This window comes from Bradyrhizobium sp. NBAIM18, assembly GCF_020193825.1.
In the GTDB taxonomy this organism is placed as follows: domain Bacteria; phylum Pseudomonadota; class Alphaproteobacteria; order Rhizobiales; family Xanthobacteraceae; genus Bradyrhizobium; species Bradyrhizobium yuanmingense.
Genome location: NZ_JADYVO010000023.1, coordinates 56,154 through 101,552, shown reverse-complemented (window position 1 = coordinate 101,552; position 45,399 = coordinate 56,154). Strand labels below are relative to the sequence as shown.

The window sequence follows — 45,399 nt, the reverse complement described above, 5'->3', positions numbered from 1 at the left end:
TGAAGCTAATCCGCTGGTCCATCGCACAGCTCTCTCGCCAAGGCATCGGCTGATCCTCCCAGCCGATAGAGAACTGTTACCCATCCATCCGGTCTACTGTGTTACCCATCTATCCGGTCTGGACATCGCGCCACCTTCTCCCGCAAGGGGAGAAGGATGAAGTCCGTGCATCGATCAGCTGACATCATCCGCAACAACGCGCATCACACCGTCGCGCCTTGCGCTTTCGGCCGGCGCAGATGCTCGTCCAGCCGCGGCATGATCTCGACGAAATTGCAGGGGCGCGTGCGGTAGTCGAGCTGGGCCGCCAGGATGCCGTCCCAGCCGTCGCGGCAGGCGCCGGGCGAGCCCGGCAGGCAGAAGATGTAGGTCGCGCCCGCCACGCCGGCGGTGGCGCGGCTCTGGATCGTCGACGCCCCGATCTTGGCGTGGCTCAGCATGTGGAATGCGATCGAGAAGCCGTCCATGCGCTTCTCGAACAGCGGCTCGATCGCCTCCGGCGTGACGTCGCGTCCGGTGAAGCCGGTGCCGCCGGTGGTGATGACGACGTCGACGCCGGGATCTGCGATCCAGCGGCGGATCACGGCGCGGATCGCCTCGACATCATCGGTGACGATCTCGCGCGCGGCGAGATGATGGCCCGCAGCGGTGAGACGATCGGCGAGGGTCTGGCCGGACTTGTCGTCCGCAAGCGCGCGCGTGTCGGACACCGTGAGCACCGCAATGTTGAGCGGGATGAATTGTTTGGATTCGTCGATGGAGGCCATGTTGCGTCTTTCGTGTCCCGGACAAGGTGCGGCGCATCAGCGCCGCGCCGCAGAGCCGGGACCCACTTCAGAGGCTTGGGCAACCGGCAATATAGGCCCCGGCTCTGCAGCGCACCGCTGAAGGAGCGCTGCGCTGCGTCGGGGGCACGAGCCTTCCTTACAACGCCCCTGCACCGAACGTGTTGCAGGCCTGGACCGTGCCCTGCTGGTACCCGATCATGAACCATTGCTTGCGTTGCGCCGCCGAGCCGTGGGTGAAGGAGTCGGGCACGACGCGGCCGGTGGCCTGGCGCTGCAGCGTGTCGTCGCCGATCGCGCTCGCCGTGGTCAGCGCTGCCTCGATGTCGCCGGGCTCGAGGAAGTTCGGACGCTTCTTCGCCTCGCGGTTGACCCAGACGCCGGACAGACAGTCGGCCTGCAGCTCGACCTTGACCTGGAGCGCATTGGCCTCGGCCTTCGAACCGACCTGCTGTTGCAGCCGCGTCACGCGCGGAATGATGCCGAGCAGATTCTGGATGTGATGGCCGACCTCGTGCGCGATGATGTAGGCGGTGGTGAAATTGCACGCCGACTTGCCGGAGCAGCCGCGGAAGCGGGTCTCGACCTCGCGGAAGAAGGCGGTGTCGAGGAAGATGGTCCGGTCGGGCGGACAATAGAACGGCCCCATGGCCGATTGCGCCATGCCGCAGCGACCGCCATTGGTGGCGTTGCGGAACAGCACGATCTTCGGACCGGTGTACGACTGGCCGTTGGCCTGGAAGATCTCGCTCCAGCGGTCGTCGAGCTCGCCGAGGATGCCGGAGATCATGCTGCCCATCTCGTCGGTCGGCGCGCCGCGCTTGCCCGAGGAGGCCTGACGATCGGTCTGGTAGGTCGGCGCATGGCCGCCGCCGGAGAGGATCTCGGCGCCGCCGATCAGGATGCGGGGATCGATGCCGAAGGCGTAGCCGACCAGGCCGAGAATGATGATGGTGCCGATGCCGAGCCCGCCGCCGCCCATCGGCAGGCCGAACCCGCCGCCTCCGCCGCCGCCAAAGCCACCACCTTCGTCGCGACGATCCTCGATGTCGTCGCTGCGGCGGAAGTCATCGTAGCGCATGGCGGCCTTTCCCTTGGGGTCCCTGATTCAAGTTTCGACGGCGCACAGAAACGCGAAAGCTCAACGCGCCACATACGTAAAATTTCCGTTGCCTTTATCAATATCGTGGCCGGCAAAAATTGCCTAGTGCGACAGCCTGTCGATGCCAGCAAATTTTTCCGAGGGCCGAGCAGTTTTTTCCGAGAGAAATTTACGGCCTTTTTCCCGCCACGATCGATCCAGCGAGCCGCGCAAGTGCGAAATACACTGCAAAACAAGGGGAATGCGCACGACAACTCATGCACGAACGACGATGCGAGGACTGCTCACGAAAGCGGCGGATTAAGTCGATTTTTACTTTGCCCCTTCAATGTAACGGTCAGTCGGTTGTTTGGTCCCGCGTCGCCGACAGCGTCGCCTGAGTCAGAGTTCTTGAGTCATGGTAGAGTCGCGTCGCGGGGCGTCTGCAAGGGCGCCCCGCACAAATTTTGAGTCCCCTTCGCATCGCATCATCGTCGGCGATTGCGTCGCCGAGATGTCGAAGCTGCAGGCCGGCAGCGTCGACCTGGTGTTCGCCGATCCGCCCTACAATCTGCAGCTCAAGGGCGACCTCAAGCGTCCCGACGAATCCCATGTCGATGCCGTCAACGACGACTGGGACAAGTTCGACTCGTTTGCCGCCTACGACGATTTCACCCGCGCCTGGCTGCTCGCCGCACGCCGCGCCATGAAGCCGTCGGCAACGATCTGGGTGATCGGCTCCTATCACAACATCTTCCGCGTCGGCGCCATCATGCAGGATCTCGGCTTCTGGCTGCTGAACGACATCGTCTGGCGCAAGACCAATCCGATGCCGAATTTCCGCGGCCGCCGCTTCACCAACGCGCACGAAACCATGATCTGGGCCGCGCGTGACGAGAAAGCCAAGGGCTACACGTTCAACTACGAGGCGCTGAAGGCCGCCAACGAGGACGTGCAGGCGCGGTCCGACTGGCTGATCCCGCTCTGTACCGGCGAGGAGCGCCTCAAGGGCGCCGACGGCAAGAAAGTGCATCCGACGCAGAAGCCGGAAGGCCTGCTTGCGCGCGTGCTGCTGTCGTCGTCCAAGCCCGGCGATCTCGTCATCGACCCCTTCAACGGCACCGGCACCACCGGCGCGGTCGCCAAACGCCTCGGCCGCTCCTATGTCGGCTTCGAGCGCGACAAGACCTACGCCAAGGCGGCCGAAGCGCGCATCGCCAGGGTCGAGCCGTTGCCGGAAGAGAGCCTTGCCCCGTTCATGACCGCGCGCGAGGCGCCGCGCGTTGCGTTCTCCGAGCTGATCGAGCGCGGCATGATCATGCCCGGCACCAAGCTGTTCGACGCCAAGAAGAAGCTCGGCGCGTTGGTGCGCGCCGACGGCGCCATCATGCTCGGCGACAAGGTCGGCTCGATCCACCGCATCGGCGCGGTGGCGCAAGGCGCGCAGGCCTGCAACGGCTGGACCTTCTGGCACGTCGAGACCAAGAAGGGCCTCAAGCTGATCGACGAGCTGCGCGCCGAGATCCGCGCCGGCATGGCGGCGGAGTAGCTTCCTCCGCGTTCGTAGGGTGGGCAAACTCTCGCGCCGTGCCCACCATCTCTCCCGGACATGCAGATTTGGTGGGCACGCTTCGCTTTGCCCACCCTATGGCGTCTTGAATGAGGCGGCAGCCAGGACTAGATTCGCTCCATTAGCCCCCTCCCGACCGGTTGGGCTCCCATGCGACGACAGTCCGAGACATTGCTGCTGGTGCCGCTGCTGCCGATCTTCCTGATCGGGATGTTTCCGATGTTCCTGATCGCGCTGCTCGGGTTTTTCGGCCTGGCGCTGTTCGGCGTTCTCGTGATCTGCGTCGGGCTCGCCAGCAGCAACGAGGCGCACGATACTTTCAACCACGACGTTATCGTTCACGGCTATGCGCGCGGGTCAGAGCGCGCGGCGCGGGCCTCCGACATGCATCTCGCAGCGCGGCTCGGCCTGCGGCTGGAGGCCGTGGGCGCGGCCATGGTCGTCGCGGCGGCAATCGGCCTCTGTTACGCCGCCTGATCTGCGTAGCGCGCAGACACCGCCCGGCAAACTCGCCGGTTGCTCTCTCGAGCGAGGTTCAGGCAAGACAGGCTCGCCCAACGACGCCGCGTCCGCGCGGCAATACACACCGGGGAGATGCTTGATGCTCAAGTTCTATTTCAATGGATCACCGAACCCGACCAAGGTCGCGCTCTATCTCGAAGAATCCGGCCTGCCGTTCGAGCCGGTGAAGATCGACACCCGCAAGGGCGAGCAGTTCACGCCGGAATTCCTCAAGATCAATCCGAACGGCAAGGTGCCGGCGATCGACGATGGCGGCACCATCGTGTTCGATTCGAACGCCATCCTGCTCTATCTCGCCGAGAAGACCGGCAAATTCCTCCCCTCCAACCGCGCCGGGCTCTTGTCCTGGCTGATGTTCGTCGCGAGCGGCGTCGGGCCCTTTTCCGGTCAGGCCGTGCACTTCAAGCATTTCGCGCCGAAGGACCAGAACCACGACTACGCCCATAACCGCTATCAGTACGAGACCGACCGCCACTACAAGATCCTCGACGCTCACCTAAAGGACCGCCGCTACATGGTCGGCGACAGCTATTCGATCGTCGACATGGCGCTGTGGGGCTGGGCGCGGATGGTGCCGTTCAAGCTCGGCGACGACGCCTTTGCGCGATACCCGAATGTGAAGCGGCTGGTCGACGAGATCTCGGCGCGCCCGGCGGCGGCGCGCGCCATCGCCCTGAAGGACAAGTTCACCTTCAAGGCCGAGATGGACGACGAAGCGCGAGCCAACATGTTCAAGCACATGACGACCAAGGTGGCTTGATCGCGCCGCACCGCTATTCGAGGCCACGCGCATGCGCGTGGCCTCGATTGAGACTTTAAAGCGCGATGCGATCAGGATGAAGCGTCATCGCGCTTTAGGTTGTTGTTCAAGCATGATCTCTTCGGAAAAGCGCTGCACACTTTTCCGGATCATGCTTTAGGCGGCGTGGACCGAGCTCAGGAACTTGGCGACCTCCTGTTTCAACCGGTTGCTGTCGGCCGAGAGCGAGCGCGCCGCCGACAACACCTGCGAGGACGCCGAGCCGGTCTCGGAGGCGCCGCGCTGCACGTCGCCGATGTTGGACGAGACGAGCTGCGTGCCCTGGGCCGCCTGCTGCACGTTGCGGGAGATCTCCTGCGTCGCCGCGCCCTGCTGCTCCACGGCCGCGGCGACCGTTGAGGCGATCTCCGACAGCCGCTCGATGGTGCCGCTGATCTCCCGGATCGAACCGACCGACTCCTCGGTCGCGGCCTGGATGCCGGAGACCTGCTGGGCGATCTCGCCGGTGGCCCTTGCCGTCTGCTCGGCGAGCGCCTTGACCTCGGTAGCGACCACGGCAAAGCCGCGGCCGGCTTCGCCCGCACGCGCCGCCTCGATCGTGGCGTTCAGCGCCAAGAGGTTGGTCTGGCCGGCAATGGTGCTGATCAGCTCGACCACGTCACCGATCCGCGCGGCGGCCTTGGAGAGCGCACCGACGCGCTCGTTGGTCCGGCTCGCCTGACCGACAGCCTCGGTGGCGATGCGGGCGGATTCCTGCACCTGACGGGCGATCTCGGAGACCGAGGAGGAGAGCTCCTCGGTCGCAGAGGCGACCGCCTGCACATTGGCCGAGGCCTCCTGCGAAGCGCTAGCGACCTCTGTCGAGAGGTCCTGGGCGCGCGCGGCAGTCGTGGTCAACGTGCCGGCGGAGGCTTCGAGCTCGCCCGATGCCGACGACACCGTGTTGACGATCTCGCCGACGGCCTGCTCGAACTGATCGGCGAGCCTGGCCATGTCTTTCCTGCGGTTCTCGGCCTGCCGCGCCTCGAGTTCGGCCTGCTCGGCGCGCATGCTCTCGGTCTCGATCATGTTGTCCTTGAAGACCTGGATCGCCTTGGCCATGTCGCCGATCTCGTCGGCCCTGCCGCGGCCGGGAATCTCGACCTCGAGATTGCCGCCGGCAAGCCGCCCCATCGCCTGCGTCATCGAGGTCAGCGGACCGACGATGCTGCGGGCGATGAGGAAGGCGACGATGCCTCCGAACAGGATGGCGAGGCCGCCGGCGATCTCCTGCACGGTCGTCGTTCCCGCGATCACGGCCTCGGCGGTGGTGCGCGATGCCTGGTAGTCCTCCTTCAGCGTCGTTTCCGCCACCTTGAGCTTGCCGATGCTGTCGACGATGAGGGGCGCGAGGCTCTTGTGGTAGATCTCGTCCGCTTTAAGCATCGCTGCGGAGGTCGTCTCGAACGCCGTCTTGTAGGTTTCAAGCGAGGTCTTCACCGGCGCCAGCGTGGCGCGCAACGCCGCCGCCTGCGGGCTCTTTTCGAGTGCCCCGAGCCGTTGTAATGCCCTGTCGATGCTCGCCCTGAAGGTCGCAGGGCCCTGCGCATCGCGAAGGGCCAGAAAACGCCAGTTTACGATCCTCACGAGCAGGATTCGGGATTCGAGATCGGCGACGAGGGAGGCGGTATCTTCATCGACGGCGGCGCGCGCCACGTCGACGAGCTTGTTCGTCTTGGTGGCCAGGTCCTCGCCACTCGGCAGCAGCGTCGCCTTGCCCGTTCTCGTCTCGTTGACGGCGTCGCCGAGATTGTCACGCAGGCGTCGCATTTTCGCGATCTCGTCGATCAGGCCGTTGTAGAGAGCGCGCCGCTCCTCGGAGAGCGCCCCCAGAGCGCCGATCCGGAGCAGCTCGCTCGCCGCGGTCTCGCGCTCTTGCGCTTCCTTCATTGCGGACTCGCTGCCGTCGTAGACGTAGCGCAAATTGGCCCGCTGAATCGCCTGCAGATGGGCCGATATTTCCAGCACCCGCGCCGTGCTGTCCGAGAGGGCGGATTGTCTTGCGACCTGATCCTGCACGTCCCGCAAATTCCAGACGGCAACCACCGCCATCACGACACCCACCGCCACCAGGGCCATGAAGCCTGCGTACAGGCGTCCCCTGATCCGCAAACGAAATTTCGGCATTCCCACTGTCCACCCAGATGCATGTGAATTCGAGGGGCCGAACGACTCCGGCGATCGTCACGGCCACTCCGACAGCCGCACGCCGCACCCTGGCGGCCTACGCTGCACCGCGACACAATGGGGGACACTTCTTAATTGAACCTTCAAATTCCTCGCGCGCCCGATCTCGACCCGCACCAAATCTGCCGATTTTGGCGGCAGCTATGCAAAGCCGCATGCGAATCCGCTGTGCCATGCACGCCGATGCATGCTGTTCGTCAGGGGATGCCTATTGGGCGCCGGCCTGCTGCAACTTGCCGAGTGCATTTTCGACCACTTCCAGCGTGTAGGGCTTCTGGACCACCGGCGCGGAGGCCAATTGCTCGGGGATCGGCGCGCGCTCGCCATAGCCGGTCGCGAAGATGAAGGGCACCCCGATCTCCTTCAGCTTCTGCGCCACCTTGATGCTGCTCTCGCTGCCGAGATTGAGATCGAGCAGGGCAAAGCTCGGCCGCGAACGCTCGATCGAGCGCAGTGCCTGGTCGACGGTTGCGGCGGTGTCGACGTGGCGGGCGCCGAGGTCGAGCAGGATGACCTCCGCGGCCATCGCGATGATCAGGTTGTCCTCCACGATCAGGGCCGTGTCGGAAATCCGTGGACGGGCAGATTGCTGCTCCTCGATACGCATGGCGGCTCCCGCGATGGATGGGACGAGCTGGACGAAGTTGGGCGGAATGACGAACTTCGCCTGGACGCCCAGGAGGTCGAAACGGATCTCGGCATCGCCCTTGAGATCGAACGGCACCGACCGCTCGATGATGGTGGTGCCGAAGCCGCGCCGCGCCGGCGGCTGCACGGGCGGACCGCCGCTCTCCTTCCACTCGATGACGAGGCTGGAAGACGGGTCGAGGCGCCAGACCACCTCGACACTGCCGGTGGAATCGGCAAGCGCGCCGTACTTGGCGGAATTGGTCATCATCTCATGAACGACGAGCGCCAGCGTCGCGAACGCCTTTGGATCGAGCGCGACGTCCGGACCGCCCATCTTCACCCGGTCTGCGCGCGCACCGAGATAGGCGCCGGCCTCGGACTCGACCAGGGTGCGGAGCGCGACGGGTGCCCAGTTCAGGTTCGTGATCTGGTCGTGGGCGCGCGCGAGGGCCTGGATGCGGCCGCCGAGCACGCTGGCGAACTCCTCGATGCCGGTCGCAGTCTCCTTGCTCTGCGCCACCAGGGCGCGCACGAGGCTCAGGATGTTGCGGACGCGATGATTGAGCTCGGCGATCATCAGTTCCTGCCGCTCCTGTGCCCCGCGGCGCTCGCGCGCGGCGAGGTCGGACAGTTGCAGGATCACCTCCAGCAGCGTGACGCGCAGGCTCTCGGCGATGCGGATATCGGCCGCCGACCACGGCTTCGACTGCCCCGCCACCGTTTCCTGCCATAGCTCGAAGCTCTTGCGCGGGGTGAGACGCGGCCCGTGCGGCCCTTCGTCGTGGACCTTGTTGGGATCGGCGGCCCATTTCACCGATCGCGTGACTTCGCGGCGGAAGAAGATCAGGCAATCGCGCGGGGTCCGCGAGATCGGGATGGCGAGAAAGCCCGCCGCGCGGTCACGGAAGGCCTGGCCGGCGGCGTAGACCTGGGCGATCTCGGCGCTGGCGAAGATCCGGCCCGGCGAAGTCCGGTTGATGAAGGCGACGAGATCCTTCACCTCGTCTTCGGTCGGGGTCTCGCCCTCGAGCGCGATGGTGTTATCGGACCAGACTGCGACGCCGTCGCACTCGATCATCTTGCGGTAGTCGCCCAGGAAATCGACGATCGCCCGCCGGCTGTGGTCGTGCGAGGCCGCGATCTCGATCAATCGCTCCTGGACCTGATGCGCGCGGGCCTCATAGGCGACGTCACCCTCGCGCTCGCGGCCTTCCACGATCCACGAGAACATCTGACCGAACAGCTCGGAGGCCGTGCGTTTGTCGAACGAAATGTAACGCGGCGAATAATGGTGGCAAGCAAACAGGCCCCACAGCTTGCCGTCACGCAGGATCGACACCGACATGGAGGCGGCAACGCCCATGTTACGCAGATACTCGATGTGGATCGGCGACACCGAGCGCAGCACGCTCATCGACAGGTCGAGCAGTCCCGCATTGTGCGTGGCCGTGGACATCAGCGCGGCAGGCCGCGCGTCGACGTCGGCGATGATGCGCAGCCAGTTGCGCTGATAGAGCGCGCGCGCTTGCCTTGGGATGTCGGATGCAGGGTAACGCAGGCCGAAAAAGGATTCGAGCCCGGCCTCCGCCGTCTCGGCGATCACCTCGCCGGACCCGTCCGGGTGAAACTGATAGACCATGACGCGGTCGAAGCCGGTCAGCACCTTGAGCTGACGCGCCGCCTCGCGCGCCAGATCGGCCATTCCGCGCGTCTTGCGGATCCGTTCGAGCATCAAGCGCACAAGCTCGCCGGAATTGACGCCGGGCTCGTCGACGCTCGGCTCCGCCTCGATGATCAGATAGACGCCGGAGAGATGAATCGAAAGATCGAAGAGTGGCTTGCCGGGCTGCAGCTCGACGCCGAACAGGCGTTCGGTCGCATCCGGACCGCCGAGATGATCGACCCGGCTGCGGATCGTTTCAACCGCCGCCCCGGAGATCACGCCCGACAGCGGCCGCTGCAGCAGGTCGGCAACATCCGTTCCAAGGAAGCTCTCGACGTTGTCCGACGCCATGCAGATCGTGAAATCCGAGAGCACGGCCAGCAGGAAGCCAAACGGCTGCACGCTGCCAGGAATGTGGATCGGCTCGCGATCGCAATTGGTGAGATTGACGGCCTGGTTCATGACCGGTCCGCCGCCTGCTCGAATGCGGCGAAGGCGATGTGGGCCGCCGCGATCGCCTCGTCTTCATCCCAACGCTCGTCGATTGCAAGCTTCGCCAGGAAACTTTGCCAAAACCGCCTGCCGGTGCCGTGACTGAGATAGGCGACAGCTTCGCGGATGCGCGGATTGGCGGAATCCGCGACCATCTTCAGCAGGAATTTTGCCCCGAGACGGGAGCCTTCGAGCACATACATCGTGCCCAGCACGCCGCTGCGCGTCAGTGGGGGTACCGACACCAGCCTCGGCACCGCGCTGCCGAGGCGCTCGAGATCAGCCAGGATTGCCACGCTTCGCGACCGCTCCGGCCAGTCCGGGAAAGCCCTGCTGACGTTGGCCTCGACGAGTGCCGTCTCGAGCGGCAGCAAGGCGCCGGCGCTGGCTTGCAGAAAGCGCCGATAGCCGGAGAGCTCGGTCAGATCGAACGCCGATAGCTGCGCGTCGAGGTCGCGGTGCGCGGCCGACGTTGCGTCTCTTAGTCGTTCGCGCAGTCCGGAGAAGCTGCGGCCTCCCTGCGTTGAAACGTCCGAAGCCCCAGCCAGCATGAAATTCCCGAGAACGCAGGTTGCCGCGGGCGCGGCGCGCCCGGCAACCGAGGGAACGCCGGCGGCACGCAATAGTTCCGCCGGCCTTGGCACGGCGAGAGGCGAGACATCGGGGGTCCACTCCGTTCATTTCCGCCGAACCGGCTTTCTGAGCTCGTGCTCGATCTCGCTCCGGGACATCCCGAAATCCTGAAGCTCGCGTTCGGTCATGGCCGCGAGCTGGCAGCGGACCCGAGACCGCTCGCGCCGGGCCTGCATGAGTTCCAGCAGCGCCCGGCAGGCCCGCACAAACATCGCGGGCCGTGACGAACAGGAGCGGCCGGTGGACGCGACCTCGTCCAAGCCGTTAGCCCGCGGCCCTCGCGGGGGCTTGCGGAAACGGGCCGAGCGCCTTCTCGGTCAGCATGGAGTCGCAGTACTCGCGAATCTCCTTGATCCTGCCGTCCTCCAGGCGAAACACGAGGCAATAATCGTTGTCGTAACGCGCGCCCTCGGGCGTGACGTTATCGCCCTTGGCTTCGACCACCACGATGTCGCCATCGGCGATGAAGCGATGGGCGACGGTACGCGTGCGGTCGCGCAACCGCGTGCGGACATAACCGTGCAGATCCTTGAGGATCGCCTCCTTGCCGGCAAAGGTGCGCGACCAGGTATATTGCCCGGTGACGACCCATTTGGCGTCGTCGGCGAGACTTGCGCTGAACAGGGCGCGGTCGCGCGCGGCGGGATCGGGATTGGCGGCCGCGGCAAAGATATCCTGCAGCAGTTTCTTGTTGGCGCTCGCGTTCATGGCGGCATCTCCTCGTGGTGACAACGCGGAAATCATCGCCGGGCCAACGTCATTCTTCAAATCGATAGGAAATATGATATCTATTCACCTCATGAATTTGAAAACGCTCGACCTCAACCTATTGACCGCGCTCGACGCATTGCTCCGCGAAACCAATGTCAGCCGCGCGGCCCTGAGGATTGGCCTGTCACAGCCGGCCACGAGCCACGCATTGCAGCGCCTGCGCGACATCTTCGGTGACCCGCTGCTGGTGCGCACGGGCGTACGGATGGAGCTGACGCCGCGGGCGCTGGCCCTGCGTGCGCCGCTGGCGCAGGCGCTCGACCAGGTCCGCGGGCTGTTCGTGCCCGATGACTTCGATGCCGCGCGCAGCGAGCGGCAGTTCCGCCTGATGATGCCTGATCTCGCGGTCGAGCTGTTGATGCCGCCCTTGATGGCGAAAGTGACGCGCCTTGCCCCCAACGTCCGCATCGACGTGGTGCCGTGGCGGGGACCTGCGATCTTCCACGCCGAGTTCGCCCGCACCATCGACCTCGTGATCTCGATCGGCAATGCCTTCAAGGGCTTTCATCGCCAGCTGCTCTACACCGACAGCGACGCGCTGGCGGTGCGGCGCGGCCATCCCGTCGGAGCGAAGCTGAAGCGGCGCGAGGCGTTCCTGGCCGCCCGCCATGTCGGCGTGATCATCCGCGGCCACCCGCAGGATCTCATCGACACCTGGCTGCGAGCCAAAGGCATCGAGCGACATATCTCGCTAGTCGTGCCGGGCTATCTCGAAGCCTTGCACGTCGCAGCAAGAACCGATCTCGTCGCCTTCGTGCCGCGCCGGCTGATCGCCGCGCTGTCGAAGCAACTCGGCCTCGTCACGGTGACGCCGCCGTTCGATCCCGGGATGGACGAGCAGTTCATGTTCCATCCGACACGCGCGCAGATGGACCCCGGCTCGATCTGGCTGCGGCGGCTGATGCTGGAGACAGGGCGGGAGCTGGAGCAAGCCAGGCGGAAACTCCCGTAGCAAGCTCTCGTAGGGTGGGTTAGCCGAAGGCGTAACCCACCACTTTGGTTTCCGCAGCGACAGAAGAGGTGGGTTACGCTGCGCTAACCCACCCCACAACAGCTGCGCTCCTACGCCTTCTGCGCCGCCATTACCTTGCTCACCGCGGGGCGATCGGACATGCGCTTGAAGTGATCGGCGATCTTCGGCGTCGCATTGATGTCGACGCTGTCGCCTTCGAGCCAGGTCGAAAGCGTATGGAGATAGGGATCGCAGATCGTGTACTGATCGCCCATCACCCACGGTCCCTTGAACATCTTCTGCTCGATCAGCTTGAAGCAGGCGCCCATGGTCTTCGGCACCATCGCCTTCATGTCGGCGAACGAGCTCTCCTCCGTCGCCCAGCGCGCGCCGCGCATCTTGTGGGCGTGGTTGATGTGCACGGTCGAGCAGAGATAGGAGTTGAACGACTGCACCTGGGCAAAGTCGAAGGGATCGTCGAGCGGCGCGAGCTTCGCCTTGGGGAAGGTCTGCGCGAGATAGGCCAGCATCGCCGGCGTCTCGGTCAGGACGCCGCGGTCGGTGACCAGCGCCGGCACCCGGCCCTTTGGGTTGATGGCGAGATAGTCCGGGCTGTTCTGCTGGTTGTCCTTGAAGCTCAGCCGCTCAGCCGTGTAGTCGGCGCCGGCCTCTTCCAGGGTGATGTAGGTGGCAAGCGCGCAGGTGCCGGTGGCGTAGTAGAGCTTGAGCATGTCGGACCTCATGGGGAAAACCGGAGGTTAACGGTCCTCCGCCGCGCCGTCCATAGGCGGCCTGTTCGCAGTTGCCCACGGCCGCCCGGCTGTGCCAAGACGCCTCCATCGGAGGGGTTTTCTCATGACGGTACTCATCGCCGGTGGCGGCATCGGCGGGCTCACGCTTGCGCTCAGCCTGCATCAAATCGGCGTTCCCGTGAAAGTGTTCGAGAGCGTCGCGAAACTGAAGCCGCTCGGGGTCGGCATCAACGTGCTGCCGCATGCGGTGCGCGAGCTGATCGAGCTCGGCCTGCTGGACAAGCTGGACGCCAGCGGCGTGCGGACGCGCGAGCTCGCCTATTTCTCCAAGCACGGCAAGCCGATCTGGAGCGAGCCGCGCGGCCTGGAGGCCGGCTACAAATGGCCGCAATTCTCGATCCATCGCGGCACGCTGCAGCAGATCCTGCTCGACACCGCGCTCGAGCGGCTCGGCCGCGAAAACATCCTCACCAGCCACCATCTGACCGGCTGGACCGAGACGGCGGGCGGCGTGCGCGCCGACTTCGTCGACAGGGCGACCGGCAAGGCCGCCGGCACTTACGAGGGCGCGATCCTGATCGCCGCCGACGGCATCCATTCCGCCGCGCGCGAAAAGCTCTATCCGAACGAAGGCCCGCCGATCTGGAACGGCCGCATCCTCTGGCGCGGCGTCACGCCGGCCAAAGCCTTCCTCACCGGCCGCAGCATGATCATGGCCGGCCACGAGATCCTGAAATTCGTCTGCTATCCGATCTCGAAAGAAGCGGACGCCAACGGCAACCACCAGATCAACTGGGTCGCCGAGCGCCACATGCCTCCGACCTATCAGTGGCGGCGCGAGGACTATAACCGCACCGCGCGGCTGGAAGAATTCCTGCCCTGGTTCGAAAGCTGGACGTTCGACTGGCTCGACGTGCCCGCCCTGATCAGGAACTGCCCGCACGCCTACGAATATCCGCTGGTCGACCGCGATCCGGTGTCGCAATGGACCTTCGGCCGCGTCACGCTGATGGGCGATGCCGCGCATCCGATGTACCCGATCGGCTCGAACGGCGCCTCGCAGGCGATCCTCGACTCGCGCGTCATCACCCGCGAGATCCTGGCGCACGGTCCGACGCAGGCGGCACTGCTCGCCTATGAAGCCGAGCGGCGACCCGCGACCACGGACCTCGTCCTGCTCAACCGCAAGAATGGTCCCGAGCAGGTGATGCAGCTGGTCGAGGAGCGCGCGCCAGACGGGTACAAGGTCGTCACCGATGTCCTATCGCAGCAGGAGCTGGAAGACATCGCCGCCAACTACAAGCGCGTTGCGGGATTTCAGGTCGAGGCGCTGAATGCGAAGCCGCCGATCGTAAGCAAGGACGCGCGCGCTGGGGCGTGAGGGTCTGGTCAATTATCTCGCGACTCGCGCTTCGCTTCACCTCTCCCCGTAAGAACGGGGAGAGGGAGCGAGAGCGCGGTGCCCGCCTCACTTCACCACCCTCGCCGCCTCCAACAATCGCTCGCTGGCGCTTGCCGTCGCCAGCACGGTGCCGTCCTCTGCCATCAGCTTGGCTTCGACGAAGGCGATGGTCTTGCCGAGCTGCGTGACCCTGGCTTCGCCGGTGATCGGACCGGGCTTTGCGGGTGCCAAAAAATTCACGGTCATGCTGATCGTGGTGGTGTAGAGCCGGCCCTCGCTCATCACCAGCACCGCCGGACCCATGGTGTCGTCGAGCATAGCCGAGAGCATGCCGCCCTGGATGAAGCCCGCGGGGTTGCAGAACTCCGGCTTGCCGTCGAAGCCAAGCTTGATCCAGCCCTCCTCCGGGCGGGCATCGAGCAGGCGCCAGCCGAGCAGCTCGGCGCATGGGGGCCTTGGGAAGTTATCGAGCGCGGTCTTGACCATGCGAGATCTCCTTTGCCCCGCTGTTAGCGCAAGACTGCTGACAGCCTGCTGTCAGCAGGATCATGCTCTAGAAACCCAATCCATGCGCGATGACCTTGCGCATGACATTCGGCAGCGCTTCGCCGGCCAGGGTTGCGATCGGCACCCAGCGCATGCCCTCAGGGGCGCGGGTGCGGGCTTCCACCTTCGCGGTGTAGACCACCAGCTCGAGCGGAAAATGCGTAAAGACGTGGGTGACGACGCCCACCTTGCGCTGCCAGCGCGACAGCCCCTTCAGCTGCGGCGCCTGCTGCTTCGCCGTTGCATCGTCCTGGCCGGCGAGCCAGTCCGAGCACGGCACCTCCGTCATGCCGCCGAGCAACCCCTTTTCGGGCCGCGAGCGGACGAGCAGCTCGTCGCCGCGCGTGACCACGAAGGCGGCGCCGCGCCTGAGCGTCCCGCTCTTCTTCGGTACCTTGCGCGGGAACGTCTCCTGGGTGCCCTGCGCGCGTGCCGTGCAGTCCTCTGTGAACGGACACAGCGAGCAGGCCGGCTTCTTCGGCGTGCAGATCGAGGCGCCGAGATCCATCAGCGCCTGCGCGCTGTCGCCGGCGCGAGACTCCGCCAGCAGCGTCGCGGCCAGTTGCTGGATGAGCGGCTTGGCTTGCGGCAGCTCCTCCTCGACCGCGAACAGCCGCGACACCACGCGCTCGATATTGCCGTCGATCGGCATGGTGCGGCGGTCGAACGCGATCGCCGCAATCGCCGCCGCCGTGTAGGGCCCGATCCCCGGCAGTGCGCGCAATCCCTCCTCGGTATCCGGAAACACACCGCCATGCTCGCGCGTCACCGCGACCGCGCAGGCATGGAGGTTGCGTGCGCGCGAGTAATAGCCGAGCCCGGCCCACATCCGCAGCACGTCGTCCTGCGAAGCCTGGCCGAGCGCTGTGACGTCGGGCCAACGCGCGACGAATTTTTCGAAGTACGGGCCGACCGCCTTCACGGTGGTCTGCTGGAGCATGATCTCGGAGAGCCATACGCGATAGGGATCGGACGCCTCGCCCGGCGCGGCGCGCCAGGGCAGCCGGCGGCGATGGCGGTCGTACCATTGCAGGAGCGCGAGCGGGCGCGATGAGGTCTCCGGCTGAGAAGGTTCCGGCTTCGGCTTGCGTGCGGATCTGGGGCTCATTCCTCACTGTAGCGGTAATGCAATGGCCCCTCCACGTCATGCCCGCGCTCGTCGCGAGCATCCACGTCTTTCTTCGCAGGAAGAACGTGGATGGCCGGGCCTCCGCCTCGCCGAAGCGGCTTCGGCCGCGCAGGCGGGACAAGCCCGGCCATAACGGGCATCGGGGTCTGTGGCCCGACGTCCGAAGTGCTATAAGGCCCCATGTCCAAATCCGGCCCCATCTTCAAGCCCGGCCCCGTCAGCGCCAAACCGCTCGGGATCCTGCTCGACGACGTCTTTGCCGAGGCCTATGCCAAGCAGGGCTTTGCGGCGCGCGAGCTGGTGACGCGGTGGGCACAGATCGCGGGGCCGGAGATCGCGGCCCATGCCGAGCCGCTCAAGATGCAATGGCCGCGGCCGGTCGAGGGTCAGCCGCAGGAGCCGGCAACCCTGGTGCTACGGGTCGAGGGGCCGATGGCGCTGGAGATCCAGCATTCGGCCGACGTGATCCTGGAGCGGGTCAACCGCTTCTTCGGCTGGAGCGCGGTCGGCAAGCTGGCCTTCCGCCAGGCGCCCCTGTCGCGGCCGCGGGCCCGGAAGCGGCCCGGCCCACCCGACCCCAAGGCCGTCGCCAAGGTGGCGGAGAACCTGACCGAGATCGAAGATGAAGAACTGAAGACCGCGCTGGCGCGCCTCGGGGCCGCCATCAAGCGAAATTGAGCCTCATTCCGCGGCCAAACTGGACCTGTCCGTAGCGCCCGCCATTGCCTCAAACGACGTTTCAAGCTAGCGACAGGCCGTCCGAGCAGGAAACCTTGACCCGTCCTTTGGGCGAACCTTGCCAATCCCGGGAGCCGACCTTGATCATCACCCGCCGCGCCTTCACCACGATGCTGTCGCTGACCGGGCTTGCCGCGTTCGCCGGGCTCTCGCCGCTGCGGTTCATCACGGAAGCGGTGGCTCAGTCGGCCGCCGACGTGGCCAAGCCGGTGTCTCTGCCCGACATGGCGCTCGGCCCGAAGGATGCCGCCGTCACCATCACCGAATACGCCTCGATGACGTGCCCGCACTGCGCCGCCTTCAACGAGCAGGTGTTCCCGAAGATCAAGACGGAATACATCGACACCGGCAAGGTGCGTTACATCTTCCGCGAGTTCCCGCTCGACATCAAAGCCGCCGCCGGCTCGATGCTGTCGCGCTGCATCGCCAAGGACGATGCGCCGAAATACTTCGCGGTCACCGACATGCTGTTCCGCCAGCAGAATGACTGGGTGATGAAGAACACCACCGAGACCCTGACGCGGATCGGCAAGCAGGCCGGCCTCACGCAAGCGCAGGTCGAGGCCTGCCTGAAGGACCAGGCGCTGCTCGACAAGATTGCCGCCGACCAGAAATATGCCAGCGACGTGCTCAAGGTGGATTCGACGCCGACCTTCTTCATCAACGGCGAGAAGATCAAGGGCGACACCTCGTTCGAGGAGTTCGCCAAGAAGATCAACCCGCTGCTGAAGAGCTGATTCGCTCGTCAAGATCCTGATTCGCATCTCGAAAGCCGTATCTTTCCCGGCATAAATCCCTTGGGAAAAGCGGCTTTCGCCGGTTGCCCTCGCGGCGCACCGCGGCCATTGTCCAGCCGCATGAGGCGCCTCGCGCGACTCACCCAGACAGCGACATTGCCTTCCATGGTATTGTCCCGGCAGGGGGATTCGCGCCTGCCAACAGAGATGCGTGCTTATGAAAATCACCCGCCTGCGCCTTCACGGCTTCAAGTCCTTCGTTGAGCCAACGGACTTCGTCATCGAGCCCGGCCTGACCGGCGTGGTCGGCCCCAACGGCTGCGGCAAGTCCAATCTCGTCGAGGCGCTGCGCTGGGCGATGGGCGAGACCTCCTACAAGTCGCTGCGCGCCGCCGACATGGACGCGGTGATCTTCGCCGGCTCCGGCAACCGTCCCGCGCGCAACCACGCCGAAGTGACGATGACGATCGACAATGCCGATCGCACCGCGCCGGCGGCGATGAACGACAGCCAGATCCTCGAAATCTCCCGCCGCATCGAGCGCGAGGCGGGCTCGGTCTACCGCATCAACGGCCGCGACGTGCGCGCCCGCGACGTGCAGATCCTGTTCGCGGACGCCGCCACCGGCGCACGCTCGCCCGCCCTCGTTCACCAGGGCAAGATCGGCGAGATCATCCAGGCCAAGCCCGAGCAGCGCCGCCGGGTGCTGGAAGATGCCGCGGGCGTTGCCGGCCTGCATGCCCGCCGTCACGAGGCCGAGCTGCGGCTGAAGGCGGCCGAAACCAACCTCACCCGCGTCGAGGATGTGATCGGCCAGCTCTCCGGCCAGATGGAAGGCTTGAAGAAGCAGGCTCGCCAGGCCGTGCGCTATCGCGAGGTCGCCGCCAAGGTCCGCAAGGCCGAAGCCACGCTGTTCCACCTGCGCTGGGTCGGTGCCCATGCCGACGTCAACGAATCCGGCCAGACCCACGATCTCGCCGTGCGCGAGATGGCCGAGCGCACCCAGCACCAGGCCGAAGCCGCCCGCATCCAGGCGATCCGCGCCGCCGAGATGCCGGCGCTGCGCGATGCCGAAGCGCGCGCCGCGGCCGGCCTGCAGCGCCTGACCAATGCCCGCGAGCAGCTCGACCGTGAGGAAGAGCGCGCCAAGGAGCGCGTCACCGAGCTCGAGCGCCGCCTTGCCCAGTTCGAGGGCGACATTTCCCGTGCTCAGCAGCAGACCATGGATGCCGACGTCGCGCTGCAACGGCTCGACGCCGAAGACGCCGAGCTGAAGGAAGAGATCAAGTCGCGCGTCGAGAAGCGCTCCGGCGTCGACGAGCGCGTCGCCGAGGCCGAGGCGGTGCTGACCGAAACCGAGCAGCGCTTCGCCGAGCTCACCACCGCACTCGCCGACCTCACCGCCAAGCGCAACCAGCTCGAAGCCAACGTCCGCACCCATCGCGACAAGCTCGCCCGGCTCGATCAGGAGATCGCGAGCGTCGCCGCGGAAGAGCAGAAGCTCACCGAGGCAACCGGCGGCTTCGGCGATCTCGACGAGCTGACCGCGCTGGTCGAGACGGCGGAAGGGACGCTGGCCGCCTCCGAAGCTGCGGCGCAGGCCAGCGAAGCGGCGCATGTCGCGGCACGCCAGACGCTGGAATCCTCGCGCTCGCCGCTGGTCGAGGCCGACAAGCGCGTGCAGCGGCTCGAGACCGAGGCGCGCACGATCTCCAAGATCGTCAACGGCGAGACCAAGAATCTGTGGCCGCCGATCATCGACGGCATCACCGTCGACAAGGGCTTTGAAAAGGCGATCGGCGCGGCACTCGGCGACGATCTCGATGCGCCGATCGATCCGTCCGCGCCGATGCGTTGGACCAATGTCGGATACACTGAGGGAGATCCGGAGCTGCCCGAAGGCGCCGTTCCGCTCTCCAACCATGTGCAGGCGCCGGCCGAGCTGGCGCGTCGCCTCGCGCAGATCGGTGTCGTCCCGCGCGAGCGCGGCGCCGAGCTGGTGTCGCAGCTCAAGACCGGCCAGCGGCTGGTCTCGCCTGAGGGCGACGTCTGGCGCTGGGACGGTTTTGTCGCCGCAGCACATGCCCCGACTGGCGCCGCCCGGCGCCTCGCCGAACGTGCCCGCCTCGTCGACATCGAGAACGAGCTGGAGCAGGCCCGCATCGACGCGCAGATCAAGCGTCAGGCGCTGGAGAACGCCGAGTCCGAGCTGCAGATGGCGGCCAGCACCGAAGGCGCCAGCCGCGAAGCCTGGCGTGCCGCCCAGCGCGAGCTGAACGTCGCGCGCGAGCGCCACGCCAATGCCGAGCGCGAGATCAGCCGCCATGCCGCGCGCAAGGCGACGCTGTCGGAAGCGCACAGCCGGCTTGCCGCCGACCGCGCCGAAGCCGAGGCCGCTTACGAATACGCCCAGGCCGGCATCGGCGAGCTGCCGTCGAGCGAGGACACCGAGACCCAGCTCGGCGCCGTCCGCAGCGATATCGAAGGCCGCCGCCGCATGGCCGCCCAGGTCCGCGCCGAGGCGCAGGCGCTGGCACGTGAGGCCGAGCTCGCTGACCGCCGCGTGCAGGCGATCCTCGCCGAGCGCACCGAGTGGCAGAACCGCAAGGAGAGCGCGACCTCCCACATCGACACCATCCAGGCCCGTATCGCCGAGCTCACGATCGAGCGCAGCGAGCTCGAAAACGCCCCGGCCGTGTTCGCCGAGAAGCGCAGCGCGCTGATCACCGAGATCGAATACGCCGAGAACGACCGCCGCATGGCCGCCGACGCACTTGCCACCGCGGAAACCGCAATGGCCGAGACCGACCGCGTCGCCAAGCTGACGCTCGAGGCGCTCTCCAGCGCCCGCGAGGCCACCGCCCGCGCCGAGGAGCGCATGGAAGGCGCCCGCCGCCGGCTCGAGGACATCGAGCGCGAGATCCGCGACATGCTCGAGGTCGAGCCGCAGGCCGTCGCCGGCCTTGCCGAGCTCGAGCCCGGCGCCGAACTGCCGCCGCTGCACGAGATCGAGGAGGACCTCGAGAAGATGCGCCGCGACCGCGAGCGCCTCGGCGCCGTCAATCTGCGCGCCGAGGAAGAGCTGCGGGAGGTCGAGACCCAGCACACCGGCCTTGTCACCGAGCGCGACGACCTGGTCGAGGCCATCAAGCGGCTGCGCCAGGGCATCCAGAGCCTCAACAAGGAAGCGCGCGAGCGGCTCCTGACCTCGTTCGACGTCGTCAACGACCACTTCAAGCGCCTGTTCGTCGAGCTGTTCGGCGGCGGCGAAGCCGCGCTGCACCTGATCGAGAGCGACGACCCCTTGGAAGCCGGCCTCGAAATCATCGCCAAGCCGCCGGGCAAGAAGCCGCAGACGCTGTCGCTGCTCTCGGGCGGCGAGCAGGCGCTGACCGCGATGGCGCTGATCTTCGCGGTGTTCTTGACCAACCCCTCGCCGATCTGCGTGCTGGACGAAGTCGACGCGCCGCTCGACGACCACAACGTCGAACGGTACTGCAACCTCCTGCACGAGATGACCGGCTCGACCGACACGCGCTTCATCATCATCACGCACAACCCGATCACGATGGCGCGGATGAACCGCCTGTTCGGCGTCACCATGGCCGAGCGCGGCGTGTCGCAGCTGGTGTCGGTGAGCCTCGCCGAGGCCGTGGACATTCTCGACCAGAACGTGGCGTGATAGCTCGATCGCGCCACACCCATTGCGTCATCATCCGCCTTGTGCGCAAATTGCGCACTGGTGCGGACTGATAGTACGCCGCGGCTTCTCGGTTAACGGCACTGTCTCGGAGTACTGGATGCCCCGCCTTCGCGGGGCATGACTGCGGATGATGATCTCCCCCACCCTTCCCGCCGAACTGAAAGCCGCCCTCGACGGCAAGCTGCAGGGCTTCTCTCGCAGCGACGCGGCCCGGCGCTCGCAGAAGATCTCGACTACGTATCGCGCCGGCGGCACCTCCGGCACGATCAAGTCGGACGCAGATGCGCTCGCTTATGCGCTGGCGCGCATGCCTGCGACCTACGCGGCGGTGGCGGCGAGCCTCAATGCGCTCACCGAGATCGCGCCTGATCTCGCCCCCGAAACATTGCTCGACGTCGGCGCCGGTCCGGGCACCGCCAGCTGGGCCGCCGCGGAAGCCTTTCCGTCGCTACAGGATTTTACCCTGCTCGATGCCAACGCCACGCTGAGCCGGCTCGCGCTCGAACTGGCACACGGCAGCTCGCGATTGGCGGAGTGCCGTTATCTGCCCGGCGATGCCGGCGGCAACCTCACTGAGGTCTCACAGGCCGATCTCGTCATCGCCAGCTACATCATCGGCGAGCTCAGCGAGGCCGATCAGCGCAAGCTGACCGAGGCGATGTGGGCCAGGGCGCGCCATGCGCTGGTGGTGATCGAGCCCGGCACGCCCGCCGGCTATGCCCGCATCCTCGCCGTGCGGCAGCAGCTGACCGCAGCTGGCGCTTTCGTCACCGCGCCCTGCCCGCACGAAAGGCCGTGCCCGCTCATCGCGCCCGACTGGTGCCATTTCAGTCAGCGCCTGCCCCGGTCGCAGGCGCACCGGCAGATCAAGGGCGCCGAGGTCCCGTTCGAGGACGAGCGCTTCATCTACGTCGCCCTGACCCGCACCTCGCCCGCGAGCCGCGCCGCGCGCGTGCTGGCACCGCCGGAGATCGGCAAGGCCGAGATCGCGGCCAAGCTTTGCACGGAGGCTGGGGTTGCGCCGGCAAAAGTCCCGCGGCGGGACAAGGCGGCCTATGCCGAGGCCCGGCGCTGGCGCTGGGGCGATGCCGTCATGTCCGAAAGTTAATTTCGCTGGCCGTGCCTGCCTTGAACTCGGACGGTTCCTGATTCGACCAAGTCTTACCTCCCTCCGCGCCGGGCTCTCATCCTGCATCAATTTCGTCTACCCTAGCGCCCGCCATCTTCCCTCTTCAGGAGTTCTCCATGTCGACCGGCTGGATCGTTCTCGGCGTCATCGTCGTCCTCGCGCTGATCGCTTTCAGCGCCTACAACCGCCTGGTGGCGCTGAGCCAGCGTGTCGGCCAGGCCTTTGCCGACATCGACGTGCAGCTCAAGCAGCGTCACGACCTGATCCCGAACCTGGTCGAGACGGTGAAGGGCTACGCCTCGCACGAGCGCGGCACGCTCGACGACGTCATCAAGGCGCGCAATTCGGCGATGTCGGCACAGGGTCCGGCGCAGGTGTCCGCGGCCGAGAACCAGCTCTCCGGCGCGCTCGGCCGGCTGATCGCGCTGTCGGAGGCCTATCCCGACCTCAAGGCCAACGCCAATTTCCAGCAGCTCGCGTCCGAGCTCTCCGACCTCGAAAACAAGATCGCGGCGAGCCGCCGCTTCTTCAACAACGCGGTGCAGGAATACAATACCGGCATCCAGCAGCTGCCCGCCGCCTTGTTCGCGGGCATGTTCGGCTTCACCAAGAAGGACTTCTTCGATCTCGGCGCCAGCCGCACCGAGGTCGAGACCGTGCCGCAGGTGAAGTTCTGATTTGAGCCGATAGGCCGGCAGGGCATCGCGTCATGGCCGCGTATGGTCTCTACACGCACATCGCCTCGAACAAGCTGCGTTCGATGCTGCTGCTCGCCGGCTTGTTCGCGCTGGTCTATGTGCTGGTCTATGCCGGCGCGCTGGTGGCCGAAGTGTTCATCGACGACAGTGAGACCGCCGCGTACTATCTGAGACACGCCTTCTCGGACCTGCTCAAGGCCGCGCCCATTGCAACGGTCGTGGCGGCGGTCTGGATCGTGATCGCCTATTTCTTTCACCAGTCGATGATCGATGCCGTGACCGGCGGCCACAGCGTCACCCGGCAGGAACAGCCGCGGCTCTACAATCTGCTCGAGAACCTCTGCATCTCGCGCGGCCTCACCATGCCGAAGCTGAAGATCATGGAGAGCCCGGCGCTGAACGCCTTCGCGACCGGTCTCAATCCGCGGCAATATTCCATCACGGTCACCACGGGTCTCCTCGATGCGCTCAACGACAAGGAGATCGAGGCGGTGCTCGGCCACGAGCTGACCCACATCAAGAACGGCGATGTGCAGCTCATGGTGGTCGCCGTCATCATCGCCGGCGTGGTCGGCTTCTTCGGCGAATTGTTCTTCCGCCTGTTCACGAATCTGAACTGGAGCTCCGGCGGCTCCTCGTCCTCGGGCTCCTCCTCGTCGTCGCGGTCGTCCTCGTCGTCGAGCGACAGCAAGAGCTCCGGCGGCGGCGCGATCATCGTCATCATCATCGCCATCGTCCTGATCGTGCTGGCCTGGCTGCTGTCGCAGGTGGTGAAGCTCGCACTGTCGCGGTCGCGCGAATATCTCGCCGACGCCGGCTCGGTCGAGCTGACGAAAGACCCCGACGCCATGATCTCGGCGCTGCGCAAGATCGAGGGCCGCGGCGAGCTGCCGGGCGCCACCTCGGCGGTGATGGAGCTCTGCGTCGACAATCCGCGCGAGGGCTTTGCCGACCTGTTCGCGACCCATCCTTCCGTGCAGTCCCGGGTCGACGCGCTGGTCAAGTTCGCGGGCGGGCGTGATCCGGGACCGCTGCCGGACCCCGCCGAAGAGACGGAACAACTCGAGACCGAACAAGCCGGCGCGCAGGACGGGCCGCCGCCGCTCTCGCAGGGGCCGTGGAGCGATGCGGCCGGTCCCGCGAGCCCGCCGCCCGTTCCCGCGCCCAGTCCCTCAGGAGCCCCGGCAGCCAATCCGATGGGACCGTGGGGCCGTCACTGACGGCATGATTTGCCGCTTCATGCGCCGGGTTTCCCCGCAATCGGGAAAAACCTCGGGAATTGCCGTAACTGGAGCGCGAGGAATTGAATTCTCCCTTGTTTCTGCCATGTTCGCGCCCAACAGCAGACTCGGGACATCGATTTGGGGCCCGGCCGATTGCGACCTCGCGATCGGGGGCGCGCGTTAGGGGACAGCAATGGCAAAGCCGGCAGTGGTTGTGGTGGGCGCGGACAAGGGCGGGGTCGGCAAGACCACGGTATCGCGCACCCTGCTCGATTATTTCTCGGCCAACAACGTGCCGACGCGGGCGTTCGATACGGAGTCGCCGCGCGGAACCCTGAAACGCTTCCACCCCGATATCACCGAGATCGTCGACATGACGACGACGGCCGATCAGATGAAGATCTTCGACACGCTCAACGCTGTCAGCCCTTCGGTCACCGTGATCGACGTCCGCGCCGGCCTGCTTTCGCCAGCGCTGGCCTCGCTGCGCGACATCGGCTTCCTCGACGCCGCCAAGGCCGGCCAGATCACCTTCGCCGTGTTCCACATCCTCGGACCCTCGATCGCATCGCTGGAGGAGATCGCGGAGACCGCAGGCTTCATGGGGGGCGCGAAATATTTCCTGGTGAAGAACTTCATCAACGACACCCAGTTCTTCCAGTGGGACCAGGCGACCTATAATTCCTACTTCCACCGCATCAAGGACGCGACCGAGCTCACCATCCCCAAGCTCAACGAGATGGCCTATGAGCAGGTCGAGGTCTCCTCGGTCCCGTTCCTGAAATTCGTGGCCAATAAGGGCATCAGCGACGAGGCCGCGAACTATTCCTTCGTGCTGCGCGGTTATGTCCGGCACTGGTTGGCCAATGTCTGGAGCGAATACGACCGCATCCGCCTGACTGACATCGTCGGCTCGAAATCCGCCACCCGCAACAGCGAAAAATAGTTGCGCAAGCCGGGTTGATACGGCTGGATTGGGCGGTGAGTTGGCCCAGATAATAGCTGTCGATGCCCGCAACGCCCGTCTACATCATATGCTCGCCTCGCCCGCAGGTCGGCAAGACCTTGCTGGCGCGGCTGCTCACAGAATTCCTGCTGCTCAAGAACGGCAGCGTCGCAGCCTTCGACGTCAACCTGAAAGAGCCGTCGCTGCTCGATTACCTGCCGAAGGTGACCGAGACCGCCGACGTGATCGATACCTTCGGCAAGATGCAGCTGATGGACCGCGTCATCGTCGATGACGGACTTGCCAAGGTGATCGACCTCGGCTTCCACGCCTTCGACGAGTTCTTCAAGATGACCGACGAGATCGGCCTGCTGAAGGAGGCGGCGCGGCGCCACGTTGCGCCGATGATCCTGTTCGTCGCCGACACCGACCGCGTCTCGGCCCGCGCCCACGAGATGCTGCGTGGGCGGATCCCGCGGATGAACCTGGTCACGGTGGACAACGAATATGTCGTCCGCGGCGAGCTGCCGCCGGCAATGGGAGGCGGCCGGCTGTTCCGCCTTCCCGCGCTGCCCGGTTTCCTCAAGACCTATATCGACCGGCTGAATTTCTCCTTCACCGGCTATCTGCGCCAGGAGAAGGACTCTTCGACCGAGCTGCACCAGTGGACGCGGCGCAATTACATTGCTTTCCGGGAGCTCGAGCTCAGCTTGATATTGCAGCGGTCTTGACCGTCCTTCCGGCGAACGCCGAGACCCAAGAAGGCAGGACGACTTCAGATCCTAAGCTTACTGAGAAGATTCCAAGGACACGGCGATTACATCAAACAGCTCAATGTTGGCCCGAATTCCGAGCACAAACTCGCTGGCATCCCCTCCTCCGCCATATAATCGACTCCCGTCGACAAGCTGATTGAAGGGCTTATTCCCTCCCAACTCAAATACGAATGCGGGATCATCGGCGTGAGAGATCCGAAACATCAAGGGCATCTGGGTACAATAAGGGCTCCCGCCGAGATCGGTGCTGACCTCGAAGACGAGACCGCAGTCCAGATTCTTATGCCAGCGATTGCGATGGCGCTTGAACGCGAGCGCCGAGCTGAACTCATCGATGAAAGGAAGGACGTCTCGTTTCTTTCCTGTCCAACCGGTCGTCTGGATTCCCAGACGCTCGCCCTCCCGCCTCTTCTGCATCCTGATGAAGGCCAATTCGCTGTTCGCAAACTCCCTGTCAAACCAGGTTTTCTTCAAATGCTCATACAAGCCTCTGACGAGGGGAGGAGCTTGAAATGGAGGTTCGACAAAATTCCTGACCGCAAAGAGCTCGTCCAAAAATGCAGAACGGTATTGTGGTTCGATGCCAAAATACCGCGTCTCGGAAAGGACCTTTCCCGCGCATCGCATTGTCTCCAACGCGACCTCATCCCAGTATCGATTGAGCAAGTCCGCCTGGTTCTCGCCGCAGAACTCAATCATGCGATTCTGCCATGCCCTGTGCAACTCAAAGCCGCGCGCCTCAAAGGCGAGCTGTGTCGAAACACGTCCTGGCCAGTTTGCCAGCGCGGTCAGGAGAGGATGATCTTCCATGACGAAATCTCACCGCAACCGAACTCCATCAGCGGAGCCGACGGCATTACACGATGTTCCGCGATTTTCGATATCGGCGTGATGCTGCAGAGCGCTTGACCGTCGTCCCCGCGAAGGACGAACGACGAAGCTCAATGCCCCTCGAACGACATCAGCGTGCGCACGGGCACGTCCATGGCGCGCAGCTTGGCGGCGCCGCCGAGCTCGGGCAGGTCGACGATGAAGCAGGCGGCAACCACGTTGGCGCCGATCTGACGCAGCAGCTTGACCGCGCCTTCCGCGGTGCCGCCGGTGGCGATGAGGTCGTCGACCAGGATCACGCGCTCGCCGGGTGCGACCGCGTCGACATGCATCTCCATCTCGTCGATGCCGTATTCGAGCGAATAGGCGATGCGCACCGTGGTATGCGGCAGCTTGCCCTTCTTGCGGATCGGCACGAAGCCCGCCGAGAGCTGATGCGCCACCGCGCCGCCGATGATGAAGCCGCGCGCCTCCATGCCGGCGACCTTGTCGATCTTGTTGCCGGCCCAGGGATTGACGAGCTCGTCCACGGCTCGGCGGAACGCGCGCGCATCCGCGAGCAAGGTGGTGATGTCGCGGAACATGATCCCGGGCTTGGGATAATCCGGGATGGTGCGGACGCTCGCCTTGATGTCGTGGTCAAAAGTCATTCGTGCCTCTCAATTGACCGGCGCATCCAGCCGGAACGCGTTTTCGACAATTCGTAGCCCCACCTCGCCGCCGAGCGACATCAGCGATTCCGGGTGGAATTGCACGCCGGCGATCGGCAGGGTCTTGTGCTCCAGCGCCATGGCGACGCCGTCCTCGGTGCTGGCGGTGACGGACAACACCCCCGGCATACTGTCGCGCTCGACATAGAGCGAGTGATAGCGGCCGATGACGATCTCGTTCGGCAAATTGCGCATCAGCCGTCCGCCGCGCACCTGCACCCGCGAGGGCCGGCCGTGGGCGGGATGGGTGAGCTGGCCGAGCTCGCCGCCGAAATATTCGCCGATCGCCTGCACGCCGAGGCAGACGCCGAACACCGGCAGCTTCTTCTCCAGCGCCGCATCGATCGTCGTCTTGATCCCGAAATCCTCAGGGCGCCCGGGGCCGGGCGACAGCACCAGCAAGTCCCACCTCTTCTGCTTGAGCATGTCGAGCGCATGCACATAGCGGACCACGGTGACGCTGGCGCCGACCTGGCGGAAATAATCGGCGAGCATGTGCACGAAGCTGTCGTCATGGTCGATCAGCAGCACCTGCTTGCCCGAACCGGTGGCATCGGGCGCGAACGTCGACAGCGGCTTCGGAGGGTCGCCGCGCAGCGCCTGGAACAGCGCGGCCGCCTTGACCTGGCACTCGCGGTCTTCTGCGGCGGGGTCTGAATCGAACAGGCAGGTGGCGCCGACGCGCACTTCGGCGAGGCCATCCTTCATGCGGATGGTGCGGATGGTGAGGCCGGTGTTAATGCTGCCGTCGAAATTCACCGCGCCGATCGCGCCGGCATACCAGCGCCGCGGCGAGCGCTCGTGATCCTCGACGAACTGCATGGCCCAGAGCTTCGGCGCACCGGTGACGGTGACGGCCCAGGCGTGGGTGAGGAAGGCATCGAGCGCATCGAAGCCGGGGCGCAACATGCCCTCGACGTGGTCAACGGTGTGGAACAGCTTTGAGTAAGTCTCGATCTGGCGGCGCGCCAGGACCTTGATGGTGCCGGGCACGCAGACGCGCGCCTTGTCGTTGCGGTCGACGTCAGTGCACATGTTGAGCTCGAACTCGTCCTTCTCCGAGTTCAGGAGCTGGCGGATCTGCTCGGCATCGCCGATCGCATCAAGGCCGCGCGCGATCGTGCCCGAGATCGGGCAGGTCTCGACGCGGCGGCCGTCCGAGCGCACGAACATTTCGGGCGAAGCCGAGACGAGAAACTCGCCCTCGCCGAGATTCATCAGCGCACCATAGGGCGACGGGTTGATGACGCAGAGGCGCTGGAACACTTCGGCCGGCGAGCGGTCGCAGGGCTCGGCGAACAGCTGGCCCGGCACGGCCTCGAACAGATCGCCCCGCGCGAAGGCGGCGCGCGCGGTCTCGACCGTGGCCTGATATTCACCAGGCGCGTGATCGGCAAAGCCCTGGCGCGGCGTCTTCAGATAGGGGCTGTCGGCGGTCTCGCGCGGCAGGCCTTCGGTCGACTTGCCTTTCCAGGCGAAATCGTAAGAGAGCACCACGCCGCGGCCGGTGGCACGATCATAAGCAAGCAGACGATCGGGCACGTAGAGCACGATGTCTCGCTGGTCGGCCTCGCGCGGGCGCTTCTGCACGAGGTCCTCGATCTGGAAGACTAGGTCGTAGGCAAAGGCGCCGAACAGGCCGAGCAGGCCGTCATCACTGGCGGAGAAGGCGGCGACGAGATCGCGCACCAGCGACATCACGCTGGCACGCCGCGTGCGCTGGTCCTCCTCGACCGGGGCATCGCCGCGGATGATGTGGCCGGCAAGGCGGCTCGCCGTTCTCTCGGAGATGACGACACAGGGTTCGCGCAGGACATCGCCGAGGAAGGCGATCAGCACCTCTCCGCGCGCGTTCAGCGCTTCCAGCTTGAAATTGACGCCAACTGTCTCGAGCTTGAGCGGCGGGTCGGAGAAGCTGAGATCGAAGCTCTCGTAGCGGCCGGGCACGGTCGTGCCCGAGGACAGCACCACGCCGCGGCGGCGGTCGAGCAGGTTAATCAGGTCGTCGAGCCGGTTGGCGCCGCCGGTGAACTGCTCGGCCACGCGCGTGATCGCAAGACCCGCGCGGGTCGAATAGGCGCTTTTGACCGGGAGGGCAAAGACTGTCCTGTTCATGTCGTCCTCTTACGAAACTTGTCGAGGGAACGCCACACAGGACAAACGATCAGGCCGCCGCGCTGCGTGGCGACCTCAGACGATTTTGAGAAAAGAAATCGCACCGGCCACCTCTTTAGGAGGTGCGCCACCAACGACGGGCTGGGCGGACGGCGGTGCTCATGGGCGGATACTCACCATGGCACGGGGGCGGCGTCAAGGGTGCGGCAAGGCGGTAGCCCGGATGGAGCGCAGCGCAATCCGGGGTTCGTCCACAATCGGAAAGTCCCCGGATTCCGCTTCGCTCCATCCGGGCTACGGACTAGAGGCCGCACCGCTTCCAAAGCGCGGCCATGTCTGCATCGGTCGCGTACTCGGCTCGATCGGCCTCGCGGAGCCCCTCAAGAACGGCAGCGCGATGGTCCTCCGGGACCTTGAAGGCCTCACGCTTCGACTGCGCATCGGCCTCGGATTTGTCCTTCACGCCCCTACCCCAGATGCTTCCTGAAAAACTCCGTCGCTCGGCCCCAGGCGAGCTCGGCGGCTTCGCGGTCGTGCACGGCCTGGCGCTGCTCGTTGACGAAGGCGTGCTCGGCGTCATAGCGGAACAGTTCCAGCGACTTGCCGGCGGCCTTCATGGCCTTCTCGAAGCCGTTGACCAGCTCCGGCGTGCACCAATCGTCCTTGTTGGCGAAATGGGCCTGGAGCGGGATCTTGACGTCTGCGGGCTTGGCCGCCTGCTCGGGCGGAATGCCGTAGAACACGACGCCGGCCGCAAGCTCCGGGATCTTGGTCGCGCCGATGATGGTCACAGCGCCGCCGAGGCAGAAGCCGGTCAGCCCGACCTTGGCGCCGTTGCGCGACAGATATTGCGCGGCGCCGCGCACGGTCTGCGTGGTGGCGTCCATGAAGTCGAGCGAGTTCATCTCCTTGTTGGCGCTGTCCGTGTCGTGATACGGCACCACCTTGCCCTTGTAGAGATCGGGCGCCAGCGCGTCGAAGCCGGCCAGCGCGAAGCGGTCGCACAGGCCCTTGATCTGATCGGACAGGCCCCACCATTCCTGGATCACGACGACGCCCGGCGCATTGCCGCGCCCGGCATTGGCAAGATAGCCCGAGGCGTCCTTACCGTCCGGGCGCTTGAAGGTGATGCTGGTTCCCATGGTGTCCTCCGGTGAGTTTCTGGGGGATCGGTTGGCGGCATTTTGGCGGGTGGGAGGGCGATAGGCAATCGTGCCGAGCAACACACTCTCGTGCCCCGGATGCAATACAGCGCGCCCCTGGCGATGCGCAGCATCGTCCAGTGCGGCGTGATGCATTGCTGATCCGGGGCCCAGCCCCACGCATCCTGTGTCCCGGCTCGCGCTTCGCGCGTCCGCGACACGGGACCAACAAAAAAGCCCCGTACGGGGGCTTTTGCATTTCACGTCCTTCGCCGCTCAGTGCGAGGCGGCCCAGACCTTCTTCTTGGTGAAGTACATCAGGCCCGCGAAGACGATCAGGAACACGAAGACCTGGAAGCCGAGGCGCTTGCGCGCTTCCATGTGCGGCTCGGCGGTCCACATCAGGAAGGTGGTGACGTCCTTGGCGTACTGCGCGACCGTAGTCGGCGAGCCGTCGTCATAGGTCACCTGGCCGTCGCTGATCGGCTTCGGCATCTTGATGGCGTGGCCCGGGAAGTACCTGTTGTAGTACGAGCCCTCCGGGAGGGTAACGCCCTCCGGCACCTTGTCCTCATAGCCCTGGAGCAATGCGGCGACGTAGTCAGGCCCCTGCTCCTGGTACTGGGTGAAGACGTCGAAGATGAACCAGGGGAAGCCGCGCTTATAGGAGCGCGCCTTGGTGATCAGGGACAGGTCCGGCGGCGCCGCACCGCCGTTCGCGGCACGCGCGGCCTGCTCGTTCGCGAACGGCGAGGGGAAATAGTCCGCCGGCCGGCCCGGGCGCTCGAACATGTCCCCCGCATCGTTCGGGCCGTCCTTGACCTTGTACTCGGATGCAAACGCCGCGGCTTGCGCCACCGAATAGCCGGGCCCGCCGGGCTCGGCGAGGTTACGAAAGGCGACGAAGGACAGGCCGTGGCAACTGGCGCAGACCTCCTTGTAGACCTTGAGGCCGCGCTGCAGCGCGCCGCGATCGAACTTACCGAAAGGGCCCGAGAACGACCATGTGTTGCCTGGCGGCCTATCGCTGCCTTCGGCTGCTTTCGCGCTGTCGATCGAGCCCGCGAACAGCGAGCCGGCGAGCGCCAGCACGATCGCGGTCGAGACCATCGGCGTCGACCGGCTGCCGGTCTTGGCCAGCACGGCATCCGAGATCGAGTTCGGCACCGGCCGCGGCTTCTCGATGCGCGCGAGCAGCGGCAGCACGATCAGGAAGTAGGCGAAGTAGCAAAACGTCAGGATGCGGCCGGCGATGACGTAGATGCCTTCCGGCGGCTGTGCGCCGAGATAGCCGAGCAGGATGCAGACCGCGACGAAGATCCAGAAGAACTGCTTGGCGAGCGGACGGTACTTCGAGGACTTGGTCTTGGCGGTGTCGAGCCAGGGCAGGAAGCACAGGATGATGATCGCCCCGAACATCGCGATGACGCCCGCGAGCTTGTCGGGAATCGAGCGCAGGATCGCGTAGAACGGCAGGTAATACCATTCCGGCACGATGTGCGGCGGCGTCACGCCCGGGTTCGCGGGAATGTAGTTGTCGGCGTCGCCGAGATAGTTCGGCATGTAGAAGATGAACCAAGCGTACAGCAGCAGGAAGCAGGCGACGCCGAACATGTCCTTGATGGTCGCATGCGGCGTGAACGGCACCGTGTCCTTTTCCGTCTTCGGCTCGACGCCATCAGGGTTGTTCTGGCCAGCGACGTGCAGCGCCCAGACGTGGAGCACGACGACGCCTGCGATCACGAATGGCAAGAGATAGTGCAGCGAGAAGAAGCGGTTCAGCGTCGGGTTGCCGACTGCATAGCCGCCCCAGAGCAGCGTCACGATGCTCTCTCCGACATAGGGAACGGCCGAGAACAAATTGGTGATGACGGTGGCGCCCCAGAAGCTCATCTGGCCCCAGGGCAGCACGTAGCCCATGAAGCCGGTCGCCATCATCAGGAGGTAGATGATGACGCCGAGGATCCACAGCACCTCGCGTGGCTCCTTGTACGACCCGTAGTACAGGCCGCGGAACATGTGGACGTAGACGGCGACGAAGAACATCGAGGCGCCGACCGCGTGCATGTTGCGCAGCAGCCAGCCGTAGTTCACGTCACGGACGATCAGCTCGACCGACTTGAAGGCGAGATCGGCGTTCGGCGTGTAATGCATCGCCAGGATCACGCCGGTCAGGATCTGCATTCCGAGCATGAAGGAAAGAATGGCGCCGAAGGTCCACCAATAGTTCAGGTTGCGCGGGGTGGGATAGGCGACGAAGGAGGAGTGGATGAGACCAAAAATCGGCAGGCGCCGCTCGATCCATTGCAGGGCCGGATTGCTCGGCTGGTAGTCGGATGGTCCGCTCATGATGCGATCCTGAGGAAATAGTACGACGAGACGGCGCGAAGCTTCGGACTTGAGTCCGAAGCTCAGCCGATCTGGATTTTGGTGTCGGAAACGAACTGGTACGGCGGCACGGCCAGGTTCGTGGGCGCTGGGCCCTGGCGGATGCGGCCGGACGTATCGTAGACCGAACCATGGCAGGGGCAGAAGAAGCCGTCGTAGCTGCCTTCATGAGCGATCGGGATACAGCCGAGATGGGTGCAGATGCCGATCACGACCAGCCACTGCTCGTGGCCCGACTTGACCCGGGCCTCGTCGGTCTGCGGATCCGGCAGGCTCGCCACGTTGACGGCGCGCGCCTCGTCGATCTGCTTCTTGGTGCGGTGGCTGATGTAGATCGGCTTGCCGCGCCAGAACACCTTGATGTCCTGGCCTTCCGCGATCGGGCTGAGATCGACCTCGATCGGCGCACCGGCGGCGATGGTCGAGGCATCCGGATTCATTTGGGAGATGAAGGGCCAGAGCGCAGCCGCGCCCCCTACTGCTGCAAATGCCCCTGTTGCAACGAATAAGAAATCACGGCGTGTCGGATGGTCCGCCGAAGACGCTGTCGTCACGATTCCAACCCTTTCTTCTTGCGCTACCGGTGGAACCGCTCCGAGGGGCGCCCAAGAGGTCCCCGGAAAGGCTGCCGGCACCCGCGGCCCCCCGCGGCGGCAGAACTTGGCTTGTTCACCTCTAAACGGGTGAAACAGCAGTCCAGAATCGTTCTATTGGCACCCTTGCCGGGCGAGCGCAAGCCCGCTAACGGCGTGAGAGCGTGCAATGCACGAATTCCCGGGCGGGCGATGTTTTATTGAGACATTTTGCGCCCGCAAGCCAACTTGCCGCCGCCCATGCAGATCGCACTTTTCCAGCCCGACATCCCCCAGAACACCGGCACGATTCTTCGCCTCTGCGCCTGCCTGGGGCTCGATGCCCATATCATCGAACCGGCGGGCTTCCCCATCTCGGACCGCCTGTTCCGCCGGGCGGGAATGGACTACCTCGACCATGTCAGGCTGGCCCGCCACGTCTCCTGGGCGACATTCGAGGACTGGCGTGCAAGCCAGGGCCACCGGCTGCTGCTGTTCACCACCAAGGCCGCCACCGACTACCTCGATTTTCATTACCAGAGCTCGGACATCCTGCTATTCGGGCGCGAGAGCGCCGGCGTCACCGATGCGGTGGTCGAGGCGGCCGATGCGCGTCTGGTGATCCCGATCAAGGCGGGGCTGCGGTCGCTCAATGTGGCCATGAGCGTAGCCATGGCCGCCGGCGAGGCGCTGCGGCAGATCCGGAACCCGCAAGGTTTGACAGATTGAGGAGAGAGGCTTGAGTTACGCGGTCAAGGAGATCTTCCTGACCCTGCAAGGCGAAGGCGCCCATGCCGGGCGCGCGTCGGTGTTCTGCCGCTTTGCCGGCTGCAACCTCTGGAGCGGGCGGGAGGCTGACCGCGCGGATGCGACCTGCAAGTTCTGCGACACGGATTTCGTCGGCACCGACGGCACGCTCGGCGGGCGCTATGGCTCGGCTGCGGAACTCGCCGATACCATCGCCGCGCAATGGACGGCGGCGGCCGCCAACCGCTATGTGGTGCTGACCGGCGGGGAGCCGCTGCTCCAGGTCGACGCCGCGCTGATCGAGGCGCTGCACGAAAGAGGCTTCGAGATCGGCGTCGAGACCAACGGCACGATCGCAGCTCCTGATGGGCTCGACTGGATCTGCGTCAGCCCCAAGGGCGGCAGCGAGCTGGTCCTGCGCCAGGGCCACGAGCTGAAGCTGGTCTATCCCCAGGCCTTGGCGATGCCCGCAGCATTTGAGGATCTCGCCTTCGAGCGCTTCTCGCTGCAACCGATGGACGGGCCTGAGGTCATCGAGAACACCGCGCGCGCGATCGATTATTGCCTGCACCATCCGCAATGGCGGCTCAGCGTGCAGACCCACAAATCGCTCGGCATCAGATAGGACGCGACCCGCGAATGCAGATGGACGTGACGACGATCGAAGCCCGCAAGGCCCGCGCCCGCGCCTGGTTCGAGCGCTTGCGCGACGACATCTGTGCAAGCTTCGAGCGGCTGGAGGATGACGCGCCGCAAAGCCTCTATCCGGGCGAGGTCGGCCGCTTCAAGCGCACGCTTTGGCAGCGCACCGACCATTCCGGCGCGGCCGGCGGCGGCGGCGTGATGTCGATGATGCATGGCCGGCTGTTCGAGAAGGTCGGCGTGCACTGCTCGACGGTGCACGGCGAGTTCGCACCCGAATTCCGCGCCCAGATCCCCGGCGCGGCGGAGGATCCAAAATTCTGGGCCTCCGGCATCTCGCTGATCGCGCACATGCGCAATCCGAATGTCCCTGCCGTGCACATGAACACGCGCTTCGTCGTCACCACAAAGGCCTGGTTCGGCGGCGGCGCCGACCTGACGCCGGTGCTGGAGCGAAGGCGGACGCAGGACGATCCCGACAGCATCGCCTTCCATGCCGCGATGAAACAGGCCTGCGTGCAGCCGAGCGGTGTTGCCGACTACGACAAGTACAAGAAATGGTGCGACGAGTATTTCTACCTGCCGCACCGGAAAGAGGCGCGCGGCATCGGCGGCATCTTCTACGACTGGCACGACAGCGGCGACTGGGACGCCGACCTCGCCTTCACCCAGGACGTGGGCCGCGCCTTCCTGAAGATCTATCCCGAGATCGTGCGGCGCAACTTCGCGAGCACCTGGACGGCTGCGGACCGCGAGGAGCAATTGATCCGCCGCGGCCGCTACGTCGAGTTCAACCTGCTCTACGACCGCGGCACCATCTTCGGACTGAAGACCGGCGGCAACGTGGACTCCATCCTGTCGTCGCTGCCGCCGGAGGTGAAGTGGCCATGAAAGCCGTGCTGCCGCCGCTGCCCCGCGCCATGCTGATCGACATGGACGACACCATCCTGTCGGCCTATGGCCGGCCCGAGATCGCCTGGAACACGATCACGGCCGAATTCGCCGAGGAGCTCGCCCCGCTGCCGCCGCCGATGGTCGCCACCGCGGTGCTGGCCTTCGCGCGAAACTTCTGGGCCAGTGCGGAAGCCGCGTGGCGGATGAAGCTCGCCGAGGCGCGGCACCTGACGGTGAAGGGCGGCTTCGCCGCGCTGGCTGCCGCCGGCCACCGCGCCCTGCCCGACGACCTCGCCATTCGCCTCGCCGACCGCTTCACCGCCTATCGCGAGGAGGAGATGTTCGTCTTTCCCGGTGCGCATGAAGCAATCGACCAGTTCAAGGCGCTCGGCATCAAGCTCGCGCTGGTCACCAACGGCGCCGCCAACATGCAGCGCGCCAAGATCGAACGCTTCGAGCTGGCGCACCGCTTCGACCACATCCAGATCGAGGGCGAGCACGGCTTCGGCAAGCCCGAGGAGCGCGCCTATCTGCACGCGATGCAGGCGCTCGGCGTCACCGCTGAGGACACCTGGATGATCGGCGACAATCTGGAATGGGAAGTGGTGACGCCGCAGCGCCTCGGCATCTATGCGATCTGGATGGACGTGCATGGCGAGGGCCTGCCCGAGGGCTCGACGGTCAGGCCCGACCGCATCATCCGCTCGCTCGGCGAACTGCTGCCGGACCGGCCGTAATCAGCCGGTCAAAACAAGACTCGAAAAACAACCCCATGCACAGTAGCGCGCTGCTGTAAAATCAGGACTTACGGATTTTACGAAAAATTTCTGACCCGTCGGGCAAAACAGGGGTATTGTGGCATCGTCGCGAGGGTTGCCATCGACCCTAGAGCGCGATGCGATGAGGATGAATCGTCATCGCGCTCTAGCTTATTGTTTGAGCATGATCTTTTCGGAAAACCGCTACGCACTTTTCCGGATCATGCTCTTGTCCCTCCCGCGAGAGGCTCGAGCACGCCCAAGGCAACCTATTCCACGGTGATATTGCCGGCCTCGATAACCCGCTTCCAGCGGGCCAACTCAGAGACCAGAAACTCCTGGAATTGCTCCGGGGTGTTGGCCACGATTTCGAGGCCGATATCCTCCATTCGTTTGCGTACGTCCGGTGCCTTCAGCGCCGCGACGATCTCGCCATGCAATTTTGCTTTCACGTCGGCAGGAAGCCCCTTCGGAGCAGCCGCCGCCTGCCACGAAAAGACGTCGACACCTTCAATACCAAGTTCCTTCAAGGTGGGCACTTCGGGCAAAAGAGGAGATCTGGCATCGCCGGTGATGGCGAGGACCTTGAGCTGCTTGGATTGAATTTGCCCGATCACGGCGTTGATGTTTTGAAACGATACGTTGACATGCCCCGCGAGGAGATCACTCACGGCAGGCGCCCCGCCGCGATACGGCACGTGGAGACCGGTCGTCCCAGTGCGCTGCCAGAACAGCGCCGCCGTGAGATGATCGGACGAACCCGCACCCGAGCTTGCAAAAGTGATCTTGCCGGGGGCCTTCTTCAGCTGGTCCACCAATTCGGCGACCGTGTTTGCCGGAAAGTTCAAGTTGGCGACCAGGACGTTCGGTGCGCGCACAGCGACCGTCAAAAGGTCGAAGTCCTTCAGGGGATCATACTTCAGATTGGGCTGAAGAAATGGATTTGTCGCATAGACACCGATCGAGCCGACGAGAATGGTGTATCCATCCGCTGCCGCCCGGGCCACCGCTGTTGCTCCAAGCGCGCCCGTTGCGCCGGAGCGGTTTTCGACGACCACCGGCTGCCCAAGCGTATCGGAGACCTTCTGTCCGATTGCGCGCGCGACCATGTCGGACGAGCCTCCCGCCGGGAATGGAACGATAAAGGTGATATTCCTTTCCGGCCAGGCCGCGTATGCCATCGAGGTCGCGGCAAGAAGCATGATGCCAGCCGCGCCAAATCGAATCTTCGATAAAAGAGTAGCATTGCCCATTGTCGATCCTCCGTTGCGACATTTTCTGAGGGCCTATTTTACGTGCTCGTGACATCCTGATTGATGCTCAGATTGTATTGATTGATCCACTATTTATCATCAGCGTTTGTCGCAGCGAAATCGCCGATGTACAAACCTGCCGAGGGGCGGCGCTTCGTCAATCATTGCGCAGCGTATCTCGCCGTCAGCGAATGACCGTGCAAGCTGCCGGAGAACACCACGATCGCCTTCGGCGACAGCTCGGCCTGCAGCTTTCCCGTCATCATGTTGGGATTGGCCGGCGCGAGCGGAACGGTGACCGTCTTGCCGCCATCCTGAATCGTCGCGCGTCCGCGCATATCCTTGGTCGACAGCGGCGATCCATCGTCGTCGCCAACGTAAAAGATGATGTCCGTCCCTTTGCTGACGAATTCGATCGGATGCCCTTGCGATTTGACGACGGGACCGCCGTTGCTGCCCTTGGTCTGTGCCGCGGCAACATCCAGCGTCGCGATCATCACAGCCATCATGGCAAGGCCCATATAGGTTCTCATTGCAGGCTCCTCGGTGGTTGTCCGCGCATCAATAGGCTTCCGCGGGGGTGAACGTTGCGGCGTGCCCGGCCACCAGCCGCTGCAGCGGCTGCTTGCCGAACATCAGAAACAGAATCGGGGTCACGATTGTGTCGAGGACCGTGGCGCTGAGCAGGCCGCCGAAGATCGTCACGGCCACCGGGTGCAGGATTTCCCGGCCCGGCTCGTCCGCGCCGATCAAGAGCGGCGTGAGCGCTAGTCCTGCGCAAAGCGCCGTCATCAGCACCGGACTGAGGCGCTCCATGCTGCCTCGAATGACCAGCCCGGCCCCGAAACGCTCGCCTTCGTGGATGGCGAGATTGATGTAGTGCGAGATCTTCAAGATCCCGTTGCGCGCCGAGATGCCGGCCAGCGTGATGAAGCCGATCATCGATGCCACCGACAAGGGCTGCCCGGAGATCTTCAGCGCGGCGACGCTGCCGATCAGGGCGAGCGGAATACCTCCCATGATGATCAGCGCCAGTGCGATCGACCGGTAGCGGCTGTAGAGGACGACGAAGATCATCGCCATCGAGGCCAGCGACAGAATGCCGATGCGCCAGGTCGCCTCCTGCTGGGCCTGGAACGCGCCTTCGAGGCTGGTCGTGTAGCCTTGCGGGAAATCGAGCTCGCGAACCGACCTCTGAATGTCGGCCGCGATATCGGCGATGTCGCGGCGTCCGTCCCCGTTGCCGTACACGACGATCCTGCGCTGGGTTCCCTCCCGCTGAATCTGGTTCGGCCCGTCTGTCTCGACGATGTCGGCTAAAGCGCTCAGCGGGACGAACTCCGAGCCGGTCGGGATGAGCAAATTGTGCAGTCCCGTCGTCGAACGGTCTTGCTCCGACAGGCGCATCACGACGTCGAAACGGCGATTGCCGTCGACGATCTGGGAGACCTTCCGGCCATTGGACAGCGCGTCGAGTGCCTGGGTGACCGCAGCCGGCGTCAGGCCGTGAAGCGCGGCGCGGGCATGGTCGATTTGAACCCGCACTTGCGGAATCAGCACCTGCTTCTCGACCTGGAGATCGACCAGACCCGGGATCGTCGATAGACGCTGGCGCACCGTTTCGGACAGCCGCCGCAACATCTCGATGTCCTGGCCGAAGATCTTGAGCACGATCTGGGCACGAATACCGGACTGGAGATGATCGAGGCGGTGGCTGATCGGCTGTCCGATGGCCACCGACGCCGGCAGCGCGGACAGGGCTTCCCGGATGCTCGCATAGATGTCCGCCTTCTGGCGCTTGGACGGTGTGAGATCGACATCGATCTCGCTGTAGTGCACGCCTTCGGCGTGTTCATCCAGCTCGGCGCGACCGGTGCGGCGTCCAACCGATTTCACCTCGGGCACCTTTGCGAGCAACTGCTCCGCCAATAGGCCAAGACGGTTGGATTCCGCGAGCGAAATGCCTGGATTGTACTGCAGCGACAGGACCAGCGTCCCCTCGTTGAAAGGAGGAAGAAAGCTGCGGGGCATCTGGCTCGCGGCATAGCCTGCCACCGCGACCGCAGCGGCGACGAAGACCAGCACCAAGCCCTGCCGCTCGAAGGCCCAGCCGAGCACCCGCCGATTGGCCTGCTTCAGCTTCGTGACGACAAAGCTCTCGCGGTCACCTGAATGAGCTCGTCCCGAAAGCAGATAATAGGACAGCACCGGCGTCACGGTGATCGAGGTCAGCAGCGAAGCGAGAATCGAGACCACATAGGCCACGCCAAGCGGCGTGAACAGCCGCCCTTCGATTCCCGGAAGGGCGAACAGCGGCACGAAGACGAGGACGATGATCATCGTTGCATAGACGATGCTGGAACGAACCTCCTGGCTCGCGCCGGAGATCACGTCGAGGACAGGGCGCGGGGTGCTCGACGCAGCGTTCTCCCGCAGGCGCCGCAGGATGTTTTCGACGTCCACGACGGCATCGTCGACCAGCTCGCCGATCGCGATGGCGAGGCCGCCCAGCGTCATGGTGTTGATCGTGAGGCCGAAGGCGCGAAACACCAGGACCGTCACCAGGATCGATATTGGAATGGCCGTCAGCGAGACGAACGCGGCGCGAGCGTTCATCAGGAAGACGAACAGGACTATTGCGACGACGATCGCGGCCTCGATCAGGACGCGCTCGACATTGCCGATCGAGGTCTCGATGAAGGTGGCCTGCCGGAACTGCACGTTGGTGACGCTGATGCCCCCGCGCATAGTGCGTTGCAGCTCCCGCATCGTTGATTCAACATTGCGCGTCAGTGCTACAGTATCCGCAGCCGGCTGCTTCATGACGCTGACGATGACGGCGGGCTTGCCGTTATATCCTGCGTCACCGCGCTTGGTCCGCGCGGCAAAATCCACCGAGGCAACCTGCTTCAGCAGGATCGGCTGCTCTCCGCGGTTGACGACGACGGTGTTGCGGAGGTCCTCGATACGCCTGGTGAGACCGACATTGCGGATCAGATATTCGCGGCCATGCTGGTCGACGAAGCCGCCGCCGCTGTTGGTGCCGAACCTTGCGACCGCCCGCTCGATCTGATCGTGGGTGACGCCGAGTGCCTGCATGGTGGCGACGTTCGGCGTCACGCGATATTGGCGGACCTCGCCGCCGATGGGTATCACCTGGGCGACGCCGGGAATCGCGAGGACTTGCGGCCGGACGACGAAGTCGGCGATCTCGCGCACCTCCATGGGTGAAGCCGTGCCATCGCTCGTCAGCGCGATCAGCATGATCTCGCCCATGATCGAGGTCACCGGGCCCATCTGGGGATTGACCGCGGACGGCAATTGCTCGCGGATCAGCGCCAGCCGCTCGGAGACGAATTGCCGGGCGCGGTAAACGTCGACGCCCCAGTCGAACTCGACATAGACGACCGACAGACCAACGCCCGAGACCGAGCGCACGCGAATGACGCCGGGCATGCCGTTCATCGACGTCTCGATCGGGAACGTCACCAGCTGTTCGACCTCCTGGGGCGCCAGTCCCTCTGCCTCGGTCAGGATGTTGACGGTCGGGCGGTTGATGTCAGGCAGGACGTCGACCGAAACGCTCGGCAGGACGAACAGGCCGTAGCCGACCAGGACGGCGGCGACCGCCAGCACGAACAGGCGATTGCTCAAGCTTGTCTGGACGATGAGCTTGAACATGGCCGGCTACCGGATCTGGTTGATGAGGTCGGTGCCGCGAACGACGACATGTTCGCCTTCGTTGATACCGGCGGCCACGATCACGCGGGCTGCGTCTACCGGCGCCACGCGAACCGGCCTCGGCTCGAAGCGCTCGGGCTCTGTGTGCAGCCAAACGATATTCTCACCGTTGCCGCTTCGAACGACGGCATTGCGCGGCACGACCAGGCCCGACACCGGCGCTCCGGTCTGGACCATCACATTCAACGGCTGACCGATGTTGAGACCTGCTGGTGGCTCCGGAATGGCGAACTGAACCACGGACGCATGCTGGCGCAGCGCCCGGCTCGTCCCGACGAAGCTCAGCGCAATCTGCTGCCCGTTCGGAGCCATTGCCGTTGCGGCTTCAGGCTGCTTCAAGCCGATTTCGTCATAGGCGAGCGCCTCGACCCAAAGACTGCTTGGGTCCGCGATCTGAAACAGGACGTCTTGGGGCTGTATGACCTGGCCCGGCGCGACCTTGGCTGCGGTGATGATGCCATCGGTCGATGCCCGCAGCTCCTCGAAGCCGGTGCGGGAATTGCGAACGGTCTCGCGGCGCGCCCGCAGACCCTCCAATTCGCTTTCGAGGTCGTTGACCTGCCCTTGCGGCACCGCGCCGCGTTCGGCCAGCGGCCGGAGACGCCGCAGCTTGTTGTCCGTGATCGCTATCAGCTGTTCGATCTCGCCGACCTTCTCGAGGATCGTCGTGCGGTCGGCGATTGGCAGATGCGGCTCGATCCGGATGAGCAGATCGCCCTTGCGGACGGATTGCCCGATGCGGGGGATGCCGTCATCGCCGGGAACCACGCGGCCGCCGTAGATGCTCTGTACGATGCTGCTGCGGTTGGGGTCGGCCATGACACGGCCGATCAGGGTGACGGCGGGATGAATCGTCTGCGGCTCGGCTGCAGCGGTTCGTACCTCGAGCAGACGCTGCGTCGGCTTGGCCGCGAAGACGGTGCCGTCTTGCAGACGGCGCGGGGCATCGCTCAGCGCGGGAACATCAGGCGGATTTGGTTGCGTTGCACTGGTCCGGCCCTCGCCGAACATGACGGAGGCGAGAATGACGAAAGCCCCCGCCAACACCGCGGCCGCCATGAAGCGGCCACGCCGCTTCCAATAGGCGAAGAGACCGCCGATGCCCAGAGCGGCGAGCACGGACGCGGCGATGGCGGTTCGGGTCGAGAGAAGCCAGCCGGGCTCGTGCTTCTGCTCTGCGGGCCGGGCCTCTGCACGCGGTGTGAACGAGTCGACCAGCAGATCATTTCCCCTGCTAGCGTTGATCGAGAAGATCACCTCGACCGATCCAGACGGCGTGCCGTTCGGAATCGGGGCGGTGTAGACGCCGTCCTCCTGGCTCGATGCCTCGATCGGGGCAGAATCGCCGATCGTGACCTGCAAGGCGACGTCCGAGACCGGCTCGTTCGTCGCGGCATCATCGATGAAGACGGACAGCCTGCCGTCTTTCAGGATGCCGACGACTTCGTAGAGCGCGGAGCGCGCGGCAATCCTCGGATAGGCTGAGGACACGACCGCCGTCTTTTCAGCGTCGCCGTGATCGTGCCCTTCATGGCCAAAGGCGCCCGACAAGCCAAAGACCAGGCTCACCAACCAGACACCGCCGGCCAGCCCGAGAGCTGCGAGCCGCCCTTTCGGGCAGCGCTGATTCATCAACATCGAAAGATCCTTCAGACATGCGAAAAGGCGGCGGCCGAAGCGCCGCCGGGACTACGCGATGCTGAAGGTACTTGGTGGCCGGACGAGTCCCTCGGGGCGCACCCCGACAATGGCCCGCGCGAGCGGCAGGTCCATGGTGCCGAGCACTTCGAAGACGCTGAGCAGGTGAACGACCTGCGTTGAGGCGATCGAGGTGCCAAACATGTCCCAGGCCACGCCGGGAGCGCCGTCCTCATCGTGATCCGGCCCGTCATGGACGTGGCCTTCCGCGTCGTCGCCGGCGTGGGAATGCACGTGGCCGGCCAATTGATCGTGGAAATGCAGGGAACCGCTGAGCGTGACGGACGGCATCGGAATGGCGCCAACAGCCGCCTGCGCCTGCGAGACCGAGATCAGGGCCGCCTGAAGCACAAACGCGGATATCGCCACGAACATGGCCGTTCTGGCGAGTTGACGAAGATGGTGGCGGACACCGTGCGGCACGCCGAAAAACTAGGCGATGCCGACCGCGAATTCAAGGCGACGTTCGCATCGCGTGGGAGGTGGTCCAGACCCCCTCCCCGTTCGATCGAGGAGCTGCCGCCGCCCGATATCCGGCAGCCCGCCTGCCTTACTTGAAGTGAAATGCTTCACAAGCCGCAATCCGGGATTGCGGTAGCCTCGTGCCATGGGGCGTGGTGAGTTGGAGGCGACAATGGAGCAGGACCTTCCGAAGCAGGCAGCGCGCACGCGATCCCCGGCGAAGGCGGCGGGCATCTGGCAAAGAATTCAATCCTGGGACAGCCGCCTCTCGGTCACCAAGGGACTGACGGCCGTGACCCTGCTGACCGGCTTCCTGGGCGGATATTTCCAGTACCTGAATTCCTATGAACAGAAGGTCGGCGAGCAGGCCAAGGCGGACATGCAGAAGGCGACCGACACCTTCCTCGAGATCTCGGACGCCTTCGCCGACGTGCAGATCCAGCAGGAGACCATGCTGCGCGAGCAGTTCGGCTCGCTGAAGGCGCAGGCAAGCCCTGCTTTCATTCCGGTGGACTCCAAGACATTCGGCTCGTTCTCGGACTATTGGAAGGCGCGCACGTCGCTGCGGCGGAACGGCGCCATCTTTGCGCGCAAGGCGGAGATCTACATCGACTGGCCCAGCGACCTCGGGCGCGACCCGGCCGCAGAGCACACGCTCGACCAGGATCCCCTGACGGCAACGCTGCTCACCAAGTACAATTTCGATTGCGATTCCGACGCCAACCTTCCGCAGTTCAAGGGTGCGATCTTCAATGGCGCCGATCCGGGACGCCCCAGCGACGAATTGTGCAACGACCCGACGGCCAATGGGCTCAAATCCTACGTCAACCTCTGTGCCAGGCGGGCGGACGGCGAGATCGATGCGTTGCAGAAGGTCGTGACCATCAACTGGTGGAGCGCCAAGCACCACGTCCTGGTGATGCACCATTGCTTCGAGGTGCTCCGCGGCGGACCGAATGCGTTGCAAGCTCCGGCCTCCGGCAACGACGTGCCGAACGATGGCAAGCTCGACAAACCACGCGACAGCAATGAGCACAGGCTGCAGCTTCAGGCCCGCAGGCTGGACGCGTTCATGACGCTGACCATGGCGCAGCTGGATCGCATCAGGGTGCGATACCGCCCCACCGGCTTCTTCTGCCATGTTCCGCTCGCGCGCGATGCCATCGGCTATTTCAGCAACCAGTGCCTGCCGAACCAGCCGGTCACGAGCGAGCGCAGCTGAGCCGTACCGCGGAGACACCTTCCGGCACCGGCAGCCGGCGTGATCGGCCTGTCATGACGGCCTGTTAGCGTCGGCCCCGTCGATCAACCCGAAAGGACAATCCATGGATCTGAAGGCCGGCGATGTCGTGATGCTGAAATCCGGCGGTCAGCCGCTGACCGTCGCGGAGGTGAAGGAGAACGAGGCGCTGTGCCTGTGGATGGGCATGGAAGGCGACCTGTTCCGCGAGACGCTGCCGCTCGCGGTGCTCGTGCAGGTGGAAGAAGACGACGAGGACGAAGAAGACGAGGATGATGACGAAGAGTAGGTCCTTCTGTGTTCTCGTGAGAGCCGAGCTCGGAGCCGGCGCGCCGCCAACGG

41 protein-coding genes are annotated in these 45,399 nt (G+C 65.0%); 19 read left to right on the top strand and 22 right to left on the bottom strand.

What is annotated here, in order from left to right; all coding sequences use genetic code 11:
* Positions 1–203: 203 nt before the first annotated feature.
* Together moaB and I6F17_RS32480 are read right to left on the bottom strand one after the other, a co-directional pair.
* Positions 204–767, bottom strand: a complete 564-nt coding sequence (moaB, locus tag I6F17_RS32485) for a molybdenum cofactor biosynthesis protein B (RefSeq protein ID WP_225132094.1) — start codon at positions 765–767, stop codon at positions 204–206.
* 157 nt (positions 768–924) lie between these two features.
* Positions 925–1,866 carry a neutral zinc metallopeptidase gene (locus tag I6F17_RS32480; protein ID WP_036006315.1) on the bottom strand — a complete coding sequence of 314 codons (942 nt, stop codon included), beginning with the start codon at positions 1,864–1,866 and terminating at the stop codon, positions 925–927.
* A 418-nt stretch (positions 1,867–2,284) separates the two neighbouring features.
* Between I6F17_RS32480 and I6F17_RS32475 the strand changes: the two genes are divergently transcribed.
* From I6F17_RS32475 to I6F17_RS32465, 3 genes are all read left to right on the top strand, one after another.
* Entirely contained in the window at positions 2,285–3,415 is a 1,131-nt protein-coding gene (locus I6F17_RS32475) for a site-specific DNA-methyltransferase (protein ID WP_276573294.1), read from the top strand.
* 171 nt (positions 3,416–3,586) lie between these two features.
* Positions 3,587–3,913, top strand: a complete 327-nt coding sequence (locus I6F17_RS32470) for a hypothetical protein (RefSeq protein ID WP_036037226.1) — start codon at positions 3,587–3,589, stop codon at positions 3,911–3,913.
* A gap of 124 nt (positions 3,914–4,037) precedes the next feature.
* On the top strand, positions 4,038–4,718 hold the full coding sequence (locus I6F17_RS32465) for a glutathione S-transferase family protein (RefSeq protein WP_225132096.1): 681 nt from the start codon (positions 4,038–4,040) through the stop codon (positions 4,716–4,718).
* 156 nt (positions 4,719–4,874) lie between these two features.
* Here the strand turns inward: I6F17_RS32465 and I6F17_RS32460 are convergent, their stop codons facing one another.
* From I6F17_RS32460 to I6F17_RS32440, 5 genes are all read right to left on the bottom strand, one after another.
* On the bottom strand, positions 4,875–6,884 hold the full coding sequence (locus tag I6F17_RS32460) for a methyl-accepting chemotaxis protein (RefSeq protein WP_225132097.1): 2,010 nt from the start codon (positions 6,882–6,884) through the stop codon (positions 4,875–4,877).
* Positions 6,885–7,152: 268 nt separating this feature from the next.
* A complete protein-coding gene (locus I6F17_RS32455) occupies positions 7,153–9,699 on the bottom strand; it encodes an HWE histidine kinase domain-containing protein (protein WP_225132098.1) in 2,547 nt (848 codons plus the stop codon).
* Complete coding sequence (locus I6F17_RS32450) at positions 9,696–10,352, bottom strand: biliverdin-producing heme oxygenase (RefSeq protein WP_346769976.1); 657 nt, start codon at positions 10,350–10,352, stop codon at positions 9,696–9,698. The genes I6F17_RS32455 and I6F17_RS32450 overlap by 4 nt, the downstream gene beginning before the upstream one ends.
* 54 nt (positions 10,353–10,406) lie before the next feature.
* Positions 10,407–10,622, bottom strand: coding sequence for a DUF1127 domain-containing protein (locus tag I6F17_RS32445; protein WP_225132100.1), 216 nt, complete (start codon positions 10,620–10,622; stop codon positions 10,407–10,409).
* 4 nt (positions 10,623–10,626) lie between these two features.
* Positions 10,627–11,070, bottom strand: a complete 444-nt coding sequence (locus I6F17_RS32440; RefSeq protein ID WP_225132101.1) for a nuclear transport factor 2 family protein — start codon at positions 11,068–11,070, stop codon at positions 10,627–10,629.
* Positions 11,071–11,161: 91 nt separating this feature from the next.
* Between I6F17_RS32440 and I6F17_RS32435 the strand changes: the two genes are divergently transcribed.
* The gene (locus I6F17_RS32435; RefSeq protein ID WP_225132102.1) at positions 11,162–12,085 is read left to right on the top strand and encodes a LysR family transcriptional regulator; all 924 of its coding nucleotides are present in this window, start codon (positions 11,162–11,164) and stop codon (positions 12,083–12,085) included.
* 110 nt (positions 12,086–12,195) lie between these two features.
* Here I6F17_RS32435 and I6F17_RS32430 read toward each other — a convergent pair whose 3' ends face one another.
* Positions 12,196–12,816: a glutathione S-transferase family protein gene (locus I6F17_RS32430; RefSeq protein ID WP_036037235.1), complete on the bottom strand. Its 621-nt coding sequence runs from the start codon at positions 12,814–12,816 to the stop codon at positions 12,196–12,198.
* A 124-nt stretch (positions 12,817–12,940) separates the two neighbouring features.
* Between I6F17_RS32430 and I6F17_RS32425 the strand changes: the two genes are divergently transcribed.
* A complete protein-coding gene (locus I6F17_RS32425) occupies positions 12,941–14,218 on the top strand; it encodes a flavin-dependent oxidoreductase (protein ID WP_225132103.1) in 1,278 nt (425 codons plus the stop codon).
* Positions 14,219–14,305: 87 nt separating this feature from the next.
* On the opposite strand, the gene I6F17_RS32420 is transcribed toward I6F17_RS32425, so the two are convergent.
* Complete coding sequence (locus I6F17_RS32420) at positions 14,306–14,725, bottom strand: PaaI family thioesterase (protein WP_036037203.1); 420 nt, start codon at positions 14,723–14,725, stop codon at positions 14,306–14,308.
* A 67-nt stretch (positions 14,726–14,792) separates the two neighbouring features.
* Positions 14,793–15,893, bottom strand: coding sequence for an A/G-specific adenine glycosylase (gene mutY / locus I6F17_RS32415; protein ID WP_225132104.1), 1,101 nt, complete (start codon positions 15,891–15,893; stop codon positions 14,793–14,795).
* Between the two features lie 201 nt (positions 15,894–16,094).
* Here mutY and I6F17_RS32410 point away from each other — a divergent pair, with 201 nt between their 5' ends.
* The 8 genes from I6F17_RS32410 (at position 16,095) to I6F17_RS32375 (ending at position 25,819) form a co-directional block, all read left to right on the top strand.
* Complete coding sequence (locus I6F17_RS32410) at positions 16,095–16,592, top strand: DciA family protein (protein ID WP_225152257.1); 498 nt, start codon at positions 16,095–16,097, stop codon at positions 16,590–16,592.
* A 140-nt stretch (positions 16,593–16,732) separates the two neighbouring features.
* A complete protein-coding gene (locus tag I6F17_RS32405; protein ID WP_225130926.1) occupies positions 16,733–17,389 on the top strand; it encodes a DsbA family protein in 657 nt (218 codons plus the stop codon).
* Positions 17,390–17,606: 217 nt separating this feature from the next.
* Positions 17,607–21,071, top strand: coding sequence for a chromosome segregation protein SMC (gene smc / locus I6F17_RS32400; protein WP_225130925.1), 3,465 nt, complete (start codon positions 17,607–17,609; stop codon positions 21,069–21,071).
* 148 nt (positions 21,072–21,219) lie between these two features.
* Positions 21,220–22,200, top strand: a complete 981-nt coding sequence (locus I6F17_RS32395; RefSeq protein WP_225130924.1) for a small ribosomal subunit Rsm22 family protein — start codon at positions 21,220–21,222, stop codon at positions 22,198–22,200.
* 137 nt (positions 22,201–22,337) lie between these two features.
* Positions 22,338–22,898, top strand: coding sequence for a LemA family protein (locus I6F17_RS32390; protein WP_036006288.1), 561 nt, complete (start codon positions 22,338–22,340; stop codon positions 22,896–22,898).
* 32 nt (positions 22,899–22,930) lie between these two features.
* Positions 22,931–24,139: a M48 family metallopeptidase gene (locus I6F17_RS32385; RefSeq protein ID WP_036037184.1), complete on the top strand. Its 1,209-nt coding sequence runs from the start codon at positions 22,931–22,933 to the stop codon at positions 24,137–24,139.
* Positions 24,140–24,335: 196 nt separating this feature from the next.
* Positions 24,336–25,088, top strand: coding sequence for a hypothetical protein (locus I6F17_RS32380; protein WP_036024846.1), 753 nt, complete (start codon positions 24,336–24,338; stop codon positions 25,086–25,088).
* A 62-nt stretch (positions 25,089–25,150) separates the two neighbouring features.
* On the top strand, positions 25,151–25,819 hold the full coding sequence (locus I6F17_RS32375) for a hypothetical protein (protein ID WP_225130923.1): 669 nt from the start codon (positions 25,151–25,153) through the stop codon (positions 25,817–25,819).
* Between the two features lie 57 nt (positions 25,820–25,876).
* Here I6F17_RS32375 and I6F17_RS32370 read toward each other — a convergent pair whose 3' ends face one another.
* From I6F17_RS32370 to petA, 7 genes are all read right to left on the bottom strand, one after another.
* Positions 25,877–26,674 (bottom strand): hypothetical protein, encoded by a 798-nt coding sequence (locus I6F17_RS32370; RefSeq protein ID WP_225130921.1) that lies wholly within the window; start codon positions 26,672–26,674, stop codon positions 25,877–25,879.
* Between the two features lie 131 nt (positions 26,675–26,805).
* Entirely contained in the window at positions 26,806–27,345 is a 540-nt protein-coding gene (locus tag I6F17_RS32365; protein WP_036024845.1) for an adenine phosphoribosyltransferase, read from the bottom strand.
* 9 nt (positions 27,346–27,354) lie between these two features.
* Entirely contained in the window at positions 27,355–29,520 is a 2,166-nt protein-coding gene (locus I6F17_RS32360) for an anthranilate synthase component I (RefSeq protein ID WP_225130919.1), read from the bottom strand.
* Positions 29,521–29,821: 301 nt separating this feature from the next.
* Entirely contained in the window at positions 29,822–29,983 is a 162-nt protein-coding gene (locus I6F17_RS32355; RefSeq protein WP_157784007.1) for a hypothetical protein, read from the bottom strand.
* A gap of 4 nt (positions 29,984–29,987) precedes the next feature.
* Complete coding sequence (locus I6F17_RS32350; protein WP_225130917.1) at positions 29,988–30,662, bottom strand: dienelactone hydrolase family protein; 675 nt, start codon at positions 30,660–30,662, stop codon at positions 29,988–29,990.
* A gap of 276 nt (positions 30,663–30,938) precedes the next feature.
* Positions 30,939–33,011, bottom strand: a complete 2,073-nt coding sequence (gene fbcH / locus I6F17_RS32345) for a cytochrome b/c1 (protein WP_225130915.1) — start codon at positions 33,009–33,011, stop codon at positions 30,939–30,941.
* A gap of 62 nt (positions 33,012–33,073) precedes the next feature.
* On the bottom strand, positions 33,074–33,604 hold the full coding sequence (gene petA, locus I6F17_RS32340; RefSeq protein WP_036006265.1) for a ubiquinol-cytochrome c reductase iron-sulfur subunit: 531 nt from the start codon (positions 33,602–33,604) through the stop codon (positions 33,074–33,076).
* A 279-nt stretch (positions 33,605–33,883) separates the two neighbouring features.
* Here petA and I6F17_RS32335 point away from each other — a divergent pair, with 279 nt between their 5' ends.
* From I6F17_RS32335 to I6F17_RS32320, 4 genes are read left to right on the top strand one after another with little or no spacing between them, the layout of a single operon-like run.
* Positions 33,884–34,351 carry a tRNA (cytidine(34)-2'-O)-methyltransferase gene (locus I6F17_RS32335; RefSeq protein ID WP_225130914.1) on the top strand — a complete coding sequence of 156 codons (468 nt, stop codon included), beginning with the start codon at positions 33,884–33,886 and terminating at the stop codon, positions 34,349–34,351.
* Between the two features lie 10 nt (positions 34,352–34,361).
* Positions 34,362–34,994 (top strand): 7-carboxy-7-deazaguanine synthase, encoded by a 633-nt coding sequence (gene queE, locus I6F17_RS32330; RefSeq protein WP_225130912.1) that lies wholly within the window; start codon positions 34,362–34,364, stop codon positions 34,992–34,994.
* Positions 34,995–35,014: 20 nt separating this feature from the next.
* Positions 35,015–35,902: an oxygen-dependent coproporphyrinogen oxidase gene (gene hemF / locus I6F17_RS32325; protein WP_225130928.1), complete on the top strand. Its 888-nt coding sequence runs from the start codon at positions 35,015–35,017 to the stop codon at positions 35,900–35,902.
* Positions 35,899–36,642, top strand: coding sequence for an HAD family hydrolase (locus I6F17_RS32320; RefSeq protein ID WP_036037157.1), 744 nt, complete (start codon positions 35,899–35,901; stop codon positions 36,640–36,642). Before hemF ends, I6F17_RS32320 begins: the two co-directional genes overlap by 4 nt.
* Positions 36,643–36,932: 290 nt before the next feature.
* Here the strand turns inward: I6F17_RS32320 and I6F17_RS32315 are convergent, their stop codons facing one another.
* From I6F17_RS32315 to I6F17_RS32295, 5 genes are all read right to left on the bottom strand, one after another.
* Positions 36,933–37,916, bottom strand: a complete 984-nt coding sequence (locus I6F17_RS32315; RefSeq protein WP_225130910.1) for a tripartite tricarboxylate transporter substrate binding protein — start codon at positions 37,914–37,916, stop codon at positions 36,933–36,935.
* 161 nt (positions 37,917–38,077) lie between these two features.
* Positions 38,078–38,449, bottom strand: a complete 372-nt coding sequence (locus I6F17_RS32310; protein ID WP_225130908.1) for a hypothetical protein — start codon at positions 38,447–38,449, stop codon at positions 38,078–38,080.
* A gap of 28 nt (positions 38,450–38,477) precedes the next feature.
* Entirely contained in the window at positions 38,478–41,597 is a 3,120-nt protein-coding gene (locus tag I6F17_RS32305; protein WP_225130905.1) for an efflux RND transporter permease subunit, read from the bottom strand.
* Positions 41,598–41,603: 6 nt separating this feature from the next.
* Positions 41,604–42,914, bottom strand: coding sequence for an efflux RND transporter periplasmic adaptor subunit (locus I6F17_RS32300; RefSeq protein ID WP_225130903.1), 1,311 nt, complete (start codon positions 42,912–42,914; stop codon positions 41,604–41,606).
* A 432-nt stretch (positions 42,915–43,346) separates the two neighbouring features.
* Entirely contained in the window at positions 43,347–43,730 is a 384-nt protein-coding gene (locus I6F17_RS32295; RefSeq protein WP_225130901.1) for a hypothetical protein, read from the bottom strand.
* A gap of 259 nt (positions 43,731–43,989) precedes the next feature.
* Here I6F17_RS32295 and I6F17_RS32290 point away from each other — a divergent pair, with 259 nt between their 5' ends.
* Complete coding sequence (locus I6F17_RS32290) at positions 43,990–45,039, top strand: hypothetical protein (RefSeq protein ID WP_225130899.1); 1,050 nt, start codon at positions 43,990–43,992, stop codon at positions 45,037–45,039.
* A gap of 103 nt (positions 45,040–45,142) precedes the next feature.
* Complete coding sequence (locus tag I6F17_RS32285) at positions 45,143–45,346, top strand: DUF2158 domain-containing protein (protein WP_225130897.1); 204 nt, start codon at positions 45,143–45,145, stop codon at positions 45,344–45,346.
* Positions 45,347–45,399 lie beyond the last annotated feature (53 nt).

Excerpts from the sequence above, each read along its gene's own strand:
- I6F17_RS32440 (WP_225132101.1), bottom strand. The coding sequence starts at position 11,070 with ATGAACGCGAGCGCCAACAAGAAACTGCTGCAGGATATCTTTGCCGCG.
- mutY (WP_225132104.1), bottom strand. The coding sequence starts at position 15,893 with ATGAGCCCCAGATCCGCACGCAAGCCGAAGCCGGAACCTTCTCAGCCG.
- I6F17_RS32320 (WP_036037157.1), top strand. The coding sequence starts at position 35,899 with ATGAAAGCCGTGCTGCCGCCGCTGCCCCGCGCCATGCTGATCGACATG.
- I6F17_RS32310 (WP_225130908.1), bottom strand. The coding sequence starts at position 38,449 with ATGAGAACCTATATGGGCCTTGCCATGATGGCTGTGATGATCGCGACG.
- I6F17_RS32455 (WP_225132098.1), bottom strand. The coding sequence starts at position 9,699 with ATGAACCAGGCCGTCAATCTCACCAATTGCGATCGCGAGCCGATCCAC.
- I6F17_RS32370 (WP_225130921.1), bottom strand. The coding sequence starts at position 26,674 with ATGGAAGATCATCCTCTCCTGACCGCGCTGGCAAACTGGCCAGGACGT.
- I6F17_RS32410 (WP_225152257.1), top strand. The coding sequence starts at position 16,095 with ATGTCCAAATCCGGCCCCATCTTCAAGCCCGGCCCCGTCAGCGCCAAA.
- I6F17_RS32335 (WP_225130914.1), top strand. The coding sequence starts at position 33,884 with ATGCAGATCGCACTTTTCCAGCCCGACATCCCCCAGAACACCGGCACG.
- I6F17_RS32365 (WP_036024845.1), bottom strand. The coding sequence starts at position 27,345 with ATGACTTTTGACCACGACATCAAGGCGAGCGTCCGCACCATCCCGGAT.
- I6F17_RS32475 (WP_276573294.1), top strand. The coding sequence starts at position 2,285 with ATGGTAGAGTCGCGTCGCGGGGCGTCTGCAAGGGCGCCCCGCACAAAT.
- I6F17_RS32385 (WP_036037184.1), top strand. The coding sequence starts at position 22,931 with ATGGCCGCGTATGGTCTCTACACGCACATCGCCTCGAACAAGCTGCGT.
- I6F17_RS32350 (WP_225130917.1), bottom strand. The coding sequence starts at position 30,662 with ATGGGAACCAGCATCACCTTCAAGCGCCCGGACGGTAAGGACGCCTCG.
- I6F17_RS32305 (WP_225130905.1), bottom strand. The coding sequence starts at position 41,597 with ATGTTCAAGCTCATCGTCCAGACAAGCTTGAGCAATCGCCTGTTCGTG.
- I6F17_RS32375 (WP_225130923.1), top strand. The coding sequence starts at position 25,151 with ATGCCCGCAACGCCCGTCTACATCATATGCTCGCCTCGCCCGCAGGTC.
- moaB (WP_225132094.1), bottom strand. The coding sequence starts at position 767 with ATGGCCTCCATCGACGAATCCAAACAATTCATCCCGCTCAACATTGCG.
- I6F17_RS32315 (WP_225130910.1), bottom strand. The coding sequence starts at position 37,916 with ATGGGCAATGCTACTCTTTTATCGAAGATTCGATTTGGCGCGGCTGGC.
- smc (WP_225130925.1), top strand. The coding sequence starts at position 17,607 with ATGAAAATCACCCGCCTGCGCCTTCACGGCTTCAAGTCCTTCGTTGAG.
- I6F17_RS32425 (WP_225132103.1), top strand. The coding sequence starts at position 12,941 with ATGACGGTACTCATCGCCGGTGGCGGCATCGGCGGGCTCACGCTTGCG.
- I6F17_RS32285 (WP_225130897.1), top strand. The coding sequence starts at position 45,143 with ATGGATCTGAAGGCCGGCGATGTCGTGATGCTGAAATCCGGCGGTCAG.
- I6F17_RS32465 (WP_225132096.1), top strand. The coding sequence starts at position 4,038 with ATGCTCAAGTTCTATTTCAATGGATCACCGAACCCGACCAAGGTCGCG.
- hemF (WP_225130928.1), top strand. The coding sequence starts at position 35,015 with ATGGACGTGACGACGATCGAAGCCCGCAAGGCCCGCGCCCGCGCCTGG.
- I6F17_RS32360 (WP_225130919.1), bottom strand. The coding sequence starts at position 29,520 with ATGAACAGGACAGTCTTTGCCCTCCCGGTCAAAAGCGCCTATTCGACC.
- fbcH (WP_225130915.1), bottom strand. The coding sequence starts at position 33,011 with ATGAGCGGACCATCCGACTACCAGCCGAGCAATCCGGCCCTGCAATGG.
- I6F17_RS32430 (WP_036037235.1), bottom strand. The coding sequence starts at position 12,816 with ATGCTCAAGCTCTACTACGCCACCGGCACCTGCGCGCTTGCCACCTAC.
- I6F17_RS32295 (WP_225130901.1), bottom strand. The coding sequence starts at position 43,730 with ATGTTCGTGGCGATATCCGCGTTTGTGCTTCAGGCGGCCCTGATCTCG.
- I6F17_RS32420 (WP_036037203.1), bottom strand. The coding sequence starts at position 14,725 with ATGGTCAAGACCGCGCTCGATAACTTCCCAAGGCCCCCATGCGCCGAG.
- I6F17_RS32460 (WP_225132097.1), bottom strand. The coding sequence starts at position 6,884 with ATGCCGAAATTTCGTTTGCGGATCAGGGGACGCCTGTACGCAGGCTTC.
- I6F17_RS32390 (WP_036006288.1), top strand. The coding sequence starts at position 22,338 with ATGTCGACCGGCTGGATCGTTCTCGGCGTCATCGTCGTCCTCGCGCTG.
- I6F17_RS32470 (WP_036037226.1), top strand. The coding sequence starts at position 3,587 with ATGCGACGACAGTCCGAGACATTGCTGCTGGTGCCGCTGCTGCCGATC.
- I6F17_RS32380 (WP_036024846.1), top strand. The coding sequence starts at position 24,336 with ATGGCAAAGCCGGCAGTGGTTGTGGTGGGCGCGGACAAGGGCGGGGTC.
- I6F17_RS32480 (WP_036006315.1), bottom strand. The coding sequence starts at position 1,866 with ATGCGCTACGATGACTTCCGCCGCAGCGACGACATCGAGGATCGTCGC.
- I6F17_RS32435 (WP_225132102.1), top strand. The coding sequence starts at position 11,162 with ATGAATTTGAAAACGCTCGACCTCAACCTATTGACCGCGCTCGACGCA.
- I6F17_RS32395 (WP_225130924.1), top strand. The coding sequence starts at position 21,220 with ATGATGATCTCCCCCACCCTTCCCGCCGAACTGAAAGCCGCCCTCGAC.
- I6F17_RS32290 (WP_225130899.1), top strand. The coding sequence starts at position 43,990 with ATGGAGCAGGACCTTCCGAAGCAGGCAGCGCGCACGCGATCCCCGGCG.